Here is a 57,671-nt window from a genome sequence, read left to right on the forward strand (position 1 = left end):
GAGGACGGCGAGGACGTGGCACACGCGACGCATCGGCTACTCGAAGTCCTCGTTGAGCGAGCGCAGGAAGGCCGCCAGCGGCGCGACGTCTTCGGCACGGAGGGCGACACCGGCGAGGGCCTTCGCGCCGTTGCGCACGCGCTTCGCGCGCGCGAGATCGCCCATGCGGCGATAGAAGGCGACGACGTCGTCCAGCGTGTCTTGCGCCCCGGTGTGCAGATAGGGCGCCGAGTGGCCGAGATCGCGCAACGACGGCGTCTTGAACAACGCCACGGCGCCGGCGAGAAGGCGCGCCGCCTGCCGCCGGCCGCGCCGACACGGCGCGATGGCATTGGCCTTGCAGATCATCTGCGCCATCGCCGCCTGTTGCGAAGCGTCGGGCACGTCGGGATTGGCGAAGGTGTTCCAGAGGCCCAGGTCCGTGCGTCCCGGCTGCGCGGCCGACGGCACCGCACGAAACGGGCCGGCGGCGTCGGGATACGAGGCGCTCGGCGGGAGATAGGCGGCGGGATCGGCGTTGCGTTCGGCGAGGTCCGGAATGTGAAGGGCGGCGAACGCGCCGTCCCCGTGGATGGCATCGTATTCGTCCTGCGCGGCACCAGTGGCGTGGAACGCGAAGTCCGTGAAGACCGGCGGCGGGTGACAGGCGACGCAATTGCCGGTGCCCGGCTGGGCGGCCCTGCCATGCCCTCGGCGTAGGAACAGGCGCAGCCCGGCCAGCTCCTCGGCACCGAACACGAATGGGAGCGGGTGCAACGCGAAATGGCCGTCGGCCTCGGTGACGAACGCGGGCGCCGCAAGCCGATCGACGAGGCGTCCGAGCCGGCGCGCGTACGCCATGTCCGACTCGCGCGCCCGCGGCGCACGCGGGAGACCGTTCTTGGCCAGGAACACGTCGTACGGCGACGCCGTGAAGGCCCCGTCCGCATCGCGTGCCGCCACCAGCGACGTCATGTATGCGGCCATGAACGCGGCGATGGCGTCGACGATCTCCTCGTCGCTGGCATGGGCGACGTCGAGCGTCATGCTCGTCGGCACCGGACGGTTGGTCGGAAAGAGCGGATCGGTGCCGCGAAAGGCGCCGGCGTACGTCGCACCGCCGAAGCTCTGCGCCAGGGCACCGCGGCCGTCGTCCTCGCGGATCACGCGGGCGATGTGGGCGACGGCAGCGGCACGCTCGGTTGGCAGCCAGCCGAAATTGCGCCCGGTGAGCGTCGCCCGCACCAGCGCCTGCGCGGACGGGAACTCGCCGTCGAAGTGCAGGAAGAAGGGGCCGGGGCGTGCGAGGTTGGCGTCGAGCAGCGCCTGCGAGTTGCGCACCGTGAGCGTTTGGCCGTCGCCGCGATCGGGGATCGGGCTACGGCGGGCGAAGTCCGCGTAGGCGCGCCCGCCGCCGCCCTCCCGGCCTTTCTGCTCGACGTCGAGATGGCAGGCGCGGCAGTTCATCGACTGTCCGACGAAGGGTCCGGGCAGTGCCACCGTCGTCGTGACGGTCGCGTCCATGACGGGATCGCCCGCCGCGAGGGTGTCGTTCACACCGGTCGCATGCGCGGCGAAGAACTGGGCGAAGCGCGTCTCGTCGAAGAGGCGGTTGCCGAGCAGGACCTCGGGCGGGTTGCCGAACACCGGGTCGGCGAGGGCGCGGCCGCACATGGCGAGTCCCAGCACGACGAGGAGCGCGCGCATCAGCTGCGCCCTTCTTCCTCGCCCGAGGTGCGAAACACGCAAGGAAACAGGTCGCGCAGGGACGTGCCCTTGGCGCTGAGCGCCTTCAGGTACGTCTGGGCGCGGAAGTACGACGCCGACGCGGTCTCCTGCGCGCGGCATTGGGCCAGCGTGAGGTGTTGCGAGATCTCGTCGGCGGTGAAGTCCTTCGATCCCTTCGCGCCGCAGGCCTTCTCGATGGCGGCCGCGGCGCGCGTGCGGAGGCGGGCGAGCTTCTCCACCATCGGCACGCACACGCGACCCGCGGCCGCGCTCGCGGCGTCGACGTTCCGCGACGCGACCAGCTGTGCGCGCACCGTCACGAGGCGGTCGAGGCACCGCCGGAGCGCGCCATACGTGGCGTGGATGTAGGGATCGACCGCCTTGCCGACCGCCCGCTGACAATCGGCGCTCGCGCGATCGAACGTATCGGCGGCGAAGTCCACCGGCGGGAGGTGTCCGTTGGTGAGCTTCAGCGTGTACGTGCGCGACGCCGTGTAGTCGGGCAATGTCGACGTCAGGCGGAAGGCGATCTCGCCGTCGGCGAACGTGCCAGGCGGACCGTCGACGAAGAGCAGCCACTCCGGATGGTGATGGAGATCTCCGGGCGGCTGGCCGCCCGCCGTGCCCAGCACCACCGTGTCGCCCGGCTTCGACAGGGTCACGCCGTTCAGCTTCATGGCCGTGCGGCCGCCGTCGTTGTCGACCAGCTCGACGCTGATCTCCACGCCCGGCGGAAAGACGTGGTACTGGACGCCGTCCAGGAACTCGTCGCCGTCCGCGGCGTCGAAGCCCGGGTTGGTGCCGCTGTAGACGCTGGTCGTCCCGATGCCGAAGCTGAACGCGAGCGGGGCGACGGTCGTGTCGAACTCGTACGCGATGATGAGCTCGTTGCCGCCGCCGGGCGGCGTGCTCATCAGAAAATCGGTGACGTGATGCGCGGCGGCGGGGCCGACCCTGACGCCGAGCGAAGCCACGAGCATTCCCACGATCACGAGCAGGCGGCGCATACGGGTATCCTCCTCACGGTGCGCATGCCGCGGGCGGCGCGGCGTTGTCGGCGCGGAACGATTTGCCGGGCGAGTACGAAACGGTGCCGCCGAAATGGAGACACGCGCGCTCCGCGCCCAGCGCGAGCGCGACGTCCACGGGTTCCGGATCGCCGGCGAGCGAATGCTTCAGCCCCGCGCCGCGCCCCTGGACGCGCACGAGTCCGCCGAACGTCCAGACGATGGAGCGAATGGCGCCGCGGCGGTCCTTGTAGCGGTAACCACGCAGCGTCCCATGCTTGCGCAGTGGCTTCCAGCGCGATGCGGGCAGCTCGTGACGGCCCTCGAAGCTGTTGGCGGCGTTCGAGAGGATGCGGAGCTGTCCGCCGGTGACCGTCGGATCCGTGGACGCCGGATCGAAGGCGTCGCCGAACGTGAGCGTCATGGCCTTCTTCGCCGCATTGCTCGGCGACGCGCGGAGCAGCAGCGTCGTGCCGGCCACGAGACGGTCATTGGTCGCAGGCGGCAGCGTCGTGGTCGTGGTCTCGCCGTCCCCGCATCCGTCGCTGCCGGCGACGGTGGTGATCGTGAAGCGGTAGATCGGCGAGTCGTCGTAGGCGGTGGCGCCGGTGTGCAACGAGAGCTGGAGGTGGAACTCGCCGCCCTGGCCCTCGGGCAGCAGCAGGCGCCACTCCGGGTGCAGATGAACGTCCGGAACGTTGCCGATGAGGGCCATGCTGCCGGGAGCGTCGAGCACCGTGGAGCCGACCTTCAGCGTGACGCCGGGATCGACGGCGCGCAGCACCACTTCGATCGGCGTCGTATCGCGCAAGACGTAGATCGAGCCCGGCCGACTCACGGCGAGCGCATTGAAGCCGGGCTGGGTCGACGTCCACCGCGTGAGCCCGTCGACCGTCAGGCTCTCGGTCACCACCACGGGGCGGCAGAAGTCGTACGCCATCCGAAGCGCGCCCGACCCTTGCGCGCTCGAGCCGATGAACATGTCGACGTCGATCGGTTGCGCGGCGGCGGCACGAGCGAGAAGCGCCACGCCGATGAACGCGATCAATCGATTCATTCCGCACCTCCCACGAGACAGCCGAAATAGGTGGAGAGTGGTCTCCCGCCCTGCGACCACCGCGCCCGTCGCTCTGCGAGATCGTTCCGGGCGGTGGCGAATCCGGCCGAGACGATCTCGTCGGCCATGCAGCCGACGTCATTGAGGAACCGACGACGCCCCGCGGTGCCGAGCGTGTCCTCGTTGCATCCGAGGCGGATGGCGCGCGCGGCACGGCGGCGGCGACCCTCGATGATGCCGAGCATCGTCTGCGTGTCGGGTCGTTGGCTTTCCCCTGCGCAGCGAGCATCGGCGCGGATGCTGGCGACTCGCTGGCGTCGCGCCGCCTGCGCGAGCAGGCGAGCCCGTTGCATGGGATCGGTGGTCGGGATCGGCAGCGCCGCGGTCGCTTCCGTGGCGTGGAGCCGCTGCACCGCCAACAGACACGCAGTGAGACGTCGCGTGCGCATGACCCCGTATTCCGAACCCTGTTCGGCCATCGCGGAGCCGCAGCTCGACTGCCGCGGTGTGATGGCGTCGCCCACGAGCGCGGCCGTACGCTGCACGATCAAATCGAGATAGGAGCGCAGCCGCCGCTCGTCGTAGTCGTTCGACCCGGCCGCACCGCACACGGCCAGCAGCGTCGCCGTGGTCGCATCGCGGGCGTTCGTAATGGCCGGATCGTCGGGAACGGCGCCGTCCGCGGCCGCCTGCCACACTGCCGCGAGGAAGCGCGGAGTCTCGCGTGCGAGGGTACGATAACAATCGAGCGCCGCCGCGTCGAATCTGAGCGGCGACAGGTCGGCCGGCGGGAGGTACCCGTTGCTCAGCCGGAGCGTGTAGGCGGGCGACGGCAGGTATCCCGGGGCATGCAGACGGAACGAGAACCGGCCCTCGCTGAAGGCGCTCTGCGTGCGATCGACGAGCAGCAGGTATTCCGGATCGCGATGCAGGGCATGCCGACCGCGATGACGACCGAGCAATGCACGTGCGCCCGGGACGGTCAGCAGCACGTGGCGAACCTTCAGCGACACGTGGCCGCCGTCGAGGTCGAGCGCCTCGATCCACACCGGCGTTCCTGCGCGGAGTGGATACGCCCCGAACGGACGAACAAGCCCCTCGAACCCCGGCTCGGTCGCCGTATAGAGATCGAAGTTGCCCAGCGTATCGCTGAAGCTGACGCGCGCCGTCGTGTGACGCCCCATGCGCACGACGAGCGCACCGCCGTCTTCGGCGGACGAGCCAACAAGAAGATCTGCCTGGACCACGCGCACTGCGCAGCCCAGCGTGAGCCAGACGACTGCCACGAAACGCCTCATCGCAATCTCCGACCTGCCGACCGCGGAGCGGTCTGCAGGCGCACCAATGGTAGGAAGACCAGGGTGGCGGGCGCTCGCGCGCCGAGGATTCCCGCGGGACGACGCGCCTACTGGAGGCGGCCGGCGGGATCAGGCGACGAGCGCTGTGGAGAGGAGGGGCGGGGCGCGTCCGGAGCGGACGGAGGCAGGGGCGGCGAGGACGTCGCGAGCGGCGACGCACTCGATCGCCTGCACGAGCGGCACGACCATCGGTGCGACCACCGCGAGAGCCACTGTGCCCGAGCAATGATACGCCGCGACGCAGGTGGCGCAGCTCTTCGAGTGGTCGGCGACGTGCTTGTACTCATGCGTGTCGGTGACGAGCGGAGCGATCGTCAGGAGCGCGACTACTGCCGCAGTGAGGAGACGACTTGCGCGTTGACGACCGCTCGACATCAAGAAACCCCGGGTGTCACTAGTCGAGGTTCGCGTTCCAGTCAAATTGAGACCGCATGTTCGCATGCCAGCGGTCAGATGCGCTTGGGCTTCGTGACGGTTGCCGATGGCCGCAGCGGCGCCGCGCGCCCGACGTGCCACCCGTCCCGAAGGTCGATGTAGGCTCGATCGAGACGGTCGCGCGGCAGGCACCCGGCACGGCTGCGGACTGCGGGTTCCATGACGGCCACTGCCTGCGTGTGCACGGGGGCTGTCGGCACGGGCGCGCTCGCCGTGCCGGTCAGGGCGGGCATGGTCGTGCCACGGAAGGCATTGCCGCTGAGGTACACGGGGCCGCTGTCGACGAGCCGCAAGCCCGAGTCGGATTTTCCCCCCGCCTTGCGTGCGTACGGGGAGAGGACGAAGAGCGAGTCGACCACGTTGCCCGATGCCCCGTCCGAAAAGCGGCTCCCCCACTCGCCCCAGTCCTCGACGATCACGTTGCGCAGATCGGCGACCATGGGGCCGAAGAACAGCGGGCTGCGGATCCATCCCTTCTGCAGCCACGAATGGTGCACCGACACGTGCGTGGTCTCGCCATACTTGCAAAAGAGCGAACGCGTGTTGCCCGCGAGGAAGCTCCACGCGACCGTGACGTCGTGCGCGCCATAGCCGATCGAGATGCCGTCGTCGGCCGCGCCGGTCGAAGAGACGTGGCTCACGAGGACGTTGGCCGCTTCGGATCCCTGGATGCGCAGGTTGTCGTAGCCGTTGCGAAGACGCAGGTCGCGTACGACCACGTCGTGCGTGCGGATGTCGAGCAACGCGACGTCCTTGGCGAGATTGCTGCCGTCCAGCGTCCCGCCGTTTCCCTCGACGGTGACGAAGGGCGCCGTCAGATACGGGAGCGGTCGGACGATCGCGATCGGCGCGGACACGGCGAACCGGATCGTGACGTGCCCGGTCTGATTCGCGTCGACGAGCGCGCGACGGAGCGCGTTCTCCGTCGGTGCGTCGACCACGATCCGACGTCCGCCCGCGCCACCCTTGGTCCCGCTGCCAAAACCCTCCGTTCGCTCGCTCGTGGCTCGAGGCGCGGGAACGCGTGCGCGCGCGAATGAACGCGAGCACGCGGCGAGGATGAGAGCGATGCACAGCCACAGGATGGTCGCCGGTCGCATGAGGCGAGGATAGCAGACCAATCGCGAGCTCAGCCCGAGGCCCGCCGCCCGATCGAGGCGAAGAGCTCCCGCATCACCTCCCGGGCGGCGACCACGTCGGCCTGGCTGCCGATGAGCTCGCTGCGGAGCGGCACGGGCTTGGTGGGGCGCCGCACCTCCCAAACGGTCTTCCCGGTCGTGGGATCGACCAGCATCGCGTCGAGGGAGGCGATGATCTCGTTCGTGCGCAGCGTGGGATATGCGAACTCCCAGCGGCGGACTCGAATGAAAAGCGCGGTCGCGTCGAGCTTGGCGGCAGCGACGATCTCCGCCGCCGCCTCCGGGCTCGCGGGTACGCGTCCCCCGGTGGATGCCTCCAGGACGCCGGGATCGACCACCTGGAGCCCATCCTGCGCGAGCTCCTCGCGAGCCGCGGCGGCAAGGATGGCGCCGAGGCCCTCCACGGGCGCGCCATAGCTCGTGACCAGCGCGCCCTGCGCGAGCGGCGCGCCCGAAGCATCACATGGCGGCAAGACGGCGATACGGCGGACGCTGCTCGGCGGCGGCGCAAGGCGCGGCGCGCAGGCGAACGTCCCGGCAAGCGCGCCCAGCAGCGGAATCAATGCGAGCGACCGATCTCTGGTCGGCACCATGACGACTGCTCCTTTTCCCGTATGAGGGACTTCCTTGAGTCACCGTATGTCCTATGATCGCGTGATCGCGCCAACATCACGGGAGGGAAGCCATGGAGCAGCACCACACCCACGACGGACACGACCATCCGCACCGGGCCGGTTGCGGACACACGGAGATCCGCCACGGCGACCACACCGACTACCTCCACGACGGACATCTGCATCGCGTACACGGCGATCACGTCGATGAGTGTGCGGTCGCGGTCGGGGCGACGAACCCGGCGGCGTGCACGCCCAAGCACGCATGCGGAGGACACGACGCGTCCCATGCCCACGGCGCCGGGTGTGGCCATGACGCCATCCCGCATGCCGAGCATACGGACTACGTCGTGGCGGGACATCTGCATCATCCTCATGGCGGGCACTGCGACGACCACGGCGCCGTGAACGTGCTCTGACTACGGTTGCGGCCCGCAGACGATCTCGGCGAGACGATCCGTCCAAACCCAGCGGCGAAACGCGGACTGCACATCGTGTTCGCGTCGAGCTCGAGGTACGTCTCGGCGGCGCGCACGGGCTCGTCCAGGGGCAGGCCGTCCTCCACGCGCTCGAGGACCTCGTCCACCCCTTCCTGGCCGCCGGCGTCTCGAGAGGCCGGGTGCGTTGCGAACGTGGCCGTAGACGCTGACCGTGCGGCTCACGGTCTCCGGCTGGATCAGCACGCGCAGCCCGTTCGGCAACGTGACGTCGACCGGTCGGACCACGGACGCCGGTACCGCAGCAGGCCGGAGCACGTCGGCGGCCCAGCCCGGAAGCGTCGTGCGTCCGGCGTGCTCCGGGGGCGACGTCCGGACACTGCGGGAGGTCGTCGAGCTGTACGGCCGCGGCGGCAACGTGGCGCCCATCCAGGGGCTCGACGGAACACCGATCGAGCCGCTCGGGGTGCCGTCACTCGCGCCCGACGAGATCGATGCGATCGTCGCGTTCCTCGAATCGCTCACCGACGAGCGCGTGCCGTCGCAACGCGCGCCGTTCGACCATCCGCAGCTCTTCGTACCGAACGGCCATCCAGGGAACTCGGCATGGACGATCGACACCGACCTCGATGGCCGCGCGGACGATCGGATGGTCGAGATCCCGGCGGTCGGCGCCGCGGGCGGCGCGCCGCTGCCGGGCTTCCTGGAGGGGGTCTTCGGCCCGTCGAGCGACGCTTGGTCGAGCTCGTCCGACGACTCGTGATTCCGAAATCCCTCCACAAGGGCTCGCCGCCTCGGCATGCACGCCGCGCTCCACCGCGCCGGATGGTCCACGGACGGGGCCGAGCCGACGGATCCCACCCCGGGGGTGCAGACGTGATCCCTATGCAGCCACGTGGAACACGCGACGAATCACAGCGGGGAAGTGACGACCATGGACCAGGACCGACGCCGAGTGCTGCAGGCCGCAGGCGCCATGGCGCTGGTGGCGGCAACCGCGCCGACGAGCTGGGCGGAGACGGCCTCGCCGGCAAGGGGTGGCGTACGGCCGGAGCTGGTCGACGCCGCGCTCGCGTGTGCCAAGGCGGATGATGCCCCTGTCTGGCGCACTGCTCCTTCGGGCCGAGCCGCGGTTGGTTCGGATTCGGCTCGACGTCGTCGAGATCGACGGTCGCGCGGTACGTCTTGAGGGTCGTCCGGCCGAGCCGCCGCTCGTGCCAGTTCCTGGCCTCGCTCATCGTTCACTCATGCGGACTCCGCGGCGTCATCGTCCGGCCCCTCGACGATGGCGGCGATCTCGGTATCGAGGTCGCGGAGCACCCCCTTCAAGCGCGTCGTGAGTCGGCCACGACGCTGCCAGACCTTCTGGTGATCCTTCGTTTCCTGCACATCGAGATCGCCCAGGTCCTCCGCGATCCGCTTCGCCTCCTGGAAGCGCTGCGCGCAGGTTTCTGACGTGATGTACTTGTAGAGCCGCCCCATCTTCACGGCTCGCTCCTTCATGCTGAGACCCTGAATGTGCATGCGTACCGTTCTTCTATCGCCACGCCCGATAATGGTCGTGTTCTCCTTCGTGATCACGATGCGATCGGCACGACCCAGGTCGGCGAGCGTCACGTGCTCGAGCTTCTGCCCCAGCTCTTCTGCGAGCACCCGGCCCCCGGTGAGGATCGCCATGTCCTCGAGCATCGCCTTCCGCCGGTCGCCGAAGCCGGGCGACTTGACCGCGACGGCCGTGAGCGTGCCGCGGAGCTTGTTCACCACGAGCGTGGCGAGCGCTTCGCCCTCGACCTCCTCGGCGACGATGAGGAGCGGGCGCCCAGACTTCACGATCTGCTCGAGCAGCGGCAGCAGATCCCGCATCATCGCGATCTTCTTCTCGTGCAGCAGGACGTACGGCTCCTCGAGCACGCACTCCATGCGCTCCGCGTCCGTGATGAAGTACGGCGAGAGATAGCCGCGGTCGAACTGCATCCCCTGCACCACCTCCAGCGCCGTCTCGGTCGCCTTCGCCTCCTCGACGGTGATGACGCCCTCGCTGCCGACCTTGTCGACGGCTCCGCGACGATCGCGCCCATCCGCGCATCGTTGTGGGCCGAGATCGTCGCGACCTGCTCGCGCTCGCGATGCCCGGCGAGCGGTCGCGAGATGCCCTTGACGGCAGCGGTGGCGACGGCGACCCCGCGGATGCACGCGCTCGATCACGTGACGCGATTGCGCCGATACAGCGCGTCGGTGGTGACGAGCACCGGCGAGGCGGACTGGCCGGATGCCGCGCGCATCCATCGCTACGCCAAGGGGCTCGCCGGCACGCCGCCCGACCGGCGGGCCTCCGCGCGCTTTCCGCAGTGGATGTGGCGCAACAACGAGGTCCTCCTTCGTCGAGTGGCTGCGCGAATGGAACGCGTCGACGATCCGTGCCCATACCGGGTTCTACGGCCTCGACCTCTACAGCCTCTACCGTTCGATTCGTCTTGTTCTCGAGTATCTCGACCGTGTCGATCCCGCTGCCGCCCGGACGGCGCGCGAGCGCTACGGCGGCCTCATGACGTGGGAAGGAGATCCCGCGACCTACGGGCGCGCGGTCGTGACCGGCTCGTATCGCGCCCATGAGCGCGAGGTGGTGGCGATGCTGCGCGACGTGCTGGCCCGCGAGGTCGACTACGCGGCACGCGACGGCGAGCATTTCCTCGACGCGGCTGGCAACGCGCGCGTCGTCGCGAATGCCGAAGCCTACTATCGCGTGATGTACTACGGCGGGAGCGCATCCTGGAACCTCCGCGATCAACACATGTTCGAGACGCTCGAGGCCCTGCTCCGCTTTCACGGCCCGAACTCCAAGGCCGTCCTCTGGGAGCACAACTCGCACCTCGGCGATGCGGCGGCGACCGAGATGGGCGTCCGGGGCGAGCTGAACGTCGGGCATCTCTGCCGGCAGCGGTTCGGCGACTCCGGAATCCCCGACGCCGCGAGATCCGGGACGAGCTCGTCTCGCCGCGGCTCGAGCGCGCGATCGGCGTCGTCTATCACCCCGATACGGAGATGCAGAGCCATTACTTTCACGCCGCGCTTCCCCACCGGTTCGACGAATGGATCTGGTTCGACGAGACGCGCGCGGTACGCCCCGTCAGTGACGCCGAGGCGCGCATCCTTCCGCGCACCCACCCCTTCGCGCCGTACGGGCGGCCGTGATCGAAGCGCGGCCGAGAGGTAACTCAGGCGACGCGAACGACGCCGCGATGTCGGTGCTATGCTCCCAGGCTGAATGATCGCGGCGGACCTGCGTCGTCAGGGCTCGATACGCAGACGGTCCTCGATGCTCCGAACCGCAGGCGCATGGCGAACGAGGTCCAGGACGACCGACTTGTCCGAGAACGAGTTGACGCGACCTTCCAGCGTCACCACTCCGTCCTCCGCGCTGAGCTCGATGTGTCCGGCCTCGCGCTGGGCGCGCCGCTCGAGCGCGCCTTCGATCGATCGGCGGAGGGCGGCCAGGTCGATCGTTCCTCTGCGCACGACTAGCTTGTTGGCCACCCGGCGCACGCAAGCGACTCGATGCGCTGCACGCTCGGCGACTTCCATGGCGTGACGAGTATCGACCATGCCGGTGAGTGTCACAACGGCATCGTAGACAGTCGAATGGATTTGCTCCGCCGGAACGTCCGGCTCTCGTTCAAGCGACTCCCTCACCGCCAACGCGAGATCGGCATCGGTACGACCGAGCGCGAACGGGATCTTCACCATGATCTCGTTGGCGACGTCGAGTACGCCGTCGGCGCGGTGCGCGGCTTCCTGCGCTGCCGCCCTCTGCGCCTCGTTGTCCACGCGGCCAGTGAGCGTAACAACGCCATCGGCGACCGAGACGCCGATCTCCGTCTCGTTGACGCCGGTATCGTAGCGAAGCTCACGAAGCACCGCAGCCTTGGTCGTGACGTCACGCTTGTCGAGCTGCATTTCGCTCACCTCCCGTTCGGTTGCACCCACCAGGTGCGCATTTCATGCCACTTCGAACGGTCGGACGGATGCGCAGTAAAATGCACGACCGTTCCCGGCCTTGCGAAGGGGTTGAATGGCCCTTCCCGATGGCGCGAAGGACGATCCGAGCCCCCACAGGTCGGATCGGTCAATATGCGACGATCGTCGTGCTGGCGTGCGGCATGAGACATGCTTTCCGAAGGCTGATGGCGCCTTCCGGTAACGTCATGGCTTCGGCGAAGACGGTCGACGCCGCGCAAAGCGACCTACCCCACGTCGAGCGCGAAGTGCTCGAGATCGTCTCCGGCCTGGTGCGCGAGCTCGGCGGCACGCGCGCGCAGGGGCGCGTCACGCTCGACGATTCCTTCGAGCGCGACCTGGGACTCGGAAGCCTCGAACGCGTCGAGCTGCTCGTCCGCTTGGAGCATGCGATGGGCGCGCGTCTTCCCGATACCGTCATGGCGGAGGCGTCGAGCGCGCGCGACCTGGTGACTGCGATACTATCCGGTGCGACGGCAGCTCCCGAGCACGTGCCGGAGCGTTGCCGTGCGGCGACAGGCGGAGCGGCGGCGCCGTCGACCACACGCACGCTGGTCGAAGCGCTGCGCTGGCACGCCGAGCAACGCGCCGAGCAACCGAACGTGTACTTGCGCGAAGACGACGGCACGGAGCAGGTGATCACGTACGGGCGGCTCTGGCGTCGGGCATCGTCGATCGCCGTCGGTCTCCACGACCGCGGGCTGGAGACCGGCGAGCGCGTGGCGCTGATGCTTCGCACGGAGGCCGCCTTCTTCGAGGCATTCTTCGGCGTGCTCCTTGCCGGTGGTATTCCGGTTCCGATCTATCCGCCGTTCCGTCCCGACCAGATCGAAGAGTATGCGCGCCGCCAGACGGGCATCCTCCGAAACGCCGAAGCGCGTCTCCTCGTCACCTTCCCGGCCGCGCTACGCGTCGCGGGTCTTCTTCGACCGCGTGTGCCGAGCTTGCGGGAGGTGGCCACCGCTGACGCGCTCGCGATCGACAATCCGCCTTCGCCGTCCGCCCGACTCGCGTCCTCCGATCCCGCACTCATCCAGTACACGTCGGGCAGCACGGGGGAGCCGAAGGGCGTGTTGCTCACGCACGCGAACCTGCTCGCGAACATCACCGGCATCGGTCGGGCGATCGAGCTCGGTCCGAGCGACGTCGGCGTGAGCTGGCTCCCCCTGTACCACGACATGGGCCTCATCGGGACGTGGCTCACGGCGCTCTACTTCGGCGTGCCGGTTGCGATCCTGTCACCACTCGCCTTCCTCTCCCGGCCGGCGCGCTGGCTCTGGGCCTTGCACGCGCATCGCGGCACCGTATCGCCGGCGCCGAACTTCGCCTACGAGCTCTGCGTGCGCCGTATCGACGACGCCGAGATCCAGGGGCTCGATCTCTCGGCGTGGCGCCTGGCCTTCAACGGCTCCGAGGCCGTGAGCCCGGACACGATCGAGCGCTTCGGGCGCCGGTTCGGCGACTACGGCTTCCGCCCCGACGCCATGTGCCCGGTCTACGGCCTCGCCGAGTCCTCGGTCGCGCTCACCGTGCCCCCGATGGGCCGCGGGCCTCGTATCGATCGCGTGCAGCGCGAGCGCTTCCAGGCAGCGCGCGAGGCGTCGCCCGCCTCGGCCGAAGACGCGACCGCGCTGCGCTTCGTGGCCTGTGGACGCCCCCTCGCGGATCACGAGGTGCGGGTCGTCGACACGTCCGGGCGATCGCTTCCCGAGCGGATCGAGGGCCGGATCGAATTCCGAGGTCCTTCCGTCACAGCCGGCTACTTTCGACGTCCCGAGGTCACGCGTGCCGTCATGCACGACGGCTGGATGGACTCGGGAGACCTCGGCTACGTCGCCGACGGCGAGCTCTTCGTCACGGGTCGGCAGAAAGACATGATCATCAAGGCCGGTCGCAACCTCTATCCACAGGAGGTGGAGGAAGTGGTCGGTGACATTCCCGGCATTCGCAAGGGGTGCGTCGCCGCCTTCGGCACTGCCGATCCGGAGATGGGCACAGAGCGCTTGGTCGTCGTGGCCGAGACACGGGCGGAGCGGAGCGCCCACCGTCAGCTCGAGGCCGCCGTTCTCGAGCGGGTCGTCGCAACGCTCGGAGTTCCGCCCGACGTCGTCGTGATAGCCCGGCCGCGATCGGTGCTGAAGACGTCGAGCGGCAAGATCCGACGTGGCGCGACACGCGATGCCTACCTGTCCGGAAGCCTCGGGCGCCGTCGATCGGCGCTCGGCCAGTGGGCGCGCCTGGGACTCGTCGATCTGCTCGTATGGCTCCGCACCGCCGGGAACGGGATCGCGTGCCTGGCGTATGGGGCTTGGATCGCTTTCCTGCTCGCGACTGGTCTCCCCGTGCTCTGGATCGTTCTCCTCCTGATGCCCCGCGGCCGATCCGCCGATCGTGTGGTTCGTCTCTACTGCCGTGCGTTGCTCACTCTGGCGGGATGCCGGTTGCGGATCGAAGGATTGGAACGGCTGGAGGGTGTCGGTCCCGCGGTGCTTGTGGCGAACCATTCGAGCTACGTCGATGCGGTGGCACTGCTCGCGGCGCTGCCGCCGACGCTGGCCTTCGGCTTCGTCGCCAAACGGGAATTGCTGCAGACACCCATCATCGCAACGGTCATCCGGAAGCTCGGCTATCCCACGGTCGAGCGCTTCGCGCTCGCGGAGAGCGTCGCAGACGCCGACGCGGTGAGTGGGATCCTGCGGGGAGGCGCCTCGCTGCTCGTGTTTCCCGAGGGCACCTTCCGGCGAACCCCCGGACTGCTGCCATTCCGGTTGGGCGGATTCAAAGCCGCGGTCGAAGCCCAGCGGCCGGTCGTCCCGATTGCGATCCGTGGGACGCGTGAGGTGCTACCCGCGGATGCATGGCTACCCCGACGGCATGATCTACAGGTCACGGTCGGTGGCCCGATCGCGCCGCGAGGCCAAGGTTGGCCGGAGATGGTGAGGTTGCGGGACCTCACCCGTGGGATGATCGAGGCTGCCGCCGGCCCTCTCTGATGGAGAGCGACCAGGCTTTTCTCACGAACGCGAAACGTCTGCTCGCGAACGATCCCGGCATCGCGGCGAAGCAGCCATTTCGTCGCGGCGCTCGATGACGGGCGATTGGCATGCCTCATGCCTTATCGCATCCTTCATGGACACCATCTTGCCCTCGCGATTCTTCGACCGTCTTCGCAAGGAGCACGAGCCCGAGAAGCGCCTGATGGCCGCCGTCCTCGAGGATGCGGTCCAGGTCTATCGGGACCGTGCAACGGCACGGACCGCGCGCGATGTGATCTCCCAGGACGTCGTCCCCGGAAAGTAGTTGTCCATCCGCGCTCCACGGGGTGTGTTGGCAATCGCCAAACCACCAAAACCCCCCGGAGGAAGCGCGGATGAACATTCACGAGTTGGCCCGAACGACGCCCGCGAGTCGAGCCCTGATCGCGGCCCGGCGTGCGGCCGGCATAGGCGAGGCGGTCGTCGCGCAGCAGCTCAGCATCGACCGCAAGACGGTCCGGAAGTGGACGCATCGACAGCACGCGGAGGGACCGGGCGGCCTCCAGGATCGCTCGTCGCGGCCCCTCCGGAGTCCGACGGCCCTCGATGCGGCGTGGCGAGACGCCGTGCTGGCGCTGCGGCGGCTGAAGTTTACGCAGGCGCAGATCGCGCAGGTGCTCCGACTGTCAAAGTCCCGCACGCAACGCGCCGTCGCCGCCGTCGGCCTGGGGAAGCTGCGCGCCCTCGAGCCGCCGGTGGCCGACAACCGGTACCAGCGCGCGCGGCCGGGGGAGCTGGTGCACGTCGACACGAAGAAGCTGGGCCGCTTCTATCAGCCCTGGCATCGCGTGACGGGCGACCGCCGCGACACGCGGCTGCGCGGCGTCAAAGGCTGGGAGTTTCTGCACGTCGCGATCGATGACCGCACCCGCTTGGCCTACGCCGAGCTCTTGCTCGATGAGAAAGGCGCGACGTGTGCAGGCTTTCTGCAGCGCGCCGCCGCGTTCTTTGCCCGCCATGGGATCCGCCCCATCGAACGCGTCATGAGCGACAACGGCGCGGGCTACATCTCGGCCGATTTTCGCATGGCCGTCGCGGCGCTGGCGGCGCGGCACCTCCGCACCCGGCCCTACACTCCACGTACCAACGGCAAAGCCGAGCGCTTCATCCAGACCATGCTGCGTCTATGGGCCTACGTGCGCCCCTATCACTCCTCCGACGAACGAGCGGCCGCTCTCGCGCCTTGGCTTGTCTGGTACAACCGCCAACGGCCGCACGCTCACTTCACGAACGCAGCCCCGTCGAAACGCTCATGGCTCTACGACGGGACAACCTTGTGGGAGATCACACGAACGATTTCCACGAACGGCGTCCCTTCGGCGAGTCGAGTGACGATGCCGACCGCGCTTCGTCCGACGCGAAACCGCACGTCGGCCGCCAGCGAGGCCGCGTAGCGAAGCGCTCCTTCGGCCTCGGCGCGGTCCTCGCCGGCAGATCCGGGCGGCAGCACGTGGAGCACGGTCAGCGTCGAGCCCGACCCCATCGGGAGTCGCGCCGCCCGCTCGACGGCGCGCATGGCGGCGCCAGAGAAATCCGTCGCGACGACGACGTCCCCGAGCGGCGCACGCTCGCTCATGGACGGTCCTCCCGCGGCACCTCACTGCGCATGGGACTCCTCGGGGTCCCCTCGCCGATCGCGCTGCCGCGCAGCGTGACGGTGAGCGATCCGTCGGAGTCGAAGGCCGCCTGCGCGCCCTCCTCCACAACCGTCTGGCTCAAACGCAGGGAGCGAGAGCGCCGCTGTTCGCCAGCGACCGCCTGTCCGAGCACGACAACACGTCGCCCTGCCACCTGCACCTCGATTGTTCCCGCTGGAACGTCGTCGGGCAACAGAATGCGGAGACGGACGATGCCGGGCCGCTCGGTGACCTCGACGGACAGCTCGGGCGCACCGATCGACGCGAACGCCGCAGTCGAGCTCCCGGCCGCATGGCCCGCCAGTACGGCGCATGCGACCAGCGCCGCGACGGTCGGCGCAGGGCGCCCGCCTCGGATGCCGGTACCTGTCCCCATCACGCCTTCCGCATGCAAGACGATGGCCGTCGCCTCCCGGGTGGCGGATGCCCGCATGCTTCTCCCGAATGGGAAATCCCGGCGCGGGGTCGCCGCACCATCGCGAACTCGAGGCCCGGGCCGTCGCCCTACGGGACGCGCCGGATCGCGACGCTCACGAAGAACACGGCGGCCGCGACGACGACGATCAGGGGACCGGTGGGACGGCCGAGCCAGCTCGCGATCGTGTCGCCCGCGACGGTCGCAAACACCGCCGCCGCGACGGCGATCGCCAACATGCCCCGGAGGCTGCGCGCGAGGTACTTCGCGGTGGCCGCCGGGATGATGATGAGCGAGCCCATCAGCAAGACGCCCAGATACCGGAGGCCCAGCGCGATCGTGAGGGCAAAGGCGAAGAGGTAGAGGAGATCCAGGCGGCGGACATCGACTCCCGCGGTGCGGGCGATGTCCGGCGAGACGAGCGCGATCAGCAGCCGATTCCTCGCCGCCAAGATGAAGCACACGACTGCGACGGCCCCAGCAAGGCCGGTCAGGAGCTCGAGCTGCGTCAGCGAGCCGCTGGAGCCGAGCAACGCGTCGATGAGCTCGTCGCCCGAAGCGAGCAGGCTGCCGGCCGCGAGCGCCGTCGAGAAGACGACGCCGATCAGCGTCTCCGTCGCGATCCGCGTCCGGTTCTCGAGACCCCAGATGAGGACCGCCCCGACGACCAGGGCCGCCGCCGCGCCGAACGCCGGATGGATGCCGAACGCGAGGGCGAGGCCGATTCCCGGCAGTGCGACGTGCGAGATCGCATCGGAGGCGAGCGTCATCCGGCGCATCACCGCGAAGCTGCCCACGAGCCCGGCGGCGATCGCCATCGCGATCGACAGCACCAGCGCGCTAGCCGGCATCGTCGTGCGTGTGGAACTTCACCGGAACGCCGTACATCTCGGCGATCTTCTCGGGCGTCAGCACGTCACGCGGGGCGCCGACGCAAGGACGTCCGCGTCCCAGGCAGAGGACGCTCGTCGCGTGCCGATAGACGACGCTCAGGTCGTGCGAGATGAGCATCAGCGTCAGGCCCTGGCGCTCCTGGAGCCGTCGCATCGTGGCGTAGACGCGCTCCTCGCCGGGCTCGTCCACACCGGCGGTCGGCTCGTCGAAGAGCAGCACGGTTGGCCGCCCGATGAGCGCGAACGCGAGAAGGAGCCGCTGGAACTGCCCGCCCGAGAGCGTGCCGATCGGACGCGCCGCCATCGCGACCGGCAGACCCACCAACTCGAGAACGTGCGGGATCGCGTCGCCGCGAGCCGACGCCAGCGCGAGCTTCGCCTGCAGGAAGTCCAGGCCGGTCAACGGCAGGTCCCGCTCGATGTCGAGCTTCTGGGGCACGTAGCCGAGCCGTGTCCCGGGAGTCCATTCGATCGTGCCCTCGTACGGCAGCGCGCCGACGAGCGCGCGAAACAGGACCGTCTTGCCCGATCCGTTCGGCCCGATCACCGCCAGCGCGCTCCCTTCCGGGACCGTGAAGCTCAGATCGTCGACGACGCGCGCGGCGCCGAATCCAATGGAGAGATGGTCGACGCGCAGCACGACCCCCACGCCGACGCTCTTAGCACGGCCGTGGGGAGGGAATCCCGCCGCTGCGCGGCTACAGTCCGGTTGCGCACGGCGGTCAGGAAGGCCGCCATCATGAACCAGTCGCGCGTGCCGCCGCGCCAATGCGCGCCGAACATCAGGTTGACCTCGCGGTCCTCGCTTCCCCGGGCGACGTCAGGCCGCCCATCTCGTAGCGAAGGTCGCTCGTTGAGTGACCCGGCACGTCCCCATGAGACTCAAGGAGAGGCCATTCACGCCCGAGACGAGGTACGGCACATCGAAGCATGAGTCTCGCGGCATGACTCGTTCCCAGGGTTCGGAAGAAAATGGGCATTGACGGCTTCATGCCATGCCCGATACAGGCATGTGAGTTGCTACCCTCTCGCCAGGAGGCTCCGCATGCCGCCGACGACTCGTATGGATCCGACCTCTTCGCACGATCGCAAGGGGCCTCGGAGAGCCGGCGTGACCGTTGCGGACGATCCAGCTCCGGCCCCCGAGATCTGGTGCCGGTGCCGCCGCGTCCTCGCATGTCTCGACGGGTCCGAGCTCGGCGAACGCGTCATTCCGCACGCGTTGGCGCTCGCCAGGGCCTACGATGCCCCGATCACGCTGCTGCGTGTGCTCGAATGCCCTCCGTCGGGCGCAGCGCTCTTCGACCCGGTCGAGTGGGAGATGCACCGGAGCGAGGCCCGCGAACGGCTCGATCGGCTCGTCGGCGCGCGGCAAGCGGCGTACAAATCGATCGATACCGAGCTCGTCGAGGGGCACGCCGCCGAGGAGATCTGTCTGTGGGCCCGGCATCACGACGCCGACGTGACCGTGCTCTCGAGTCACGGCGCGAGCGGGGCGACGCAATGGCGCATCGCCAGCACGGCGCGCAAGCTGGTGGACCGCGTCCCGGGATCCTTCATGCTGATTCCCGTCGCCGCCAGGCCCGTATCGGACGCGATCGCTCGCTACCGAAAGATCCTCGTGCCCATGGATGGCTCGCTTCGCGCCGAGAGCGTGCTTCCCGTCGCGCTTCGCCTCGCCAGCGCCGGCCAGGCGGAGATCATCCTCGGGCACGTGGTGCCGATTCCCGAGCTGACCGAGATCGGCCCGCTCGACAGCGAAGCGGTCGACCTTCGTGAGCGGCTCGTGGAGCGCAACGAACGCATCGCCAGCGCCTATCTCGATCGCTTGCGGGTACGGCTAGCGGCGAACGACGGCACCATTCGCGCCCTGGTCCTGCGCGCCGCCGACGTGCGCTCGCGTCTGGCGCGACTGATCGCCGACGAGAACGTCGATCTGGTCGTCTTGTCGGCGCACGGACGGAGCGGACGCGCCGACGTGCCATTCGGCAGCAGCGTCGAGTATCTCCTGGCCCACGCCACCGCGCCGCTGCTGGTCCTTCGCGAAGGTCCGCCACGCGTCCCGGCCCGGCCGCCGGAGGCGACGCCGTGCGACGGGATGCGGCTCCCGAGCCAAGCGAGCCCGTGAGCGACGCGGCGTCGGAGCCGCACCCGGGTTCGCTGGCGGCGGCGGCACGCGAGCTCGCCGACCGGCATGCGGTCTCGACCCTTCCAGCAGCGCCGCTCGGGCTGTGGTCGGCGCTGCGTGCCATGCCGGATTGGCTCGCGCGAGCGCGCACGGCGCTTGCCGAGCCATCCCCGCAGCTTTCGAAGGCGGCGGAATGGCTGCTCGATAACGACCATCTCGTGGAGCGGGCCGTCCAGCAGATCGATCACGATCTTCCTGCCGGGTTCTATGCCCGCCTGCCGGGCCTCGCCGGCGGCGAGCAAGCAGGGGTGCCGCGCGTCTATGCCCTCGCGCGCCGCTTCCTCGAGGTGTCCCAGCTGCAGGTCTCGCTCGCCTCGGCCGTCACGTTCACGAACGCGTACCAGGAGAGCGACCGTTGGCTCTCGATCGCCGAGCTGTGGGCATTCCCGACGATGCTGCGGCTCGCGTGCCTCGAGCTCCTCGTCTTCGCGCTCGAGCGGCTCGCTCCCGACGTGAGCGCACCATGCACCGCGACGCTCGAAGGCACGACGTCTCCCCTGGACGACACCGAGAGCGTGGCACGCGCGATCGCCAATCTGAGCGTCATCGCCTCCATCCCATGGAAGGACTTCCTCACCCGGACGAGCCGCGTGGAGGCCATTCTTCGGAGCGATCCGGCGGGCACGTATGCAGCGAACGACTTCGAGACCCGCGATCGCTGCCGAGCGGCGATCGAGCAGCTGGCGCGTCGCGCGGCGCGCTCCGAGCCGGAGGTCGCGGAATGCGCCGTGAACCTCGCACGCCAGGCGCCCAGTACCGGACTGAAGGCCGCGTATGTGGGCCACTGGTTGATCGGCGAGGGTCGAACGGCCTTCGCGCGCGCCGTCGGCGCGCACCCGACGCGATGGGAATCCATCGTCGACGGCCTCGCGCGCCATGCGGGCGTGCTCTACGCGATGGCGATCGGCGCCGCGACGGCGACGGCCGTCGTGCTGCCGGTCGGCTGGATGATCTTCCGGGGGACACCGCTCTTCACCGTGGCACTCGCGGCCGCCGTCGCGATTCTGCCAGCATCGGTCTTCGGCATCACGCTCGTCCATTGGATCGTCACGCTGGTCGCCACGCCGCGCGTGCTGCCGAAGCTCGACATCGAGCGCGGCATTCCCCCCGGGTGCGACACCGCCGTCGTCGTCCCCGCCCTCGTCGGCAGCGTCGCCGAGGCCGAGCGCCTGCTCGAGCGGCTCGAGGGCCACTATCTCGCGAATCCCGACGAGACGCTTCGGTTCGCGCTGCTGGCCGATCTCGCGGACGCCCCCGAGGAGCGCATGCCGGGCGACGAGATCGCCATCGACGCCTTGGTGAGCGGCATCCGGCGGCTCAACACCCTCCACGCCGCAGGCCGACGCGGTCCGTTTCACGTGCTCTGCCGGCCCCGGCGCTTCAATCCGTCCGAGGGCTGCGCGATGGCCTGGGAGCGGAAGCGCGGCAAGCTCGAGGAGTTCGACCGGCTCGTCACGGACGGCGTGGAGACCGGCTTCACGGTCCGCGAGGGCGACCGCGACGCGTTGCGGTCGATCCGCTTCGTCGTGACCGTCGACGCGGACACGATGCTGCCGCCGGGGTCGGTCGCACGCCTCGTCGGCACGCTCGCTCACCCGCTCAATCGTGCCGAGTTCGACGAGGCGACGGGTCGCGTGCGCTCGGGATATACGGTCGTCCAGCCGCGGATCGAGATCTCGCCCGAGAGCGGCACCCGCTCGCGCTTCGCCGAGATCTACTCCGGCGACACGACGATCGACATCTACACGCGCGCGGTGTCGGACGTGTACCAGGATCTCTTCGGCTCGGGCATCTACGTCGGCAAGGGCATCTACGACGTGCGCGCCTTCCGGCGAAGCCTCGAGGGACGGGTGCCCGAGAACGCGCTCGCAAGCCACGATCTCTTCGAGGGGATCCACGGACGCGCGGCGCTTGCGAGCGACATCGTTCTCTACGAGGTGTTCCCGGCACGCTACATCGAGTTCGCCCGCCGCTGGCACCGCTGGGTGCGCGGCGACTGGCAGCTCCTGCCATGGCTCCGGCGTCGGGTGCCCGCGCCGGGCGGGACACGCATTCCGAACCGCCTGTCGGCCCTCGACCGATGGAAGGTGCTCGACAATCTCCGGCGAAGCCTGATTCCGGCGGCCCTCGTGACGATGCTCGCGGCGGCGTGGCTCGTGCTGCCGGCTCCCGCGCTCTGGACGGTGCTCGGGCTGGCGGCCCTCGGCGGCTCTCTCGCCACCGATGTCGTCATGGGCATCACGCGCGGGCGGCGGGCACTACGCGGCACGTTGCGGGAGCTCGGCGATCCCGTCGAGCGCTGGATCCTCGAGGTCGCATTCCTCCCGCACGACGCCGTGATCGCGACCGATGCCATCCTCCGGACGCTGTGGCGCCTCGGCGTCACGCGGCGAAACCTTCTCGAGTGGACGTCCGCAGCGCACATGGCGAGCCAGCTCGCCGCCCAGGACGTGCGGGCGGCGTGGCGCGAGATGTGGGTGGCCTGGGGATTGACGCTTGCGCTCGCGCTCGCCGTGATCGCCGCGCGCCCCGCGGCGCTCGGCTGCGCGATGCCGCTGCTCTTCCTCTGGCTGGCCTCGCCCGCGATCGCCGAGCACGTGAGCCGCTCGCGCGCGCAACCACGAGAGACGCTCGCCGGCGAGGACCTGGCATTTCTGCGCGGCCTCGCGCGGCGCACTTGGCTCTACTTCGAGCGCTTCGTCGGTCCCGACGATCACTGGCTGCCACCCGACAACTTCCAGGAGGAGCCGTCCGGAGACGTCGGGCACCGAACGTCGCCGACGAACATCGGCATGACGCTCGTGTCGACCATCGCCGCGGCCGACCTCGGCTACATCGGCCTGCCGGACCTCGCGGTTCGACTTCGCAACACGCTCGTCACGCTCGGACGCCTCGAGCGCTACCGCGGCCATTTCCTCAACTGGTACGAGACGGAGTCGCTCGATCCGCTCGAACCGCGGTACGTGTCGACCGTCGACAGCGGCAACCTCGCAGCGAGCCTCCTCGCGGTGAAGGAGAGCTGCATCGAATTGGCTCGGGGCCCGGCGCTGCGCGAATCGCTGTGGCAGGGCCTCGCCGACGTTCTCACTCTGCTGCTCCACTCCCTGGAACGCCTCCGCGAAGGTGGCCGTCCGCTCCGCGAGCGGATCGCACGCCTCCTCGACGACGTTCCCGGCGCGCAGCGCGATCCTTTCGCCTGGCAGCGCACGATCGCCCGCATCTGCGACGAGGACTGTCCCGAGATCGCACGGCTGCTCACGGCGGCGATCGAGCCCGCGGGCGCGCGGGAGGAGAGCCTGCGCGACGTGCGGATCTGGCTCGAGCGGACCCATCATCACGCGCGTGCCATGCAACGCGACATCGTCACGCTGGCGCCATGGCTGGGACTCACCCAGGCGCCACCGCCCGGCTGCGAGGACGTCGCCCGGCGTCTCGCGCCCCTGCTGCCGCCGGATCTGTCCCTCGAGGACGCCCCGGATCGTTGTGCCCGGGCGCGCGCGATGCTCGACGCGACGGTCCCGCAGCGCTCGAGCGACGGCGCGGCGCACGACTGGCAGGCGGCCTTTCGGGACGCCATCGAGCACGGGTTCGCGCACGCCGAGGCGTTGCGCCGATCGCTCCTCGACGCAGCCGCCGAGACCGAGGCGCACGCGCTCGCCATGGACTTCTCGCTCCTCTTCGATCCGGAGCAGCGCCTCTTCCACATCGGCTACGCGCTGAGCGCCGATCGCCTCGATCCGAATCACTACGATCTGCTCGCGACCGAAGCCCGCATCGCGAGCCTGATCGCGATCGCAAAGGGCGACGTGCCGGTCGAGCACTGGTTCCACTTGGGCCGGCCGGTCACGGCAACGCCCGACGGCCTGGCGCTCCTCTCGTGGGGCGGCTCGATGTTCGAGTACTTGATGCCCCCGCTCCTCCTGCCGAGTGTGCCCGGCACGCTGCTCGGCGCGAGCGAGCGCGCCGCGGTGGACATGCAGCGCCGGCACGGCGAGCAGCTCGGCGTGCCCTGGGGTGTTTCGGAGTCGGGCTTCGGGTCGCTCGATCCCGAGCGACACTACCGCTACCGCGCCTTCGGGGTGCCGGGGCTCGGGCTGCGACGCGGACTCGGGCGCGACGTGGTCGTCGCGCCCTATGCCGCGGTGCTGGCGTTGGCGTTTCGTCCCCGTGCGGTCGTCGCGAACCTGCGCGTCTACGAGGGCCTCGGCCTGCTGGGACCGTATGGCTTCTACGAGGCGGCGGACTTCACGCCGGAGCGCGTGCCGAAGGGCCGGCGGTTCATCCCCGTGCGCTCGTACATGGTGCACCACCAGGGCATGATTCTCGCCGCCCTCACGAACGCGATCTGTGGCGACACGCTCGTTCGCCGGTTCGGGACGGACGCCCGCGTACGCGCCGTCACCCTGCTGCTCCACGAACGCATTCCGAAGATCCCGCCGCGGGAGATCGTTCGGATCGAGGAGCCCATGTTGCCGACACCACGCCACCCGGGCGCCGCGACGCCGCACCCGTGGGTCCCGATCACCCCCGCGCCCTTCCCGCAGGTGCACGCCCTCGGCAACGGACGACTCGCCACCTGGATCTCCGACGCCGGCGCGGGCGGCCTGCGGTGGCAGGATCACGCGCTCACGCGTTGGCTTCCGGACGCGACTTGCGACGATCACGGCCTCTGGATCTACGTGCGCGACGAGGAGAGCGGCGAGGTCTGGTCCGTCGGCCGCCAGCCGACTGGCGTCGCGGCCGACGAGGCTCGCGTCGTGTTCCATGCGCATCTCGTGGAATTCCATCGACGCGATCACGGCGTCGCGATCCGCATGGAGGTCGGCGTCGCACCCGGTGACGACCTCGAGATTCGCCGCATCACGCTCGTGAACGAGAGCGACCGTCCCCGCGCGCTCGCGATCACGAGCTACGGCGAGGTCGTGCTCGCGCCTGCGCTCGAGGACGAGCGGCATCCGGCCTTCAGCAAGCTCTTCGTGCACAGCGAGCATGTGGACGCGCTCGACGGCCTCCTCTTCGTGCGCCGCCCCCGGCATGCCGGGGAGCGGCCGCCCGTCCTGCTCCATCGCGTGCTCCTCGATGAACGCGTGCGCGGCCGCGTCGGCTTCGAATCGGATCGCCGGACGTTCCTCGGCCGTCACGGCGATCCGCGGCGCCCCCGCGGCGTCGTCGACGGTCTGGGAGACGGCGCCGGGTGGACGCTCGATCCGGTCATGGCCCTCCAGGCGCGGGTCCGTCTCGCGCCTCAGGAGCGACGGGACCTCGCATTCCTCGCGATCGCCTCGGGCTCACGCGACTCGGTATTCGAGATCGCCGAGCGTCACGCCACGCTCGCCTCCCTCGACTGGGCGCTCGGCGATGCCGCTGCGAACGCGGCACGCGAGACGCAGCGCCTCCAGCTCGAGCCCGAGGTCCTACCATCGCTCGCGCTCCTGGCGTCGCTCCTGCTGCATCCTCACGCGGCGCGTGCCGCGCCGCCCTCGCTGCGCGCGGCGAACACGCTCGGGCAGCCGCGGCTCTGGGGATTCGGGATCTCCGGCGACCTGCCGCTGCTCGTCCTCCGCGTGCGCGACCCCGACGACCGAAGCGTGCTTCGCGTGCTGGCGCACGGCCTCCAGCTCTGGCGCCGGCACGGCATCCACGTGGACCTGGTCGTGCTCCGCGTCGGCATGTCCGGCTACGTCGAGCCGTTTCGCGAAGCGCTCTACGACGTGCTCCGGGAAACGGGTGTCGAGGAGCTCCTCGGCGCCCGCGGCGGCATCCATCTGCTCTTCGGTGATCAGATCGGCGAGGAGCAGGAGCGGCTTCTCGAGGCGTCGGCGCGCGTGGTCCTCGACGATGCCGAAGGCTCGCTCGAGCGTCAGCTCGCCGACGTGACCGTCGTGCCCGCCGAGCTCCCACGATTCGATCCGGGTGGTGAGCCGAGCGGTCCGATGCCGGAGCCCGCCGCGGCCGAGCCGCTCGAGCTGGAGAATGGCTTCGGCGGCTTCACGCCGGACGGTCGCGAATACGTGATCCGCCTCGCCGCCGGCGAGCAAACGCCCGCGCCCTGGGCCAACGTGCTCGCGAACGACGACTTCGGGTGCGTCGTCACCGAGGCGGGCGGCGGCTTCACGTGGGCGGTCAACAGCGGCGAGCACCGCCTCACGCCGTGGAGCAACGATCCGCTGCTCGACGTGCCCGGTGACGTCCTCTACCTCCGCGACGAGGAGACGAGCGAGGTCTGGACGCCGACGCCGAGACCCGCCGGCGCGGACGCGCCATGCGAGGTCCGTCACGGCGCGGGTTACACCGAATGGCGACGATCGAGCTACGGGTTCGAGCAGACGCTGCGCGCGTTCGTCGCGCCCGAGGATCCCGTGAAGATCGTGCGACTGCGCCTGCGGAACCTCCGCGACCGGCCGCGCCGGGTGACCGCGACCTACTACGTCGAATGGCTCCTCGGTGCGCTTCGCAGCGTCGCGTCGTCGTTCGTGGTGTGCGAGTACGACGCGACCTCGCAGGTCGTGTTCGCCCGCAACGCCTGGAATCCCGACTTCGCGGAGCGCACCGCGTTCGTCGCCGGAAGCCTGCCGCTGCACGGCCTGACGCTCGATCGACGCGAATTTCTCGGCCGCGAGGGCGATCGGCACGCGCCGGCCGCGCTGCGACGCTGGGGCCTCAGCGGGAACACGCGGGCGAGCGCCGATCCGTGCGCGGCGCTCCAGGTCCACCTCGACGTCGGGCCGTCGGCAGCGGTCGAGGTCGCCTTCGTGCTCGGCGACGGGCGCGATCGGGAGCACGCGCAGGAGATCGCCGCGCGCTGGCGCGACCTCGGCGCGATCGATCGGGGATGGGACGACCTTCGGGCCACGTGGGATCGCCGTCTCGGCGCCGTGCAGGTCCGGACGCCCGACCGGGCCTTCGACGTGCTGATGAACCGCTGGCTCGTCTACCAGGCGCTCGCGTCCCGCATCATGGCGCGGGCGGGATTCTATCAGGCGGGAGGCGCGCTCGGTTTCCGCGACCAGCTCCAGGACGTGCTGGCGCTGCTCCACGCGGAGCCCGCGCGCACGCGCCGGCACATCCTCGCCTGCGCGGCGCACCAGTTCGAGGAAGGCGACGTGATGCACTGGTGGCATCCCCCGTCGGATCGCGGCGTGCGCACGCGCTGCGCCGATGATCTCCTGTGGCTTCCCTATGCGGTCGCCCACTACGTGGAGGCGACGGGAGACGTGTCGATCCTCGACGAGCAGGTTCCGTTCCTGCAGGCACCGCCGCTGTCCCCGAACGAGGAGGATCGCTACGCGCAGTTTCCATCGACATCGGAGCGACGGACGCTCTTCGAGCATTGCGAGCGCGCCATTGCGCGCGGCATCACTCGCGGCCCACACGGTCTGCCCTTGATCCGCTCCGGCGATTGGAACGACGGCATGAACCGCATCGGCGCGCGCGGCCGCGGCGAGAGCGTGTGGCTCGCATGGTTCGCCGTCGCGACGATCCGCGGGTTCGTCGGTCTCTGCCGGCGCCGCGGCGACGCCGATCTCGCGGACCGCTGGCAGCGGCACGCGGAGGAGCTCGCGCGCACCGTGGACCGGGTGGCCTGGGACGGCGAGTGGTACCTCCGAGCGTTCGACGACGACGGAAGGCCCTGGGGATCGGCGAGCGGCGACGAATGCCGAATCGACTCGATCGCGCAATCGTGGGCGGTTCTCGCCGGCGGCGGATCGCCCGAGCGTGCGCGCCGCGCGATCGCAGCTGCGGAGCGCGAGCTCGTCTCCGAGGATCCGGGGCTGGTGCGGCTCTTGATGCCGCCGTTCGACCGCACGCCGCGCGATCCCGGCTACATCCGGAGCTATCCCCCCGGCGTCCGCGAGAACGGCGGCCAGTACACGCATGCCGCCGTCTGGCTCGCCTTCGCGCTCGCCGAGCTGGGCGACGGCGACCGCGCGGCGCGTCTCTTCGCACTCATGAACCCGATCCGGCAGGCCGCGACGCCCATCGCGGCCGCGCGCTATCTCGTGGAGCCCTACGTGCTCGCGGCCGACGTCGCGTCGACGGCGCCACACGTCGGGCGCGGCGGCTGGACCTGGTATACCGGCTCGGCCGCGTGGGCTTGGCGGCTCGGCATCGAGGGCATCCTCGGACTGCGTCTGCGCGATGGACGGCTGGCGATCGATCCACGCATCCCGCGGGACTGGGGTGGATTCGAGGCCGAGATCGCGGGTCCGGCGGGACGCCTCGCGATCCGCGTCGAGGATCCCGACGGCGCCGGAGCCGGCGTCCTCGAGGTTCGCGTGGAGGGCGTGTCGACCGGAGGCGTCGTCGAGTTTCCGACCGACGGATCCACTCGGCACGTCACGGTGCGTCTCGGCGCGAGCGTAGGCGACGCATCGACGGGCTCCGGGTAGAACGCTTCTCCCTCGCGTGATCCGCCGACCCGATCCAATCGGGTTCATCTCGACGCGCGGCTGGTCGTCGGGATACGGACCGCGTATCGGTGCCCTGGGACGAGCTCTACTATCCGCCCGCGATGACACACCTCCCGCTACGGGTACGGCGAAAGGCCATCGAGATCGCCAACGCCCTGCTCGCGGAGGGGCATGACGAGGGCTTCGCGATCCGCGTCGCCATCGCTCGCGCGAAGGCGTGGGCGCGGCGGCGTGGAATCGATCCGGTCTGAGGCCGTCAGAGCCAGCCGCCCTGGAAGCCCGCCCGGCGCAGGCCCGCAACAACGTAGGGGCAGCGGCGCATGACCTTCCAGATCAGACCGGTGCGGTAATTTTCGATCATGAGGGCCACCGGGCCTTGATCGATGCCGAAGTGGTAGGGAGTGACCCACCAGCCCGTCGGGCTGTCTGCGATCAGGTACGTCTCGTTGAACGACGCCTTGAAGCCGTAGCGATCTGCCGCGCCGAGATCGAGTCGAGCCATCGCCCCGACGGTCGGGATCACGATCTCGGGAGCGAATGGGAGCGAACCAACGACCACCCACGGCGACAGCGTCCCGTCGTCGGGGCCGTAGGGCGCTCCGCGGACATGATAGCCGTAGAACTCCCGCTCGACGCCGTTCACGCAGCGCTGCTCGGATCCCGGGCCGTCGCTCGCGGTAATGCCCCAGCAGTGCTCGCCGTAGCCGGCAAACTCGAGCGGGTTACGCCGTGCGTACTCCTGGTGGATGTACGTCGCACGGCGACTGTTCTCGAAGTAGTCGCTTCCGTGGGCGCGCATGAATGCATCCCGGATGCCGCGGAAATCGATCCAGAGCTGGGAGAGCTGGTGCGTGAAGAGCGGCCCCGAGTAGAGCACGTCGTGGCCGTAGATCTGCCTCCACTGGTAGGTCGAGGAATACGCGGCGTAGCTCTCGGGCGGCAGCGGGAACGTCGGCGAGCCGAGTCCGAGCAGATAGAGCAGCAGGGCCTCGTCGTACCCCGTATAGGTGTGCGGGATGAACCCGGTCTCGGGCCGCCAGCCGTGCGAGATCGCCGAGCCGCCGGCGAGCATCCACCGCCAGTCCGCCCGGCGATAGAGCTCGTCCGCCAACCGGCGGACCTCGGCCTCCTCCTGGGTCTCGGCGTCGAAGTAGGCGGCGCAGGTGAGCATCCCGGCGAACAGGAAGGCCGAGTCGATCGCGGACAGCTCGCATTCCCAGACCCGGCGACCGGTCTTCATGTGGAGGAAGTGGTAGTAGAACCCACGGTAGCCGGTCGCGTCCGGCTCCGGTCCCTGCGGGCTGTCGCGGAAGAAACGCAGCGTCCACAGCGCGATCTCGGGCGCAAACTCGCGGGAGATCACGCCGCGTTCCACGAGGACCGGGATGCTCGCCAGGGCGAGCCCCACGGCCGCGATGCTGGCGGGGGCCGCAGGATCCGTCTTGTCGCGGATGAGGCCCGTCGTCGGATTGGCCTCGTGCATGTAGTACTGCAGCGTCGTGACCTGGAGCCGGTTCAGCTCGTCCTCCGTCGGAAGGCGGCTCGGGTCTCGATCGGTCGGTGGCTGGTCGCTCATGGATTCTCGGGCGGTGCCCCGTGCCTCATCCTCGAGCACGCGCCCTGCGCGTCGACGGCGCCGGCGTACCGATCCCGTCGCGGGCCGCCGTCATGATGCGGCGCGGGCCGGGGCGTGTCGCGCGCGCATGTCGGCAAGCTCGGCACCGGTGATGACTTCCTTCTGCTGCAGCACGGTGGCTGCTTCGCGGAGCACGTCCTTCTGGCCCGCGAGGAGCTCGTGCGCCCGGGCATGCTGCTCGTCGATGATCCGCCGTACCTCGCAGTCGATTTCCCGCGCCGTCTCCTCGCTGTAGTCGCCACGCGACGACATCGGCTCGACCGGCAACTGGAGGGCGGGCCGCTCGCGCTCGAGGCTCACCTCGCCCAATCGCTCGCTCATGCCGTAGGCCTTCACCATGCTCTTCGCGACGGCGGTCGCCTTCTGGAGGTCGTCCTGTGCGCCGGTCGACACCTCGCCGTAGACGATCTCCTCCGCCGCGCGTCCGCCGAGCAGCACCGCAATCTTGTTCTCGAGCTCCGAGCGCGCCATGAGGAAGCGATCTTCGGTCGGGAGCTGGATCGTGTAGCCGAGCGCCGCCACGCCGCGCGGGATGATGGAGATCTTCTGGATCGGATCCGTCCCGGGCAATGACATGGCGACGAGCGCATGGCCCACCTCGTGGTGCGCGACGCGGTCCTTCTCCATGGCGTTGAGCACGCGATTCTTCTTCTCGAGGCCGGCGATCACGCGCTCGACGGCTTCCTGCAGATCCGCCAGCTCGACCGCCTCCTTGTCCCGGCGCACGGCGAGCAAGGCCGCCTCGTTCACGACGTTCGCGAGGTCCGCACCCGCGAAGCCCGGCGTCATGCCGGCAATGACGTCGAGGTCCTCATCGGCGTTCCGCATGACGACGCCGCGGGCGTGGAGCTTCAGGATCGCGAGCCGCCCAGGCCGGTCGGGACGATCGACCAGCACGTGCCGATCGAATCGCCCGGCGCGCAGGAGCGCCGGGTCGAGGATCTCGGGCCGGTTCGTCGCGGCCATCAGGATCACGCCCGCGCGCGGATCGAAGCCGTCCATTTCCACGAGGAGCTGGTTGAGGGTCTGCTCGCGCTCCTCGTGCGCGAGCGCGCCCGCGCCACGCACCTTGCCGAGCGCGTCGAGCTCGTCGATGAAGATGATGCAGGGCGCCTTCTCCTTCGCCTGCACGAAGAGATCCCGTACCCGAGCGGCACCGACGCCGACGAACATCTCGACGAACTCCGAGCCGCTGATCGAGAAGAACGGGACGCCGGCCTCGCCGGCCACCGCCTTCGCGAGCAGCGTCTTCCCCGTGCCCGGTGGTCCGAGTAGCAGGATGCCCTTCGGAATCTTGCCGCCGAGGCGGCGGAAACGCTCGGGTTTCTTCAGGAACTCGATGACCTCACGGAGCTCCTCCTTCGCCTCGTCGACCCCCGCGACGTCCGCGAAGGTGACCTTCACCTCCTGCTCGACGTAGAGCTTCGCGCGGCTTCGCCCGACGGTGAGGAATCCGGCGCCGGGCCCGCCGGCGCCCGCGCGCCGCATGATGAAGAGCCAGACCGCCAGGAAGAGCGCCGCCGGGACCACCCAGGACAGGAGGTCGCGCAGGAACGTGCTCTCGATCGTCCCGGACACCTTGACGCCGTGCGCCTGGAGGTCGCGGAGCAGATCGGGGTCTTCGACGCGCACGGTTCGGAACGATCCCGTACGCTCGTCATCGCCGGCGAACGACCCCCGGATGAGCGACGGCGACAAGACGACTTCCCCGACGCGGCCCTCGGCGACGGCCGTCTTGAACTCGCTGTAGGAGATCTCGGTCGACCCGAGCCCCTGGAAGCGCTCGGACAGCATGAAGACCCACACGGCGATCAGGAGAAGCCAGGCGAGCACACGGACGAAGCTCGAGGACATGCAGTGTCTCGCTGGTGCAACGGGAATGCCGAACGACGAGCGTGTCCAGAGCCCGCCGGTGGGGCCATCGCGTGGGCGTGCGGCATGCGCTGCATCCGAGTCCGATTCTCGATCCCGAAACGCGCCCCGCGCGATCCGTCTCGTTCCTGGCAAAGGAGCGGCCGAGGCGCACGGTATCGGGGTGGGTTCGCCAGTGGGAGGCAATGATGGACACGCTCACGGAGCACACTGTCGACGAGATCCGCCGCCGGCTTCGATCGTGCTGTCGGCTCGTTTCCCTCGCGTGCCCAGAACCCGCGCCTCGCAGCGCGCGCGCCGGCGTCGCCTTCGGCCGATTGCCCTTTCGGTCATGAGGCTGCTGAGCGTTCATCTGGGTCTCCGATGATCGACGATGCGAGCGGCGAGGTGGCTGCGCGCCAGCTGCCGTCAGCGCTCGGGGGATGGGAGCAGGAGGGGCGCCTTCTTCTTGGGTGGTGGGTCCCCGGAAGCCGCGACGTGGTGAACGATCTCGAGGTCGTTCCGTTCCAGGCCGATTCCGATGACGAGATCACCGATGCAGTGCGTAGCGCGCTCGACTGCCGCTTTCCTCGCAACCCGCCGCGCCACGTCCGCGCTGCCCCCAGGCACCAATTGGTCTTCATCTCCGCAGCGCCCGGCGGACGGGGGCCCGAGATCGGATAGACACCCGAGCGCCCGACCTTGTCCTTTCGCCCGGCGCCACCACCGGGCCGGCCGCTCTCGCGTTGCCGCCTCGCTCGCGTCTTCGAGCGGCTCGACGACTTCGCGCCCTTCGTCTGGCTTGGTTTCGCCATGCTCGAGTCTCCTCTACTCAGCGCTCACCCGAGGTGGCAGGACCGATGGTCACCGGATCGTCCGACGCGACGTCGGCTCCAATGCTCGACGCTCTGTCGTCCTTCGGTGTCGCACAGTCGGGGTACATCGGCCCCGCCCTGCTGTCGTGCTCGATGTGCTTGGATCGAGCTCGACGTACATTTGTGGTGCAAGTCGCTTGCCAGATCGCGAGGCAGGCAATGCGCGCCGCCATCAGCAGAAATGAAAAGCGCTCCACGCGCCGTGGCCGCGCCGGATCGCCGCTTGAACGCGCAGCCGCTCGCCGTCACCGGGCTGGATCTCGTCGCTATCGGCCGCGGAAGAGGCGTCGTGAGGAACGTCCGTTGCACCTTCCTGTGCGAGGGAGCGATCATCGATGACGCGTACGGGACGCGTGGTGGCGTTCATTGCGGGCCTGGGTTTCGTGATGCACGCTGCCGCCGATCGCGCGGCGGCTCCCAAGCCGAGCGACGAAGTCGCGCTGCGGGTCCTGGTCACCGAGGCGCCTGGGATCGTCCGCCTCCGCATCATGTTGCCCGAAGACGTCCCACCGGGCTCGGTCGAGGTAGAGATCGAGGGACGGAGCGTCGTCGTTCTCGCACGACGTCTCGACGGCAGGAGGCTCTGCTCGCGGAGGCTACGGCTGTCCCATGCAGCGGTCGAAGCCGGCGCGCAGGCGGACTACGAGCCGGACGGCTCACTCACCATCACCTTTCGGACCGCACGGCCTGGCGGCTTGTAAGCGGAGCACCTCTCGATCGCCTGCTCGATCCGGTCCAGGAGCTGAGCCGCCCGGCGAACACGCTGCAGGAGCTCCGTCGCGCGGACGGCTGGTTCGCGCGCTTCGCGCGCAGCGCCGCGGCGACGGGCGAAGCGTAGCCGACGGGTCTCGGGCATCGGCGAGCCCCTCGAGTCGCACGGCATGCGATTCCGTTCTACAAGAAGGGGTGCCCACGATCTTGACGCATGCGTTGTCCGGAGCAGCGGTCGGAGCCGGGTTTCGCCGCCCGCTCGGTCTCGCGCGGATCTGGTTCGCAGGTGCCGTCTGCGCCGCACTCCCCGACCTCGACGTCCTGGGTTTCCGGCTCGGCATCCACTACGGCGACGTGCTCGGTCACCGGGGCTTCACTCATTCGCTCGCGTTCGCCGCCCTCCTGGCGGCGCTGGCAGTGTCGGCCGTCTTCCCGCGAGGCGCTCCGGGCTGGAGCCGTGGCGCATTGTGGCTCTACCTCTTCGTCGCCACGGCCTCCCACGGCGTCCTCGACGCGCTGACCGACGGCGGTCGCGGCGTGGCCTTCTTCTCGCCGTTCAGCAACGTTCGCTACTTCTTCCCCGTCCAACCGGTCCAGGTGTCTCCCATTGGGGTCCGATCGTTCATGTCCTCCGAGGGCCTGACCGTCCTGTCGAGCGAGGTGCGCTGGATCTGGCTGCCGTCCGTGCTGCTCCTCGGAGGCGCATTCGTGGCGCGGGCCGCAGCGAGCGTCCTGGCTCGGCGGGAATGAGGGGGGACGGCGGCGCCGAGCGAGCGCGCGCCGAAAGTCGGCGGGCGAGGCGACCGGCCGGCAATTCACCTCGACGATCGCGTCGCCCGGCTCGACGCCGGCGTCGTTGTCCGGCCTGTCCTCGGCGACGTCCACGACGAGCACTTCGATGCCGCGCTTGAGGCCGAGGCGGCGGGCCTCCGCCGACGGCAGTGGGTAAGGGCGGTCAACCTGAGGCATACGAGGAGAATTGCGACTTCGAACCAGCAACGGATTCCACTGGGCTGGCCCAGGACGATTGCCGTCATCTTCGCCACGTCGGCGCCGTCGCCTGCGACCATGACGGGAACTCGGCGCCAGACGGCCACGGCACACGCCGCAGCACGAGACTCGCGAAGAACCGGCGACCGATGTCGGGTGACACGAGCGCGATCAGGAGGCGGTCCCATGCCGCGATCCGTACAAGGCGCTCGATTTCGGAAGTGATCCGGCTGCGCGGAACCTCCGTCTGCAGCACCTACCGCCCGCCTGGGATGAGCCCCTCGAAATGCTCCCACGGCACGGCGGTCCAGGTCTCGGTGGACGCGTGCCCGAACGAGCGCACGATCATCACCACCTTGGCCGCACTGTCCTCGTTCGGCGCCTCGAAGAGATCCAGGTAGTCGCAGGGCCCGAGGATCGCGTAGCTGCCGCGCCACGTGACCTCGGGACATTCCTTCCGAACGCGCTCGGCGACCGTCTTTTCGAGGCGCTTCAGGTCCGCAGGCGTCTTCACGACCTCCGGGGTGAGGCGGGTGAGCATGATGAACGTCGGCATAGCCGTCCTCCCGTGACCTAGACCGCTCGATGCGGCGATTCCCGCTCGAGCAGTGTTTCCACCATCGAGAACTCTTCTGCAAGAAGCGTCAAGACATCGTCCATCGTGACGACCCCGCGGGCTCCCCCGCCCCGCTCACGACCGCGATGCGGCGGAACCGGTTCCCGTGCGCATGTGACCCAACGCCGATTCGGCGGCAGCGGCATCGGTTCGTCCGGATCGATTGACGGACGATGTGCGTCCGGCGCTCAGCGGATGGCGATGTCGTCTTCGTTCGGGTGCGAACTCTTCGGCATCCACACGCTGAGTATGCCGCTCTCGAGGGTCGCGCTGGCCCTCGAAGCGTCGACCTCCGCTGGGAGCGGTATCGTTCGCTGGAAGTCGCCGTAGCCGAGCTCGTCGCCGTGGTACGCGAGGCTCGTGTCTGCGCCGTCCTTGCGGGCCTCGGCACGAACGTTCAACCGTCCGTCGGCCACGCTCACGTGAATGTCGTCCTTGTCGATTTCTGGAACCTCGATGACGACGGTCACCTCGCTGTCGGTCTCGCTGACGTCGGCCGCCGGCTCGAGGATCTCCCCGTCCTCGTGAAGGACCACACCATCTCGAAGATCCTGGCGTCGACGCGGTTCGCGTATGAATGGCATCGTCCCTCCTCGGGATTCTGCAGCAACGGCCGTGCCGATGGCAGCGACTACCTGCAATCTCGGGGACCCGACGTTACAAGGAGCCAAACCCCATGCCGGCGTCGCATGATTCGTGCATCTTCTCCCAGCCGTCGGATGGCCATTGGGGAGCGTAGTGGCAGACTTGAGAATCGATTGCAGCCGGGGCGAAGGGGGCGGCCAGATCGTGCGAACCGCTCTCGCACTGGCAGTGACACTCGGGCACCCGCTCGTGCTCACCAACATCCGCGCGAATCGCCGCCGACCCGGCTTGCAGCCCCAGCACCTGGCGGCCGTGCGCGCGCTCGCCGCGATCAGCCGGGCCGACGTTCGTGGCGCCGAGCTCGATTCGTGCGAGCTCGAGTTCCGACCCCGGGACCTTCGGGGCGGCGACTATCGCATCGACGTGGCCGAGCTTCGCGGCAGCGCCGGCTCGACCACGCTGATCTTCCAGGCGCTCCTCCTGCCGCTCGTGCATGCGGCCGAACCGAGCCATCTCACGTTGCTCGGCGGCACGCACGTGCCATGGAGCCCTCCGCTGCACTACGTGCGCGACGTCTTCCTGCCGGCCGTACGAGGCCTCGGCGTGGATTCGCGCGTGTCGCTCGTGCGCTGGGGCTGGTACCCCGCCGGTGGTGGTATGATCGAAGCCGACGTCTCGCCGGCGTCGATGCTTCGGGGTCTCCGCGCCGACGAGCCACCGCCGCTCGCGCACGTCGTCGGCATGTCGGCGGTGTCGAGCCTTCCGCGCGCGATCGCCGATCGACAGGCCCATCAAGCCCGGGACCGGCTCTCGCGCGAAGGCGTCACGGCGACGATCGAAACGGTCGAGGATGTGACGGCGCGCGGCCCGGGCACCTTCGTCGGTCTGGTCGTGCCCGGTCGGGCGGGCTTCTCCGCGCTCGGTCGTCGCGGTGTTCCGGCCGAGCGCATCGCGGACGAGGCCGTCGACGCGTTGCTCGCCTATCGAGCGAGCCGCGGCGCGCTCGATGCGCATCTCGCCGATCAACTGCTGCCGTTTCTGGTGCTGGCTCGCGAGCCGTCGAGCTTCACGTGCGAGGCGATCTCGCCCCACCTTCGCACGCTGGCATGGGTCCTCGGCGAGCTCGTGCCGGTCTCCATCGAGCTCGACGAGGGTCCGCCGGCACGGGTCCGGACCCTTCCGCACGGCGGAACGCACCCCTGAACGTTCGCGATCGCGGGCTTATACGGAGGAGGAGCTCTCGCCCGCCGACAGGCCTTCGAGCGCCGCGACGCGCCCTTCGTCACTTCGGGCGGGCGGCGGAGGTCGGTGCATTTCACAAGCCGAAATCACGCGAGCCCTGATGTGAATGCTCGCACATTTGAGAATAATCATTTGCTCGTCCGGGCCGCTGAATCCGGCATGCGTGTTGCTCGCAGGGCGCGCCGCATGGTTGGCGCTCGTCCTCGGCCTCTCGCCGTACGCCTTCGCAAGCGATCTCCACGTGCCTCGTCTACCACCGGTTCGGTCTAGCCGCCGACCGCATGACGGTGACGACGCCCGTCTTCGAGTCGCATCTGCGCGAGCTGCGCGACGGCGGGTACACGGTCATCCCGCTTCGGCGCCTCGTGGATCACCTCTTTGGGCGCGGCGCCCGCCCCGCCGGAGCGCTCGGTCGTCCTCACCGCAGATGGCATCCGAATCGTCTTGACGGATCGGGCGGCACTGGACACGCCGAGGCTCGGCGTCGAGCTGACGAGCGCGCTCTACTGGTTGCACCCGCGGCAATTCGAGCTCGAGAGGACGCTCGATCTGATCGGCACGCGGCGGGTGCTCGACGCAATCGCGGGGCGAGGACCCGCGAGAGATCGCTCGCGGCTGGGAGCCGCCGCTCGACGAGTTTCGCGTCCTCCGCGCGCACTACTTGCGGCACTAGCGCTCTGTTCCTTCGGCGAGATGCTCGTCGGTCGACGGTGCTGATGTCGTAGGCGCCGCCCGGTCCCTCCGTCGACTGCGTGACGAACTGCCTCGGGCGGTGATTCCAGGCCTCACATTTTGCCGTCGCTGACATGCCCTGATGTCGGCATGCCCTGAGGCGGAAAGCGCTGCGATCATCTCGAGCGCCGCATGGCGTTCCGGCCGGGGCACGGCCATTGCTTCCGAGAACACACACGCCGCCGAGGAAGGCGGAGGGCAAAGCGGATGTACCTCGACCTGAACCTCGAGCCGACCGAAGAACAGGCTGCGTTCAGGGGAAGTGCCCCTCGCTTTGCTCTCGAGCTGCTTCGCCCGCGCACCGCGGAGCTCAACCGGCGGCCCGATGCACCGAGCATCCCATCACCAGCGACTCGCCGCTCTGGGACACGCGTGGCATCCATGACGTCGCGTCCATGACGTGCCGCCTTGCCGCGGCTCGGGCGAGGAGCCCTCCGGAGGCGCTAGGCGTGCTGGCAGTCACCGCGCTGCAACGAATCAATCCCAACAGAGGAGAAAGCCCGATGGCACTCGTTCCCTGGGAGCCGTTCCGCGCTCTGCGTCGCAGGGACGACGTGTTCGATCAATTGTTCCGAGAGTTCCTTCGTCGGCCGATGTTTGACCAAGAGGAAGATGGGCTCGCCCCACCGGTCGAGGTGGCGGAGTCGGACGGCGAGGTGATCGTCAAGATGGAGGTCCCAGGAGTCGAAAAGGACCAACTCCAACTCACCGTAGCCGACGACCGCATTACCGTCCGGGGTGAGGTGCGAAAGGAGAGCGAGGAGAAGCGGAAGAACTACTTCCGGCAAGAGATTCGGTACGGCGCCTTCCAGCGGTCCGTCCCGCTGCCGGTCGAGGTCGATGCGACCAATGCGAGCGCGGAGTTGAAGCACGGCATGCTCAAGGTGACGCTGCCGAAGAGCAAGCAGCCGAAGGCGCACGAGATCAAGGTCGCGGTGGCCTGAACGCCCCGCAGTCAGGAGCATTCGATCATGAACGTCGAAGAGCTGATGACGAGAAATGTGCGGACTTGTGGACCCGAAGATCGCCTCAGTGTCGCTGCGCAGATCATGTGGGAGCGGGATTGCAGGTGTGTGCCGGTCATCGAGTCGGCGAACGGCGCTGCGCGCGTCGTCGGCATGCTCACCGATCGGGACGTGTGCATGGCCGCGTACACGCAGGGGCGCCAGCTGGCAGACATCACGGTGCGGAGCGTGATGGCGAAGGAGGTGCGCGCGTGCCGCTGTACGGACTCCATCGACACGGCCGTGAGGATGCTCGAGGAGAACCAGGTTCACCGGCTCCCCGTTCTCGACCAGGCCGACCATCTGATCGGGCTGTTGTCATTGGCCGACATCGCGGGCGAGGCGGCGCGCGAGCATGCACAGGGCCGGAAGGACGTGACGGACGCGCAAATCGCTGAGGCGCTCGAAGCCATCACGCAGCCCCGACAGCCGGGTGCGCTCGCTACGACGGCGGCGTGACCGGTTCGATCCCGCGCGACGTGGAGGACGGGGTGCTACGCACGCCGGTGCCCCGTCATCCGCGCCGCTCGGGCGTCGGCGCGGCGCCGATCTCGACTCGCCTGCCGACATCCGGCGCGCGCTCGCCCGGGGCGGCCTTTTCACTTGAGGACGATCCCGAAGAGGCCGCCCGCCATCAGCGCGGCCACGTCGACGAGGATCGCGGGTAGGGCGAGGCCGCCCGGCGACGCGAGATAGCGCGGCGTCCAGACCGGATCGAACTTCTCCTTGTACTGGCGCAGCCCCTGGAAATTGTAGAAGTGCTCACCGTGTCGGTAGACGAACGTCCCGACCCGGTGCCAGAGCGGCGCGCCGGGACGCCGCTCCAGCCCGGAGAGCGGGGCCACGCCGAAGTTGAACCAACGGTAGCCTTGCTGCCGCCCCCAGATCAGCAGCGCCGCAAAGAGGAAGTCCATGCTCCCGTTCGGCGCGTCCGGGCGATGACGCATGAGATCGATCGACAGCTCCTCCTTCTCCGCACCGAGCCACAGGTTGGCGAAGGCGACGATGTCGTCGCCGCTCCGAACCACGGCGACGGGAAAGTGCGTCAGGTACGACACGTCGAAGCTCGCGTTCGAGAACCCCTTCTCGCGGGTCGCCTTGTCCGCCAGCCAGGCGTCCGAGACGCGCGCGAGCGCGGGCAACGCAGACGGCACCGTCTCCCGCAGCAGGATCTCGAAGTGGTAGCCGCTCCGAACCAGCTTGAATGCCGCGTGTCTCAGGTCCCTATGGCGAGGGGCCTCGAGCGCGAAGCGAGTGAGGTCGACGCGAGCTTCCTCGCCGAGCTTCGTGAGCGTGAGGCCGAGATCGAGGTACGTGTCCAGGCGCTCCGGCCGCACCTCGAAGAAGACGGGCCATCCACCGAAGCGCTCACAGAGCCCGTGGAACTGCCACACGAGCTCGCGCGCCGACTCCTCGGGGCCGATCGGGTCGCCCACCGCGATCCAGCTCCGGCCCTGGCGACCGTACATCATGAAGGCGTCTCCAGCTTCGCTGAAGAGGATCGCCTTGTCCCCGCGGAAGACCAGGTTCGCATGGGTCCACACCGACCGCTCGACGATCGGCCGCGCCCGCTCGATGTCCGCGGCGTTCGGCGGCGCCAGGCGCGGGCGGGCGGGTCGGAACAGTCGCATCCCGGCGAACAGGACGGCAAGGCCGATCGCGCCGACGGTCGCCCGCAGCGAGCGCGGCGCCTCGGCATGGAGCGCGACCCGCCACCACAGCTCGCTCGAATACTCCACGCGCTCGTGGACGAAGATGCCGAGCCAGGCCGATCCGGCGAGCACGACGACGATGGCTGCGATCCAACCCCCCGTGAACGGCTCGCCGAGCAGGGATGCCTTCCGATAGAAGTACCTGCGGCACGGGAGGAGCGCGGCGAACGTCGCTGCCAGGACCATCGCCTCCTCGTAGTCGAGACCCTTGACGAGCGAGAGGGCGCAGCCCGCGGCGAGCAAGGCGAGCGCGAGCACGTACGCCGCATCGAGCCGGCGTTGGATTCCCCGCGCGAGGATCAAGAGCGCCGCGCCCACGAGGCTCGCGAGGAAGTGCGACATCTCGATGACCGGCAGCGGTGCGAACCGGTGAAGCCACCTGAGCCGTCCGGTTGCGCTCGGTACGGCGCCGGAGAAGAGCAGCATCGCTCCCGTGACGAACATCGCCGCCGCGAGGATCTGCGGCACCATCGCGGCGATCCAGTGGCCGAAGCGATCGAAGAGACGACGGACCCTGGGGACCCGCTCCCAGCCTTCACGAACGCCGATCGTCATCGCGGCGACGAACAAGGGAAGGATGAAGTACGTCGCACGAAAGGCGAGAAGCGCGGCGACGAGATCGGGCGGCGCAACCCGCGGCGAGAGCAGGAGCAGTATGACGGTTTCGAAGATCCCGAGACCCCCCGGCACCTGACTCGCGGCGCCGCTCACGAGCGCGACGAGGAACGTCGCCAAGAATCTCGGATAGGAGAGGTCTGGCGCCGGAGGCAGCAACACCCAGAGTGCCGTGCCCATCGTCGTGAGATCGAGCGTGGCGACAAACAGCTGCCCCACCGTCAGTGCGGGGGACGGCAGCGGAAAGCGCCACGTGCCGATGCGCAGCGGCCTCTGGCGCGCCATCACGATCGCGGCGTAAGCGACGAGCAGCACCAGGAATGCGATGCCCAGGGGGCGCGTCGTCCCCCCGGGGAGGTGGAGGGCCGGCGGAAGCAGGATGGGGTCGCCGATGAACAGCAGCGCGCCGAGGCAGAGGAAGCCCAGCCAGAACCCGAGGCTGCAGAAGAGGACCACCTGTGTGAGCTCGACTGCCGACAGCCCGAGAGAACCGTAGAGCCAGTATCGCACGGCGGCGCCGGTGACGAGGATGTTCCCGAGGTTGTTGCCGAGCGCGCAGGAGACGAACGAGCCGAGCACGACCCGAGGGAACGGAACGCGATGGTGAACGAACCGGAACGCCAGCAGATCGTAGCCGACGAGGATGGCGTAGCCGCACGCTGCGAGGGCGAGCGCGAGGGCGACCCGTGACGACGGCACGCCTCGAAGCGCCGCAGCGATATCGCGGTAGTGGTAATCGCGCAGCGACTCGCGAAGCGCCCAGAGCGCGAGCGCGAAGCACACGAGCGCCACGACCTGCCCTGCGAGCCGACGCGCGCCGCTCGTCGGCGCATGCTCGATGGCCGCGTAACGCGCCGTTCGCGCGGGCATGGCAGACGGACTACGGGGCCGCCCCGCGAGTCGTGCGTCGTTCGTTCTCGACACGATGGCTATTGCATTTCGGGCGCCAAAATGGGGGAACGGCGTCGGTTCCTGGAAGGCCGATCATCCGGCGCCCAAGCATTCCCGAAGCTGCGAGGGAACCCGAGCGGTCGTCCCGGGGCTGCGAACCCCACCGCGCATACCGGGCGGCCGGAAGCGCGCGGTTCCGTGGCATCCCCCTTGCTCCTCGAGGGCTTGATGGCCCTCACGGCGCGAGCGCGGCGCCCCTCCGAGCAGGCGGACGTTCAGGGTGCCGTGGCCACGGAACCCGTCGGGCATCGCGTGACGTTCAGACGCCTCCTGCCCTTCATCGGTCTGGGCGTACTCGCGGCGATCCTCTCGTGGCTGTGGCTCGGGTCGAGACCCGTCGCTTCCGCAGCGTTTCGCACGGTACCCGTGGTGCGGGGCGACCTGCAGGTGACGGTGAGCGCGACCGGCACGATCGAGCCGGAAGAGGTGGTCGACGTCGGCGCCCAGGTGGTCGGGATGATCCGCGAGTTCGGCCGTGATCCCGACCATCCCGAGAGGCCCGTCGACTACGGCTCCCGCGTCGACGTGGGAACCGTGCTCGCGCAGATCGACGACACCCTCTATCGCGCGCAACTCGATCAGGCACGCGCCAACGCCGAGCGCGCTCGTGCGGATCTGCTCGAGCTCGACGCGAAGCTCCGGAAGGCCGACCGCGCGTGGGTTCGCGCGCAGGACCTCCGAAGCAAGGGCGTGATCTCCGATGCCGACTACGACATCGCGCTCGCCGACTACGACACCGCTCGATCGGAGCTCGGGGTGGGCAAGGCGAGCATCGTCCAGGCCGATGCGACTCTTCACCAGGCGGAGATCAACCTCGGATACACGACGATCCGATCACCGGTGAAGGGCGTCGTCGTCGATCGCCGGGTGAACATCGGCCAGACGGTCGTGTCGAGCCTCAATGCGCCGAGCCTCTTCCTCCTCGCGAAGGACCTGACGCGCGTGCAGATCTGGGCGTCGGTGAACGAGGCCGACATCGGACGGATCGAGCCCGGACAGGCGGTTCGATTCACCGTGGACGCGTTCCCGCGCGAGACCTTCGTCGGCGAAGTGGCCCAGGTACGCCTGAACGCCACGATGACGCAGAACGTGGTCACCTATACGGTGGTGGTCACCGTCGACAACCCCGACGCCCGCCTGCTTCCGTACCTGACCACGAGCCTCAAGTTCGACGTCGACCGGCGGGCCGGTGTGATGCTCGTGCCGAACGCGGCGCTGCGCTGGCAGCCGGATCCCGAGCAGGTCGCTCCGGACGCGCGTGGGACGCTCGTGCCGGGTGGCTCCGAGCCGTCGCCCCGGGGATCGGTGTGGGTCACCGAGGGGCGCTTCGTGAGACCCGTCGCCGTGCAGGTGGGCCCGAGCGACGGCGTCACGACCGAGATCGCGAGCACGGACGTGCATGAAGGAGAGCCGGTCGTGGTGGGCGAGATTGCGGCCGCGGAGGGCGAAGGCGAGGTGAGCCCGTTCGCGCCCCGGCTCTTCGGCGGCGGTCGCCGGTGAAGCCGCTGCGCGAGCCGACCCTGCCGGCGCGGGACGGTGCGCGCGCACGCACGATCGTCCGGCTCGAGGACGTCTACAAGACGTACCGCCCGGGCGAGGTCGACGTCCCGGTGCTCCGCGGCGTGTCGCTCGCAATCGACCGCGGCGAGCTCGTCGCGCTCATGGGTGCTTCGGGCTCCGGCAAGACCACGTTGATGAACGTCCTCGGCTGCCTCGACCGGCCGACGTCCGGTCGCTACTGGTTCGACGGCCAGGAGGTCTCGGCACTGTCGGCGACGGAGCTCGCGCGCTTGCGCAGCCGGAAGATCGGCTTCGTCTTCCAGAGCTTCAACCTGCTCGCCCGCACGAGCGCTCTCGACAACGTGCTGTTGCCGCTCGACTGCGGTGAGGAGCGGATCGACGATGCAGCAGCGATCGACCGCGGGCGAGCGCTCCTCCAGCGGGTCGGCCTCGGCGACCGGCTCGACCACGAGCCCTCGCAGATGTCGGGCGGCGAGCAACAGCGGGTGGCGATCGCGCGCGCGCTCGTCAATCGGCCCGCATTGTTGCTCGCCGACGAGCCCACCGGGAACCTCGATTCGAAGACCAGCGCCGAGATCCTGGCGCTCATCGCCGAGCTTCACGCTCAAGGGGAGACGGTCGTTCTCGTCACGCACGATCCCGAAGTCGCTCGCCATGCCGAACGGGTCGTCCGCCTGCACGATGGGCGGATCGTGGAGGACGAGGCGACACGACGTCGGACGTCGATGCCTCCTCGGCCGAAGCCGGCGGCATCGCTCGTCCTGTCCCGTCCCGGCCCCGCGCGAACGGCGCTCGGCGGAACGATTCGCCGGACACTCCGGCGGCCGCTGGTGAGCCTCCGGCGCAACATCATGCGCTCCACACTCACCGCGCTCGGCATCATCATCGGCATCGGCGCCGTGATCGCCATGATGGAAGTCGGCGAGGGCTCCCGGAAGGCCGTCGAGCAGAGCATCGCGAGCATCGGCGCCAACACGATGCTCGTGCTGCCCGGCGCGGCCTCGAGTGGCGGCGTGACGTTCGGCGCCGGCAGCGTGCAGACGCTCACGCCGGAAGACGGCCGGGAGATCGCCCGTCAGATCGAGGGCGCGAGCGCGGTCGCACCGGTGGTCCGGGCCCGGACCCAGGTGATCTACGGCAACCGCAACTGGGTCCCGATCTACATCTACGGCACGACCCCCGACTTCCTGCGGGCCCGCGACTGGGAGCCGGTCGCGGAGGGCGTTCCGTTCACGGATGGCGACGTCCGCAACGGCAGCGCCGTGTGTCTCATCGGACTGACGATCGTGCGGGAGCTCTTCCAGGGGCGGTCGCCACTCGGAGAGGAGCTGCGCATCCAGAACGTCGCCTTCAAGGTGGTCGGCGTCCTTCGCCGCAAGGGCGCGAACATGATGGGCCTCGATCAGGACGACATCGTCGTGGCGCCGTGGTCGACGATCAAGTATCGAATCAGCGGCACGACGCTCGCGACCGCGCCGCAGGCGACTGGTGGCGCGACTGCCGGCGAGTCCGTCCGGACGTTGAGCGAGCGATACCCGGGCTCACCCGCGCTGTATCCGGTCCCGTCGGCCCTCCAGGCCGCCGACACGCCGCAGCCGGTGCGCTTCACCACCGTCGATCAGATCCTCATCAAGGTACGCGCGGCGGACGAGATCCCCGCGACCCTCGATCGAGTGCAGGCGCTGCTTCGCCAACGCCATCGCATCCGGCCGGGCGAGGATGACGACTTCAGCGTCCGCGACATGACCGAGATGATGCGGGCGATGTCGGCGAGCTCGCGGCTCATCGAAACCTTGCTGCTGGTCGTCGCGCTCATCGCGCTCGTGGTCGGGGGGGTGGGCATCATGAACATCATGCTGGTGTCGGTGACCGAGCGGACGCGCGAGGTCGGGCTCCGGATGGCGGTCGGCGCGCAGCCGGCGATGATCCTGCGGCAGTTCCTCGCGGAGGCGGTGATCCTCTGCATGTTCGGCGCGGCGGGCGGCGTCGCCCTCGGGCGCGCGAGCTCCATCCTGGTCCGCGCGATGCTCCATTGGCCGACGCAGGTTTCGCTCGCCGCGATCGGTGCGGCCGTGACGGTCGCGGTGACCGTCGGCCTCGTCTTCGGCTACTACCCCGCATGGAAGGCATCGCGCCTCGATCCGATCGAGGCGCTGCGTTACGAGTAGCCCCGAGCGGCCTGGTGATGGCACCCGTCCGGAACGACGTCGATGAAGACGGTCACCAGACTGCTGATCTTCGCCAACTTTGCGGGGTTCGCTCTCGAGGCCGCCGTAGGAGACCCGCTCTTGGCGGCGTTCGCGCTGTGGCCGCCCGGTCGATACTTTGTTCCCGAGCTTCACGCCGTCGCCGGCTTTCGGCCCTGGCAGGTGGTCACGTACTCCTTCCTGCACGCGAACGTCGCGCACCTCCTGCTGAACATGCTGGCGCTCTCGATCTTCGGTCGCGACGTCGAGCGCGTGGTCGGGGGGCGGCGCTTCCTCGTGCTCTATCTCGCCGCGGTGCTGTCCGCGGCCGGCGTGCAGCTGACGGTCCTATCCCTCGCATCCGCCGCCCCGCCCTACCCGACGGTCGGCGCATCGGGCGGCGTCTTCGGCGTTCTGCTCGCCTTCGCCATTTTCTACCCGCGACGCATCGTGATGCTCGTCTTCCCGCCGATCCCGATGCCGGCATGGCTCTTCGTCACCGTCTACGGGCTCGTCGAGCTCGCCAGCGGCGTCCTCGGGACAACGGCAGGCGTCGCGCATTTCGCACACCTGGGCGGCATGCTGGGCGCTTACGTCGTGCTGCGGCGCTGGCGGCGGAGCGATGTGAGCGACTCGTCGCCGGCGCTCGGCCCCATATAGCGACGGAACCACTCCGTCGCGAGGCGCACCACTTCCTCGAGGGTCCCCGGTTCCTCGAACAGGTGGCTCGCGCCCGGCACGATCGTCAGGCGCTTCTCGCACCGCAGCTGCGCGAGCGCTTCCCGGTTCATCTGGATCACCGGCGCGTCGTCCCCACCCGCGATGAGGAGCGTTGGCGCCTGGACGCGGGGTAAGGCGGACGCCGCGAGATCGGGCCGCCCGCCGCGGGAGACGATGGCGGCGATGGCGGGATCGCTCGCGGCGGCGATGAGCGCCGCGGCCGCGCCCGTGCTCGCGCCGAAGTACCCGATTCGAAGGTCTTCGGTGAACTCATGCTTCCGGACCCAATCGGCGGCCGCACGAAGCCGGCCGGCAAGGAAGGCGACGTCGAAGACCAGCGCGCGATTCTCCCCCTCGTCCGCGGTGAGGAGATCGAAGGTGGCATGCGTGATGCTCGGCATCGGCATGAGCCGTACACGAGCGCTCCGTAACCCGGTGCGCAACCGCAGCGGAGCACGGACCGAGGATCGGCACGATCATTGCTCCCGCGTTCATTGTATGGGCATGCACGCCGCATCGGCGCCCCTGCCGCGCCATCCGACCGGGGCGCTCGCCGACCATTTCCGGCCCGAGGCGCCACCCGGCGTGCGCGGCGGTCGATTCGCACGTCACGCGCGAGCACATTTCGCGTCGCTGCTGCGCCGGGCGGACGTCGAGCTCGACGGCGCGGCGCCGTGGGATCCTCGGGTGCACGACGACCGGCTTTTCGCACGCGTGCTCGTCGACGGAACGCTCGGCCTCGGCGAGGCGTACGTCGACGGCTGGTGGGATTGCCCGCGGCTGGACGAGCTCGTCGCCCGTGTGGCGCGTGCCGGCGTCGCCGCCGCACGGTGGAGCTGGAGGGACGTGCTCGCGGTCGCTGAAGCGAGGATCTGGAACGCGGGTCGGCGATCGCGCGCCTTCGACATCGCAACCCACCACTACGATCTCGGCAACGACCTCTTCGAGGCCATGCTCGATCGCCGCCTCACCTACAGCTGCGCCTACTGGAAGGACGCGCGGGATCTCGACGAGGCCCAGGAAGCGAAGCTCGATCTGATCTGCCGGAAGATCGGGCTCCGCCCCGGGATGCGGGTGCTCGACATCGGCAGCGGCTGGGGCAGCTTCGCGATCTTCGCCGCGGAACGGTACGGCGCCCGAGTGGTCGGGCTCACCGTCTCCCAGGCCCAGCAACGGCTCGCGACCGAGCGCGGGCGACACCTTCCGGTCGAATTTCGCGTGCAGGACTACCGCGACGTCGACGAGCCCTTCGACGCCGTCGTGTCGATCGGCATGTTCGAGCATGTGGGGCCGAAGAACTACGGCACCTATTTCGACGTCGTTCGCCGGTGCCTGCGGCCCGACGGTCTGTCGCTCCTGCACACGATCGGGTCGCGCGCGCCTTCGGCGGCGGGCGATGGCTGGATCATGCGCTACATCTTTCCAGGCGCCCACCTCCCGTCGGCCCACGAGCTCACGCGCGCGCTCGGACGGACGTTCGTGATCGAGGACTGGCACAACTTCGGGGCCGACTACGACCGGACGCTCCTCGCCTGGGACACGAACTTCCGGGCCGGCTGGGACCGGCTGCGCGTGCGCTACGACCAGCGCTTCTACCGCCTGTGGCGATACTATCTCCTCACCTGCGCCGGCAAGTTCCGGGCGCGCCAGAACCAGCTCTGGCAGATCGTGCTGGCGAAGAACGGCGTCACGGGTGGGTACGCGTCGCTACGCTAGGAAGCCCGCCCACGAGTGGCGGCGTGGGCCGGTGGGAGACTGCTAGCGAGCGTCCTCGGTCGAGCCCGTGCAGGCGGGCCACGGCGTCGGCCAGGAGCGGAGCGACGCTCACACGCTCGAGCGGCAGGCCGACCGGAGTGGCGAGGCTCAAGCTGTCGGTTGCGACAAGCCGGCGGATCGGAAGGCGTGTGAGGCGCTCCCCGGCCGGCCCGACGAGGAGGGCGTGAGTCGCGGCGACGGTGAGGTCCGGGACCGCACCGCCATCCAGCACGGCACCGATCGCTGCCGCGACCGTTCCGCCCGTGCTGATCATGTCGTCGATCACGATCGGCATTCGGCCGCGCACGTCGCCAACGACGCCACGTACGCTCACCTCCGTACCGCTCAGCCGCGTCTTGTGTACAATCGCCACCGGCTGTGCGAGCCGCGCGGCGTACCGCTCCGCCAGCTTCGCGGCGCCGAGATCGGGGGACACGATCACCGCCGCGGCACCCGCGGGGGGACGGACTGCCTCCGCCAAGAGGTCGACCGCGCTCAGATGCTCGATCGGGATTCCGAAGCATCCCTCGAGCGACGGCGTGTGGAGGTCGATGGCGACCATGCCGGCGAGGGCGCCCGCCTCGATGAGCTGGGCGATCAGGCACGCGCTCAGCGGCTCGCCGTCTTGCGTGCGCCGATCCTGCCGAGCGTAGCCGAAATACGGGACGACCGCCGTGATGCGTACGGCCCCGGCACGGCGGCACGCGTCGGCGAGGAGAAGCAGCTCGAGCAGGTGCTCGCCGACGGGCGGGCCGGTCGGCTGCACGAGGTACACGTCGTCGCCACGGACGCGGTCGCGGATCTCGATCCGGACCTCGCCATCTGGAAAGTGCTGGAGCAGCCGCTCGCCCGCACCGAGGCCGAGGTGTTGCGCGACGGCGTCGGCGAGCCGGACGTTCGCGGTGCCGGAGAAGACGTGGAGGCGTATCGATCGTTCCGCCTACTCCCTCTCCGGAATCGGCGAATCCGGCGCCGTCTCCGGAGGCTCGCCTTCGTCCTCGGGCACGGTCCAGCGTTCGGCAGCGAGCGGCTGCATGCCCCGTCCCCCCGGGATGCGCTCCTCGTCGAGTGGCCGGACTTCCTCCTCGGGACGGGGGTCGCCGACCTCTTCGCGATCGAGCGTCGTCACGCGCACTCGGTCGCGGACCTCGAGCCCCAGACCGTCGGCCACGAGCTGGACCAGAACCTGCCGCTGCGCCTCACTCGGGAGCTCACCGGAGAGTCGCACCACGCCGCCATGACATCGGATGGACACGCCGGCCAGATCGGGATCGCCGTGCGCCCGAATGCGTTCTCGCACGGTCTCCGCGAGCTCATCGTCGCCGAGATCACGATGGTCGGGCGGTATGGGACGATGCGAGCTCGGCTCGAAGGGCCGAGGTGGCAGCGCGGGCGTCGTCTCGAGCCTGCTCGCGCAAGCGAGGCAGTATCGCGTCTCCGGCGTGGCGAGCAGCCGTTCGACCGCGATAGGCCGGCTGCAGCTCTCGCACGGTCCGTATCCGCCGATGGGGATCTTCGCGAGGGCGCGATGGATCTCTGCGAGCTCACGGCGGTCGCGCTCGCGGACGCAATCGAGGAGCCGGGTCATTGCTTCGGCCTGCCCACGCGTCTCGAGCTCGGGCTCCCGACCCTCCTCGATGACGCGCAGGTCGGCTTCGAGACCGTCGACGTCGTCGAAGAGGCGGCGCTGGCGGTCGAGGAGCTTTCGGCGGATGCGGTCGAGCCTCTCACGTCCGATCGCGACGTTCATGGATTCACCTCCGAAACCGGGGCTATCGTTCGACCTCGCGCTCAGCCGCCTCGAGCCAGAGCCGCTTGAGGCTCTTGGGCAGCTGGCTGAAGACGTCCCAGGATTCGCCGTGGAGCCCGCGCCGGTTACCCAGGAGCTCTTGGAGCGCTCCGAAGACGACCTTCACCGCCCGCTCTGCCGCCGCGCCGTTCGCCAGGCCGCTTCGCGCGCAGACGTGAGCCAGGAATTCCACCGATTGGGTGGGGGCCACCGTCCGGTCGGAACGATCGCCCTCTTCCCACAGCGTCTTCAGGGTGCTCGGCAGCTGAGCCGCCACGTCGTCGGCCTCCTTCGGCGTGAGCCGGTCGCGCAGCTCCTGGAAGATGGCGAAGATCACCTCTTCGGCGCGCACCGCATCGCACCCGAGTCGGCCTGCCACCTTTCGGAAGAACGTCACGTCGTCCATGACGGATTGATCTGCAAGACCACTGCCACCTGATTCCGCGTTTCTACCGGCGCGTGCTTCCCCCCAGCGGGAATCAGCGCGCCCCGAAGAAGCAGAACCGGCGAATCGCGCTGGCGGGCCGACGGACACATCGTGCCCGCGACCTGCTATGTCGCACGAGCGGTGACGGTCACGTTCCTCGGCACCCGGGGCTACATCGAGGTCTGCACGCCTCGGCACTTCCGGCACGCCGCGCTCCTCGTCACACACCGGCGCGGGCGGGTCATGATCGACTGCGGTGAGGACTGGCTGGGCCGGCTCGGGCGTATCCGACCCCACGCCATCGTCGTCACGCACGCCCACCCGGACCACGCGGGTGGTCTCTCACGTGACGTACCCTGTCCGGTCTACGCGACCGCCGCCGCATGGCGTGGGCTCGCGCGGTTCGACATCCCGGCGCGTGTCCGACGGATCGTACGAGCGCGCGCCCCGATCAGGATCGCGGGCATGGTTTTCGAAGCCTTTCCTGTGGAACATTCGCTGCGGGCTCCTGCGGTCGGATACCGTGTCACGGCCGACGGTATCGCCATCTTCTACGTCCCCGACGTCCTGTCGATCCCCGCTCGCCGGGCGGCCCTTCGAGGAATACGGCTCTACGTCGGGGACGGCGCATCGGTCGTCCGGCCGATCTTACGCCGGCGCGGCCACGCGCTCTTTGGCCATACCACCGTCACGACGCAGATCGGATGGTGTCGCGCCGAAGGTGTTCCGCGGGCGCTCTTCACGCACTGCGGGACCGGGATCGTCGCAGGCAACGCTCGAGAGACGGCCGAACGACTCGAGGCGCTCGGACGGGCCCAGGGTGTCGAAACGGCCATCGCGCACGATGGCCTCGTGCTCAGGCTCCGGGTCACCGCACCAGGTGACCGCGTGGCTCGTCCGGCTCGAGGCGCCAATCAGTCGCGCTAGGCGCCACGGCTCTTCCCATCGAGCAGACTTGATCGGTGATGGCTCATGCCATCGAGTAGCGGCGTCGCCACTGGCGGCACCACACGCGCGGCGCTTCGCGGCGTGCGGCGCGCCAACCCGCGGCGCATCGTCCTCGCCGTCGGCGTTGCACCGGCCGACACGGCCGACGTCCTGCGCCGGGAGGTCGACGACTTCGTGAGCATCGCGACGCCGGAGGAGTTTGGCGCCGTGGGCCAGTTCTACCGCGACTTCCGCCAGGTGAGCGACGGCGAGGTCGTCGCGCTGCTCGCCAAGGCGGCTGGCGAGCGGGAGCGCGCCGCGCGTCCGAACCACGGTATCGCGACACGACACGATCCATGATCCGGCATCCGCTCTGACGGCCGCAGCGGCGAAGCGTCGAGTCGAGATCGGTGGATCGCAGGCCGATGCCGTGCCGCGCCGCGCCGGTCTCCCGGCGAGTGGGCCATGGAGGAAAACACTTCTCAGAAATCGGGAACGCGCATCGCATCGGTTCCCACGCATCGGAGTGGAGTGGACGCGTCAGCCGCAGGTGAACTGGATTTTGCGCGGCGATGGGGAAGCCGAGGCGTCCAGGGGTCCGGAGGAGGCGACCGAGAATCGAGACGAGCCATGACAATGACGCTCTCTGGCGCTCTTCTTGCTCTCCAGATCGGACATGACCGCCATCCTTCTGGACCGTGCCGTCCGTCGCTACCGTCCGCGCACGATGGCCGTCGGGCACGCGGATGCATCCCGGCGATGAGCAGGCCCGTGGGACGAGCAGGAGCGGCTGGCGTTCGGACACGCTACTGCTCGCAATCGTCCTTCTCGTAGCCACGGCCCGAGCCGAGCCGCCGGCCGGCATGTCCCCGATTCCCATTCTCGTCTATCACCGATTCGGGCCCATCGTGACCGACGCGATGACGGTCACGACGAGCACCTTCGCGTCACACCTCGAGTACCTCGCTGGACACGGCTACACGGTGATCCCGCTGCGCGCGCTCGTCGGCGCGCTTCGCGGGAGCGCGCCGCAGCCGCCGCCGCGCTCCGTGGTCATCACGGCGGACGACGGCCATCGGACGGTCTACAGCGAGATGCTTCCGCTGGTGCGCCGCTTCCAGGTTCCGGTGACGCTCTTCGTGTACCCGTCTGCGATCTCACGTGCCGACTATGCGCTCACCTGGGACCAGCTCCGCGACCTGCGGGCAACGGGGCTGGTCGACGTGCAATCGCACACCTTCTGGCATCCCAACTTCCGCGTCGAGAAGCGGCGCTTGGCTCCCGCCGCGTACGACGCCTTCGTCACGAATCAGCTCGTACGCTCCCGTCGCATGCTCGAATCGCAGCTCGACGGCTCCGTGGATCTGCTCGCGTGGCCGTTCGGGATCGTCGACGACGAGCTCGCCGCGAAGGCGGCGGCGGCGGGGTACATGGCCGGGTTCACGATCGAGCGCCGACACGTGCGGGCGGGCGACTCCCTTTTGAAGCTGCCTCGCTATCTCATGACCGACGCGGATCGCGGCAAGGCGTTCGAAGCCCTCCTCACAGACGGCGCGCCCCGCCGCGAGCCGTCGATGGAGAAGCGAGCACCGTGATGCGACGACTTGGCCGCATGCCCACCGGTGCCGCGGTGGTGGCACTCTTCGCCGGCGTCCTGCTGGCAGCCCCGTCGTGGACGATGCCCCTCGGTGGTCGGGTGATCGATGCCGACACGAATGCCCCGATCGCCGACGCGTACGTCACGGTCGGCGAGACCGTGGGCCGCACCGATCGCGACGGGTTCTTTGCGATCGACGGCACCGGCACGGTTCGGGCGCGCGCGGTCGGGTACGGGCGCGTGGCCGTCGCGGCGGTGCCCGGCACGGCGATCACGGCCGCGCTGCCGCCGCTGCGCCCGAAGGCGCTCTATGCCTCCTTCTACGGCATCGGATCGTCCCGTCTGCGCGAGGCGATGCTCGCCCTCGCGGAGCACACCGAGATCAACGCCCTGGTGATCGACGTCAAGGGCGACCATGGCAAGATCCCGTACGCGAGCGCCGTGGCGCTCGCCAGCGAGATCGGCGCGCAGACGCCCCGCACGATCGCCGACGTCGACGAGCTCGTGATGCGGCTGCACGCGAGGGGGCTCTATCTCATCGCGCGCATCGTCGTGTTCAAGGATCGCCCGCTCGCCATCGCGCGCCCCGCGCTCGCCGTGAAGACCCGTGACGGCGGCGTGTGGCTCGATCGCGAGCACCTCCCCTGGACCGACCCGTTCCGGCGCGAGGTGTGGGACTACAACATCGACGTCGCGGTCGAAGCGGCGCGCCACGGCTTCGACGAGATCCAGTTCGACTACGTGCGCTTCCCCGACGCGACCGGGCTCGCATACGCGGAGGCGAGCACCCAGGAGAGCCGCATGGCCGCGATCGGCGGGTTCCTCACCGAGGCACGGCATCGGCTCGTTCCGTACAACGTCTTCCTGTCCGCCGACGTGTTCGGCTACGTCTGCTGGAACCGGAACGACACCCTGATCGGCCAGCGCATCGAGGAGCTCGCGTCGCTGCTCGACTATGTCTCCCCGATGCTCTACCCGTCGTCGTTCCAGTTCGGCATTCCGGGCTATCGCAATCCCGTGGCGCACCCGTACGAGATCGTATCCCTCTCGCTCGAGCAGGCGCGGCAGCGGACCGGGTTACCGGCGACACGCTTCCGGCCATGGCTTCAGGCGTTCCGGGATTACGCGTTCGGCCGTCGGCCCTTCGGCGGTGACGAGATCCGAACCGAGATCTCTGCGGCCGAGGCGTTCGGTTCGGATGGATGGATGTTGTGGAATCCCCGCAACACGTACTCGGCCGACGGCCTCGCGCGCTGAGCGCGCCGTGGGGCGCGATCGCGGCCAGCCTCGTCGCGACGGGCCTGTGCGCCGGCTGCGTGTCGGCGCGAAGGGATCCGCTCCCCCGGACCGCGGCGCCGCTCGACGGCATCGACGCGATCGTCGAGGACGAGATCGCGGCCGGCAGGATTCCGGGTGCCGTGGTCGTCGTCGGGCGGGACGGAGCCGTCGTCTACCGGCGTGCGTTCGGCCGCCGGACCGCCAGTCCGGTCCGCCCCATGACCCTCGACACGATCTTCGATCTGGCCTCGCTCACCAAGGTGATGGCCACGACGCCGGCAGTGCTGCAGCTCGTCGAGCAGGGACGTATCGGGATCGACGAGCCGGCGGCGACGTATTGGCCCGAGTTCGCCGCGAACGGAAAGCGCAGCATCACGATCCGGCACCTCCTCACCCACTACTCGGGTCTCCGGCCGGATCTCTCGACGCGGCCCGACTGGCGCGGGTACCCCGCCGGCCTCCGCCGCATCGTCGCCGAGCGCCCCGTCGCGCCGCCGGGTCGCTCGTTCCTCTACAGCGACACCAACTTCGCGGCCCTCGGCGAGATTGTGCGGCGCGTCTCGGGCGAGCCGCTCGACGTCTACTGCGCGCGCCACGTGTTCCAGCCGCTCGGCCTGCACGACACCGGGTTCCGTCCCGCCGAGATCGGACGCCTCGCCCCGACGGTCTACGCCGAAGGGTCCCCGCGATTCGGGTCCGTACACGATCCCATCGCCGACCGGATGGGCGGCGTCGCGGGCCACGCGGGCCTCTTCTCGACCGCCGACGACGTCGCACGCTTCGCGCAGACGATGCTCGACGGCGGCAGTGCCGGAGCCGTCCGCGTCCTCCGCCCCTCCACCCTGGCGCAAGCGACGAGCCCGGAGAACCCGGACGGCGGCTTCGTACACCGCGGCCTCGGATGGGACCTCGACTCGCCGCTCGCGGCGGACTGGAGCGGGGTCTTCGCGCCCGGCGTGTACGGGCACACGGGTTATACGGGCACGTCGCTCTGGATCGATCCGACGTCTCGCCTATACGTCGTCATCCTCACGAACCGCGTTCACTTGCCCGACGGCGACGCGCGACCGCTGCGCGCCCGCATCGCGGCGCTGGTCGCGCACACGTTCGCCACCCGCCCGGGTGCCGTCACCGAAACCGGCATCGACGTCCTCGAGGCCGAACGCTTCGCGCCGCTCGTCGGCCGCCGGGTGGGCCTCGTGACCAATGCGTCCGCGCGCGATGCGGGGGCCCAACGGACGGTCGACGTCCTGCACGCGGCACCCGGGGTCGAGCTGGCGGCTCTCTTCAGTCCGGAGCACGGGCTCGACGCAGCGGCGGAGGGCCGGATCCAGTCCGGGCGCGACGCGCGCCTCGACATCCCGATCTACAGCCTCTACGGCCCCGAGACGCGTCCGACCCCGGCGATGCTCGACGGGCTCGATGCGCTCGTCTTCGACGTGCCGGACGTGGGCACGCGCTTCTACACGTACGTCACCACGATGGCGTACGCGATGGAGGCTGCAGCCCGCAAAGGCATCCCGTTCTACGTGCTCGATCGGCCGAACCCGCTCACGGCCTCGATCGTCCAGGGGCCGACGCTCGATCCGGATGCCCGATCGTTTACCGGCTACTTTCCGATCCCCATCCGCTACGGGATGACGATCGGCGAGCTGGCGGGCCTCTTCAACGTCGAGAACGGCATCGGCGCCGACCTCCACGTGATCACGATGCGCGGATACCGGCGAGACGCCTGGTACGACGACACCGGGCTCCAGTGGGTGCCGCCGTCACCCAACCTCCGCTCGCTCCGGCAGGCGACGCTGTATCCCGGCGTCGCGTTGGTCGAGGGTGCGAACGTGAGCATCGGGCGGGGCACCGCCGCACCGTTCGAGCTCCTGGGCGCGCCGTGGATCGACGGCCGTGGACTGGCGCGATACCTGAACGGGCGCGCAATCGATGGGGTCCGCTTCGAGCCGATCGACTTCCAGCCGACTTCCGAGCCGTTCCGGGGCGTGCGCTGCCACGGGATTCGCATCGTCCTGCTCGATCGAAACCGGCTCGACGCGCCGGCCCTCGGCATCGAGATCGCGAGCGCGCTCCATCGGCTGCATCCGCGCGCCTTCCGGCTCGACGACACGCGCCCGCTCATCGCGGCGCGTTGGGTGGTCGATGCCGTCGCCGAGGGACGCGACCCACGATGGATCGTGGACCGCTGGCGAGGTTCCCTCGACCGGTTTCGGGCAGTGCGTGACAAGTACCTGCGCTACTGACGGGTACGCCGGACGGCCTCGCGTTCGGGGTTCCCTTCCGCCCCCTCGGGCTTTCGCAACCGGTACAATGCGGCACCGGCGGCCTTCGCGCAGGTCGGAACCTCCACCCCACGACCCGCCTCGCGAAGACGCCGCCAGGCCGTCGATCGCCGGCGGCTCGTTTCGAAGCAGCTGGCACGTGTGATGCTGAGGTAGGGGGCATGCAACTTCCACTCGAGATCACGTACCGCAATGTCCCGTCCTCACCCGCGATCGAGGCTGCCATCCGCGAGAAGGCCGCGAAGCTCGAGGCGTTCTACGATCGCATCACGAGTGCTCGCGTGGTCGTGGAGACGCCGCACCGGCAGCATCGCCAAGGGACGCTCTTCCACGTCCGCATCGACCTCCGGGTTCCGGGACGGCAGATGATCGTGAGCCGGGCGCCGGCCGCGCACCACGCCTACGAGGACGTCTACGTTGCGATCCGCGATGCCTTCGACGACGCGAAGCGCCAGCTCGAAGACTACGCGCGTGAGACGCGCGGCACCGTCAAGACGCCGGCGCCGTCCGGGCACGGTCGCATCATCCGGCTCCACGCGGAGGACGGCTACGGATTCATCGGAACGCCGGAGGGACGCGAGCTATACTTCCACCGCAACAGCGTGGTGGACGGCGACTTCGACCGGCTGCACGTGGGCGACGACGTGCGCTTCAGCGAGGAAGCCGGCGAGCAGGGGCCCCAAGCGAGCACCGTGCACGTGGCGGGCGTGCCGTTCACGAAGAAGCGTGCCCGAAAACGAGCCTGACGCCGGTGTCGACGTCGAGCGGCCGCGCGCCAGTCGCGCTGTGCGTCCACCATCCGCGTCGACACGAGGACGCGCGCCGGCGGCACGACGACCCAGCAGGTACGCCCCGTGACGTCAGCGGAGACGTAGGCTCATCATGGATCCGACTAGTGCACCGCCGCCGAGATGGACTCAACATGACCACCATCGAACGCGGCCAAAGTGCCTGGCAGGTCGCGGGTCGCGGAATCAGCTCTTTGATCGCGACTCGGCGGCGGTGCACTAGCGAAGCGGGGTTTCCACCCGGTTGCGGTTTGCTAGGCACGTGACGTGACGGAGACGGAGATGGATCTGGGTGAAATGCTGGATCGGTGCCGCGCTCTGGAATGCCGTTCGGCAGCCCTGTACCGCAGCTTCGCCGCAGCCGCGCATGACCAACCGGAGCTGTCTGCATTCTGGACAGACATGGCGCGGGACGAGGACCAGCACTCTCGCATCCTCGACGAAGCGCGTGCGCGCTTGCCGACGGTCGATGCCTGGCTGACGCACATCTCGGTGAAGTGGCCTGAGGTCGTGCGTGACGTGGGA

General features: G+C 69.4%; 46 protein-coding genes and 3 pseudogenes (1 of these 49 running past the window's edge). 27 read left to right on the forward strand and 22 right to left on the reverse strand.

Going from position 1 to position 57,671, the window contains the following annotated elements:
• Nucleotides 1–36 precede the first annotated feature (36 nt).
• From VMS22_08260 to VMS22_08290, 7 genes are all read right to left on the reverse strand, one after another.
• Nucleotides 37–1,686 (reverse strand): hypothetical protein, encoded by a 1,650-nt coding sequence (locus VMS22_08260; protein ID HXJ34023.1) that lies wholly within the window; start codon nucleotides 1,684–1,686, stop codon nucleotides 37–39.
• Complete coding sequence (locus tag VMS22_08265; protein ID HXJ34024.1) at nucleotides 1,686–2,714, reverse strand: hypothetical protein; 1,029 nt, start codon at nucleotides 2,712–2,714, stop codon at nucleotides 1,686–1,688. Before VMS22_08265 ends, VMS22_08260 begins: the two co-directional genes overlap by 1 nt.
• Nucleotides 2,715–2,727: 13 nt before the next feature.
• Complete coding sequence (locus VMS22_08270; protein ID HXJ34025.1) at nucleotides 2,728–3,771, reverse strand: hypothetical protein; 1,044 nt, start codon at nucleotides 3,769–3,771, stop codon at nucleotides 2,728–2,730.
• The gene (locus VMS22_08275; protein ID HXJ34026.1) at nucleotides 3,768–5,069 is read right to left on the reverse strand and encodes a hypothetical protein; all 1,302 of its coding nucleotides are present in this window, start codon (nucleotides 5,067–5,069) and stop codon (nucleotides 3,768–3,770) included. The genes VMS22_08270 and VMS22_08275 overlap by 4 nt, the downstream gene beginning before the upstream one ends.
• Before the next feature lie 129 nt (nucleotides 5,070–5,198).
• Nucleotides 5,199–5,504 carry a hypothetical protein gene (locus VMS22_08280; GenBank protein ID HXJ34027.1) on the reverse strand — a complete coding sequence of 102 codons (306 nt, stop codon included), beginning with the start codon at nucleotides 5,502–5,504 and terminating at the stop codon, nucleotides 5,199–5,201.
• Nucleotides 5,505–5,578: 74 nt separating this feature from the next.
• Nucleotides 5,579–6,505, reverse strand: a complete 927-nt coding sequence (locus VMS22_08285; protein ID HXJ34028.1) for a hypothetical protein — start codon at nucleotides 6,503–6,505, stop codon at nucleotides 5,579–5,581.
• 188 nt (nucleotides 6,506–6,693) lie between these two features.
• Nucleotides 6,694–7,296: a hypothetical protein gene (locus tag VMS22_08290; protein HXJ34029.1), complete on the reverse strand. Its 603-nt coding sequence runs from the start codon at nucleotides 7,294–7,296 to the stop codon at nucleotides 6,694–6,696.
• A gap of 92 nt (nucleotides 7,297–7,388) precedes the next feature.
• Between VMS22_08290 and VMS22_08295 the strand changes: the two genes are divergently transcribed.
• Both VMS22_08295 and VMS22_08300 read left to right on the forward strand, forming a co-directional pair.
• Nucleotides 7,389–7,736 carry a hypothetical protein gene (locus tag VMS22_08295; protein HXJ34030.1) on the forward strand — a complete coding sequence of 116 codons (348 nt, stop codon included), beginning with the start codon at nucleotides 7,389–7,391 and terminating at the stop codon, nucleotides 7,734–7,736.
• A gap of 232 nt (nucleotides 7,737–7,968) precedes the next feature.
• Entirely contained in the window at nucleotides 7,969–8,517 is a 549-nt protein-coding gene (locus VMS22_08300) for a hypothetical protein (GenBank protein HXJ34031.1), read from the forward strand.
• A 779-nt stretch (nucleotides 8,518–9,296) separates the two neighbouring features.
• Here the strand turns inward: VMS22_08300 and VMS22_08305 are convergent.
• Nucleotides 9,297–9,877, reverse strand: a pseudogene (locus VMS22_08305) (TCP-1/cpn60 chaperonin family protein).
• A gap of 64 nt (nucleotides 9,878–9,941) precedes the next feature.
• Here VMS22_08305 and VMS22_08310 point away from each other — a divergent pair.
• Both VMS22_08310 and VMS22_08315 read left to right on the forward strand, forming a co-directional pair.
• Nucleotides 9,942–10,616: pseudogene (locus tag VMS22_08310) on the forward strand (erythromycin esterase family protein).
• Nucleotides 10,617–10,727: 111 nt separating this feature from the next.
• Complete coding sequence (locus VMS22_08315; protein HXJ34032.1) at nucleotides 10,728–10,946, forward strand: erythromycin esterase family protein; 219 nt, start codon at nucleotides 10,728–10,730, stop codon at nucleotides 10,944–10,946.
• A gap of 96 nt (nucleotides 10,947–11,042) precedes the next feature.
• Here the strand turns inward: VMS22_08315 and VMS22_08320 are convergent, their stop codons facing one another.
• On the reverse strand, nucleotides 11,043–11,708 hold the full coding sequence (locus VMS22_08320) for a BON domain-containing protein (protein ID HXJ34033.1): 666 nt from the start codon (nucleotides 11,706–11,708) through the stop codon (nucleotides 11,043–11,045).
• A gap of 227 nt (nucleotides 11,709–11,935) precedes the next feature.
• Here VMS22_08320 and VMS22_08325 point away from each other — a divergent pair, with 227 nt between their 5' ends.
• From VMS22_08325 to VMS22_08335, 3 genes are all read left to right on the forward strand, one after another.
• Nucleotides 11,936–14,761 (forward strand): AMP-binding protein, encoded by a 2,826-nt coding sequence (locus VMS22_08325; protein ID HXJ34034.1) that lies wholly within the window; start codon nucleotides 11,936–11,938, stop codon nucleotides 14,759–14,761.
• Between the two features lie 136 nt (nucleotides 14,762–14,897).
• Nucleotides 14,898–15,068, forward strand: coding sequence for a hypothetical protein (locus tag VMS22_08330; GenBank protein ID HXJ34035.1), 171 nt, complete (start codon nucleotides 14,898–14,900; stop codon nucleotides 15,066–15,068).
• Nucleotides 15,069–15,138: 70 nt separating this feature from the next.
• The gene (locus VMS22_08335) at nucleotides 15,139–16,197 is read left to right on the forward strand and encodes an IS481 family transposase (protein HXJ34036.1); all 1,059 of its coding nucleotides are present in this window, start codon (nucleotides 15,139–15,141) and stop codon (nucleotides 16,195–16,197) included.
• On the opposite strand, the pseudogene VMS22_08340 reads toward VMS22_08335, so the two are convergent.
• From VMS22_08340 to VMS22_08355, 4 genes and pseudogenes are all read right to left on the reverse strand, one after another.
• Nucleotides 16,146–16,379 (reverse strand): annotated as a pseudogene (locus VMS22_08340) (universal stress protein). The gene VMS22_08335 and the pseudogene VMS22_08340 sit on opposite strands and share 52 nt — an antisense overlap.
• Nucleotides 16,376–16,816, reverse strand: a complete 441-nt coding sequence (locus VMS22_08345) for a hypothetical protein (protein HXJ34037.1) — start codon at nucleotides 16,814–16,816, stop codon at nucleotides 16,376–16,378. The pseudogene VMS22_08340 and the gene VMS22_08345 overlap by 4 nt, the downstream one beginning before the upstream one ends.
• A gap of 128 nt (nucleotides 16,817–16,944) precedes the next feature.
• The gene (locus VMS22_08350) at nucleotides 16,945–17,706 is read right to left on the reverse strand and encodes a metal ABC transporter permease (GenBank protein ID HXJ34038.1); all 762 of its coding nucleotides are present in this window, start codon (nucleotides 17,704–17,706) and stop codon (nucleotides 16,945–16,947) included.
• On the reverse strand, nucleotides 17,696–18,397 hold the full coding sequence (locus VMS22_08355; protein ID HXJ34039.1) for a metal ABC transporter ATP-binding protein: 702 nt from the start codon (nucleotides 18,395–18,397) through the stop codon (nucleotides 17,696–17,698). The genes VMS22_08350 and VMS22_08355 overlap by 11 nt, the downstream gene beginning before the upstream one ends.
• Before the next feature lie 462 nt (nucleotides 18,398–18,859).
• On the opposite strand from VMS22_08355, the gene VMS22_08360 reads away from it, so the two are divergent.
• The 3 genes from VMS22_08360 (at nucleotide 18,860) to VMS22_08370 (ending at nucleotide 28,598) form a co-directional block, all read left to right on the forward strand.
• The gene (locus tag VMS22_08360) at nucleotides 18,860–19,876 is read left to right on the forward strand and encodes a universal stress protein (GenBank protein ID HXJ34040.1); all 1,017 of its coding nucleotides are present in this window, start codon (nucleotides 18,860–18,862) and stop codon (nucleotides 19,874–19,876) included.
• Nucleotides 19,873–28,326, forward strand: a complete 8,454-nt coding sequence (locus VMS22_08365) for a glucoamylase family protein (GenBank protein HXJ34041.1) — start codon at nucleotides 19,873–19,875, stop codon at nucleotides 28,324–28,326. The genes VMS22_08360 and VMS22_08365 overlap by 4 nt, the downstream gene beginning before the upstream one ends.
• Before the next feature lie 122 nt (nucleotides 28,327–28,448).
• Nucleotides 28,449–28,598, forward strand: coding sequence for a hypothetical protein (locus VMS22_08370; GenBank protein HXJ34042.1), 150 nt, complete (start codon nucleotides 28,449–28,451; stop codon nucleotides 28,596–28,598).
• 5 nt (nucleotides 28,599–28,603) lie between these two features.
• Here VMS22_08370 and VMS22_08375 read toward each other — a convergent pair whose 3' ends face one another.
• Nucleotides 28,604–29,923: a glucoamylase family protein gene (locus tag VMS22_08375; protein HXJ34043.1), complete on the reverse strand. Its 1,320-nt coding sequence runs from the start codon at nucleotides 29,921–29,923 to the stop codon at nucleotides 28,604–28,606.
• Nucleotides 29,924–30,013: 90 nt separating this feature from the next.
• On the reverse strand, nucleotides 30,014–31,837 hold the full coding sequence (ftsH, locus tag VMS22_08380; protein HXJ34044.1) for an ATP-dependent zinc metalloprotease FtsH: 1,824 nt from the start codon (nucleotides 31,835–31,837) through the stop codon (nucleotides 30,014–30,016).
• Nucleotides 31,838–32,218: 381 nt separating this feature from the next.
• Between ftsH and VMS22_08385 the strand changes: the two genes are divergently transcribed.
• The 3 genes from VMS22_08385 (at nucleotide 32,219) to VMS22_08395 (ending at nucleotide 34,170) form a co-directional block, all read left to right on the forward strand.
• Nucleotides 32,219–32,518 carry a hypothetical protein gene (locus VMS22_08385; GenBank protein ID HXJ34045.1) on the forward strand — a complete coding sequence of 100 codons (300 nt, stop codon included), beginning with the start codon at nucleotides 32,219–32,221 and terminating at the stop codon, nucleotides 32,516–32,518.
• A gap of 526 nt (nucleotides 32,519–33,044) precedes the next feature.
• Nucleotides 33,045–33,410, forward strand: a complete 366-nt coding sequence (locus VMS22_08390; protein ID HXJ34046.1) for a hypothetical protein — start codon at nucleotides 33,045–33,047, stop codon at nucleotides 33,408–33,410.
• Between the two features lie 205 nt (nucleotides 33,411–33,615).
• The gene (locus VMS22_08395; protein ID HXJ34047.1) at nucleotides 33,616–34,170 is read left to right on the forward strand and encodes a metal-dependent hydrolase; all 555 of its coding nucleotides are present in this window, start codon (nucleotides 33,616–33,618) and stop codon (nucleotides 34,168–34,170) included.
• 496 nt (nucleotides 34,171–34,666) lie between these two features.
• Here VMS22_08395 and VMS22_08400 read toward each other — a convergent pair whose 3' ends face one another.
• Both VMS22_08400 and VMS22_08405 read right to left on the reverse strand, forming a co-directional pair.
• Complete coding sequence (locus tag VMS22_08400; GenBank protein HXJ34048.1) at nucleotides 34,667–34,966, reverse strand: GYD domain-containing protein; 300 nt, start codon at nucleotides 34,964–34,966, stop codon at nucleotides 34,667–34,669.
• 248 nt (nucleotides 34,967–35,214) lie between these two features.
• Nucleotides 35,215–35,667 carry an Hsp20/alpha crystallin family protein gene (locus VMS22_08405; GenBank protein ID HXJ34049.1) on the reverse strand — a complete coding sequence of 151 codons (453 nt, stop codon included), beginning with the start codon at nucleotides 35,665–35,667 and terminating at the stop codon, nucleotides 35,215–35,217.
• 97 nt (nucleotides 35,668–35,764) lie between these two features.
• On the opposite strand from VMS22_08405, the gene rtcA reads away from it, so the two are divergent.
• The 3 genes from rtcA (at nucleotide 35,765) to VMS22_08420 (ending at nucleotide 39,048) form a co-directional block, all read left to right on the forward strand.
• Nucleotides 35,765–36,814 carry an RNA 3'-terminal phosphate cyclase gene (gene rtcA, locus VMS22_08410; protein ID HXJ34050.1) on the forward strand — a complete coding sequence of 350 codons (1,050 nt, stop codon included), beginning with the start codon at nucleotides 35,765–35,767 and terminating at the stop codon, nucleotides 36,812–36,814.
• 1,220 nt (nucleotides 36,815–38,034) lie between these two features.
• Nucleotides 38,035–38,529, forward strand: coding sequence for an Hsp20/alpha crystallin family protein (locus VMS22_08415; GenBank protein HXJ34051.1), 495 nt, complete (start codon nucleotides 38,035–38,037; stop codon nucleotides 38,527–38,529).
• A 27-nt stretch (nucleotides 38,530–38,556) separates the two neighbouring features.
• Nucleotides 38,557–39,048, forward strand: a complete 492-nt coding sequence (locus tag VMS22_08420) for a CBS domain-containing protein (protein ID HXJ34052.1) — start codon at nucleotides 38,557–38,559, stop codon at nucleotides 39,046–39,048.
• A gap of 140 nt (nucleotides 39,049–39,188) precedes the next feature.
• Here the strand turns inward: VMS22_08420 and mprF are convergent, their stop codons facing one another.
• Nucleotides 39,189–41,786 carry a bifunctional lysylphosphatidylglycerol flippase/synthetase MprF gene (gene mprF, locus VMS22_08425; protein ID HXJ34053.1) on the reverse strand — a complete coding sequence of 866 codons (2,598 nt, stop codon included), beginning with the start codon at nucleotides 41,784–41,786 and terminating at the stop codon, nucleotides 39,189–39,191.
• A 333-nt stretch (nucleotides 41,787–42,119) separates the two neighbouring features.
• Here mprF and VMS22_08430 point away from each other — a divergent pair, with 333 nt between their 5' ends.
• The 3 genes from VMS22_08430 to VMS22_08440 are packed head-to-tail and all read left to right on the forward strand — an operon-like array spanning nucleotide 42,120 to nucleotide 46,234.
• Complete coding sequence (locus VMS22_08430) at nucleotides 42,120–43,367, forward strand: efflux RND transporter periplasmic adaptor subunit (protein HXJ34054.1); 1,248 nt, start codon at nucleotides 42,120–42,122, stop codon at nucleotides 43,365–43,367.
• Nucleotides 43,364–45,556, forward strand: a complete 2,193-nt coding sequence (locus tag VMS22_08435) for an ABC transporter permease (protein ID HXJ34055.1) — start codon at nucleotides 43,364–43,366, stop codon at nucleotides 45,554–45,556. Before VMS22_08430 ends, VMS22_08435 begins: the two co-directional genes overlap by 4 nt.
• Before the next feature lie 42 nt (nucleotides 45,557–45,598).
• Nucleotides 45,599–46,234: a rhomboid family intramembrane serine protease gene (locus VMS22_08440; protein HXJ34056.1), complete on the forward strand. Its 636-nt coding sequence runs from the start codon at nucleotides 45,599–45,601 to the stop codon at nucleotides 46,232–46,234.
• On the opposite strand, the gene VMS22_08445 is transcribed toward VMS22_08440, so the two are convergent.
• Nucleotides 46,165–46,701, reverse strand: coding sequence for a dienelactone hydrolase family protein (locus tag VMS22_08445; GenBank protein ID HXJ34057.1), 537 nt, complete (start codon nucleotides 46,699–46,701; stop codon nucleotides 46,165–46,167). The two genes, VMS22_08440 and VMS22_08445, sit on opposite strands and share 70 nt — an antisense overlap.
• Nucleotides 46,702–46,798: 97 nt before the next feature.
• Here VMS22_08445 and cfa point away from each other — a divergent pair, with 97 nt between their 5' ends.
• The gene (cfa, locus tag VMS22_08450; protein ID HXJ34058.1) at nucleotides 46,799–48,010 is read left to right on the forward strand and encodes a cyclopropane fatty acyl phospholipid synthase; all 1,212 of its coding nucleotides are present in this window, start codon (nucleotides 46,799–46,801) and stop codon (nucleotides 48,008–48,010) included.
• Here cfa and VMS22_08455 read toward each other — a convergent pair.
• The 3 genes from VMS22_08455 to VMS22_08465 are packed head-to-tail and all read right to left on the reverse strand — an operon-like array spanning nucleotide 47,982 to nucleotide 50,244.
• Entirely contained in the window at nucleotides 47,982–48,977 is a 996-nt protein-coding gene (locus VMS22_08455; GenBank protein HXJ34059.1) for a ribose-phosphate pyrophosphokinase, read from the reverse strand. The genes cfa and VMS22_08455 overlap by 29 nt on opposite strands.
• 12 nt (nucleotides 48,978–48,989) lie before the next feature.
• Nucleotides 48,990–49,799 (reverse strand): TraR/DksA C4-type zinc finger protein, encoded by an 810-nt coding sequence (locus tag VMS22_08460; protein ID HXJ34060.1) that lies wholly within the window; start codon nucleotides 49,797–49,799, stop codon nucleotides 48,990–48,992.
• Nucleotides 49,800–49,821: 22 nt separating this feature from the next.
• Entirely contained in the window at nucleotides 49,822–50,244 is a 423-nt protein-coding gene (locus VMS22_08465) for a DUF2267 domain-containing protein (GenBank protein ID HXJ34061.1), read from the reverse strand.
• 162 nt (nucleotides 50,245–50,406) lie between these two features.
• On the opposite strand from VMS22_08465, the gene VMS22_08470 reads away from it, so the two are divergent.
• The 7 genes from VMS22_08470 to VMS22_08500 form a co-directional block, all read left to right on the forward strand.
• Entirely contained in the window at nucleotides 50,407–51,192 is a 786-nt protein-coding gene (locus VMS22_08470) for an MBL fold metallo-hydrolase (GenBank protein ID HXJ34062.1), read from the forward strand.
• 45 nt (nucleotides 51,193–51,237) lie between these two features.
• Complete coding sequence (locus tag VMS22_08475) at nucleotides 51,238–51,552, forward strand: hypothetical protein (protein HXJ34063.1); 315 nt, start codon at nucleotides 51,238–51,240, stop codon at nucleotides 51,550–51,552.
• A gap of 503 nt (nucleotides 51,553–52,055) precedes the next feature.
• Nucleotides 52,056–52,787: a polysaccharide deacetylase family protein gene (locus VMS22_08480; protein ID HXJ34064.1), complete on the forward strand. Its 732-nt coding sequence runs from the start codon at nucleotides 52,056–52,058 to the stop codon at nucleotides 52,785–52,787.
• Between the two features lie 17 nt (nucleotides 52,788–52,804).
• The gene (locus tag VMS22_08485) at nucleotides 52,805–54,046 is read left to right on the forward strand and encodes a putative glycoside hydrolase (protein HXJ34065.1); all 1,242 of its coding nucleotides are present in this window, start codon (nucleotides 52,805–52,807) and stop codon (nucleotides 54,044–54,046) included.
• A gap of 59 nt (nucleotides 54,047–54,105) precedes the next feature.
• Nucleotides 54,106–56,319, forward strand: coding sequence for a serine hydrolase (locus tag VMS22_08490; protein ID HXJ34066.1), 2,214 nt, complete (start codon nucleotides 54,106–54,108; stop codon nucleotides 56,317–56,319).
• Nucleotides 56,320–56,519: 200 nt separating this feature from the next.
• Nucleotides 56,520–57,104, forward strand: a complete 585-nt coding sequence (locus VMS22_08495; protein ID HXJ34067.1) for an HPF/RaiA family ribosome-associated protein — start codon at nucleotides 56,520–56,522, stop codon at nucleotides 57,102–57,104.
• Nucleotides 57,105–57,413: 309 nt separating this feature from the next.
• Nucleotides 57,414–57,671, forward strand: partial view of a ferritin family protein gene (locus VMS22_08500; GenBank protein HXJ34068.1) — the beginning only. It continues 273 nt past the right edge of the window; 258 of the gene's 531 nt are visible here — the first part of the coding sequence; it begins with the start codon at nucleotides 57,414–57,416; the stop codon falls past the right edge of the window.

The organism is Candidatus Eisenbacteria bacterium, from assembly GCA_035577985.1.
Taxonomy (GTDB): Bacteria; Desulfobacterota; Binatia; order DP-6; family DP-6; genus DATJZY01.

What these genes read in the sequence shown, in the direction of transcription:
- VMS22_08260 (HXJ34023.1), bottom strand. Translation starts at nt 1,686, where the DNA reads ATGCGCGCGCTCCTCGTCGTGCTGGGACTCGCCATGTGCGGCCGCGCC.
- VMS22_08265 (HXJ34024.1), bottom strand. Translation starts at nt 2,714, where the DNA reads ATGCGCCGCCTGCTCGTGATCGTGGGAATGCTCGTGGCTTCGCTCGGC.
- VMS22_08270 (HXJ34025.1), bottom strand. Translation starts at nt 3,771, where the DNA reads ATGAATCGATTGATCGCGTTCATCGGCGTGGCGCTTCTCGCTCGTGCC.
- VMS22_08275 (HXJ34026.1), bottom strand. Translation starts at nt 5,069, where the DNA reads ATGAGGCGTTTCGTGGCAGTCGTCTGGCTCACGCTGGGCTGCGCAGTG.
- VMS22_08280 (HXJ34027.1), bottom strand. Translation starts at nt 5,504, where the DNA reads ATGTCGAGCGGTCGTCAACGCGCAAGTCGTCTCCTCACTGCGGCAGTA.
- VMS22_08290 (HXJ34029.1), bottom strand. Translation starts at nt 7,296, where the DNA reads ATGGTGCCGACCAGAGATCGGTCGCTCGCATTGATTCCGCTGCTGGGC.
- VMS22_08295 (HXJ34030.1), top strand. Translation starts at nt 7,389, where the DNA reads ATGGAGCAGCACCACACCCACGACGGACACGACCATCCGCACCGGGCC.
- VMS22_08320 (HXJ34033.1), bottom strand. Translation starts at nt 11,708, where the DNA reads ATGCAGCTCGACAAGCGTGACGTCACGACCAAGGCTGCGGTGCTTCGT.
- VMS22_08325 (HXJ34034.1), top strand. Translation starts at nt 11,936, where the DNA reads ATGGCGCCTTCCGGTAACGTCATGGCTTCGGCGAAGACGGTCGACGCC.
- VMS22_08330 (HXJ34035.1), top strand. Translation starts at nt 14,898, where the DNA reads ATGGACACCATCTTGCCCTCGCGATTCTTCGACCGTCTTCGCAAGGAG.
- VMS22_08335 (HXJ34036.1), top strand. Translation starts at nt 15,139, where the DNA reads ATGAACATTCACGAGTTGGCCCGAACGACGCCCGCGAGTCGAGCCCTG.
- VMS22_08345 (HXJ34037.1), bottom strand. Translation starts at nt 16,816, where the DNA reads ATGGGGACAGGTACCGGCATCCGAGGCGGGCGCCCTGCGCCGACCGTC.
- VMS22_08350 (HXJ34038.1), bottom strand. Translation starts at nt 17,706, where the DNA reads ATGCCGGCTAGCGCGCTGGTGCTGTCGATCGCGATGGCGATCGCCGCC.
- VMS22_08370 (HXJ34042.1), top strand. Translation starts at nt 28,449, where the DNA reads ATGACACACCTCCCGCTACGGGTACGGCGAAAGGCCATCGAGATCGCC.
- VMS22_08375 (HXJ34043.1), bottom strand. Translation starts at nt 29,923, where the DNA reads ATGAGCGACCAGCCACCGACCGATCGAGACCCGAGCCGCCTTCCGACG.
- ftsH (HXJ34044.1), bottom strand. Translation starts at nt 31,837, where the DNA reads ATGTCCTCGAGCTTCGTCCGTGTGCTCGCCTGGCTTCTCCTGATCGCC.
- VMS22_08385 (HXJ34045.1), top strand. Translation starts at nt 32,219, where the DNA reads ATGATCGACGATGCGAGCGGCGAGGTGGCTGCGCGCCAGCTGCCGTCA.
- VMS22_08390 (HXJ34046.1), top strand. Translation starts at nt 33,045, where the DNA reads ATGACGCGTACGGGACGCGTGGTGGCGTTCATTGCGGGCCTGGGTTTC.
- VMS22_08400 (HXJ34048.1), bottom strand. Translation starts at nt 34,966, where the DNA reads ATGCCGACGTTCATCATGCTCACCCGCCTCACCCCGGAGGTCGTGAAG.
- VMS22_08420 (HXJ34052.1), top strand. Translation starts at nt 38,557, where the DNA reads ATGAACGTCGAAGAGCTGATGACGAGAAATGTGCGGACTTGTGGACCC.
- mprF (HXJ34053.1), bottom strand. Translation starts at nt 41,786, where the DNA reads ATGCCCGCGCGAACGGCGCGTTACGCGGCCATCGAGCATGCGCCGACG.
- VMS22_08440 (HXJ34056.1), top strand. Translation starts at nt 45,599, where the DNA reads ATGAAGACGGTCACCAGACTGCTGATCTTCGCCAACTTTGCGGGGTTC.
- VMS22_08445 (HXJ34057.1), bottom strand. Translation starts at nt 46,701, where the DNA reads ATGCCGATGCCGAGCATCACGCATGCCACCTTCGATCTCCTCACCGCG.
- cfa (HXJ34058.1), top strand. Translation starts at nt 46,799, where the DNA reads ATGCACGCCGCATCGGCGCCCCTGCCGCGCCATCCGACCGGGGCGCTC.
- VMS22_08460 (HXJ34060.1), bottom strand. Translation starts at nt 49,799, where the DNA reads ATGAACGTCGCGATCGGACGTGAGAGGCTCGACCGCATCCGCCGAAAG.
- VMS22_08465 (HXJ34061.1), bottom strand. Translation starts at nt 50,244, where the DNA reads ATGGACGACGTGACGTTCTTCCGAAAGGTGGCAGGCCGACTCGGGTGC.
- VMS22_08475 (HXJ34063.1), top strand. Translation starts at nt 51,238, where the DNA reads ATGCCATCGAGTAGCGGCGTCGCCACTGGCGGCACCACACGCGCGGCG.
- VMS22_08480 (HXJ34064.1), top strand. Translation starts at nt 52,056, where the DNA reads ATGTCCCCGATTCCCATTCTCGTCTATCACCGATTCGGGCCCATCGTG.
- VMS22_08485 (HXJ34065.1), top strand. Translation starts at nt 52,805, where the DNA reads ATGCCCACCGGTGCCGCGGTGGTGGCACTCTTCGCCGGCGTCCTGCTG.
- VMS22_08495 (HXJ34067.1), top strand. Translation starts at nt 56,520, where the DNA reads ATGCAACTTCCACTCGAGATCACGTACCGCAATGTCCCGTCCTCACCC.